Here is a 57,224-nt window from a genome sequence, read left to right as displayed (position 1 = left end):
GCAGCTTCTTTTATAGATTTTGAACAAGCTGTTCGTGACAGCGGCTATGATGTAGCAGTTCCAGATTCTAAAACAGAAATGGAGGAATCATAATGGCGAAAGTATGTGAGATATGCGGACATATTGAAGCAGGCAGCGACGATCAGAACGAAGAAAAATCATATGAACTGCTTGGCATATGTGAGAGCTGCTTAGAGGATCGCTCTGGTTTTTCGGGAATAAAGGAATAAATAAGAAGAAGCCGTACCTAAAAAATAGGAAGCGGCTTCTTGTGTTTTTCGCAGCTGTAATCTGGTACACGCTTGAGCAGCTCATGCCTAGTTACTGGGGGGACAATTCAGGTTCAGCTTGTTCGGTTTTCCCTTCTCTCACCTTGGAAATATTGCGTTTCATAAGAATAGCCAGCACCAGAGCTGTTATTAAAAATCCGACAAATACAAAAAATGTAGTAGTGTAGCTTGCTGTATATTCATATACAGTAGAAACGATCATCGGTCCGACTACACCCGCGATCGACCACGATGTCAGTAAATAACCGTGTATGGCTCCTAATTGTTTTGTACCAAACAAATCTCCGATAAAAGCAGGTAAACAAGCAAATCCTCCTCCGTAACAAGAAACAATGAGGAAAAGAAGGATAGAGAACAATATGACATTCGTAATAAAAGGAAGTAAAAAGAAAGCAGCTACTTGAAAGATAAAAAATATGAGATACGTATTGGCACGGCCCATATAATCAGAAGCAGACGCCCACGCGATCCTTCCGGCCCCGTTAAATAATCCCATTATCCCGACAATCGTAGCAGCTGTTGCTGCTGTCGCTCCTGTAATTTCCTGTGACATAGGAGAAGCAACAGATAACAACATAATACCCGCAGAAATATTGATGAACATCATTCCCCATAAAAGCCAGAAACGCAATGTTTTCACCGCTTCATTCGCTTTCAGGGAAGATAAATCTCCTTCTTTTTCTTCTTCTTCCACTTCTGCCCCATTGGGTTTCCACCCTTCTGGAGGTTTAGCAATATAAAGTCCGCCAAAAAGCATAAGCAAAAAATAACAAATGCCTAAAATATAAAAAGTCATCGGAATCGATATGTTGCTCATTAATCCATTTGCGACTGGACTTGTAATAAGAGCGCCAGCGCCAAATCCCATCACAGCCATTCCAGTAGCGAGCCCTCTTCGGTCCGGAAACCATTTTACAAGCGTAGAAACAGGGGCGATGTACCCAAAACCAAGACCAAAACCGCCGACTACGCCAAAGAACGCAAGAAACATTATATAATTTTCCATTTGAACGCCAAACCCGGCTCCAACGGTTCCGATTCCGAATAAAATGGCCGCAATAATAGCAGAAATGCGCGGACCTCTTCTTTCGACAAACTTTCCAAAAAAAGCAGCAGAAAGACCGAGAATAAATATGGCAACTGTAAAGGCCAGCGACACATCTGTCTTTTCCCAGCCCAGCGCCTCATTTAAAGGGTTTTGATAAACACTGTATGCATAAATAGAACCGATAGATAAATGAATGGCAACAGCAGAAAGAGCAATCAACCATCTGTTTTTATTCGTCATAAAACCACTCCCTTCGTTTTTTACATATTCTTATTATGAACGTAAATAGAAAAATCATTATATCGTTTAACTCGTTACGAAATGTAAAAAAATTGAAGGATAATAAAGAAGAAGAAGACGAACACTACCTTTACATTTTGAGTTAAAACATTAGCGAGTAATCGGAGGAGCGAAATGGAAAAAAAGAGATGGGATTTATTCGCATTAGCATCAATTCCATTAATGATGACATTAGGAAATTCAATGTTGATCCCAGTACTGCCAATAATTGAAAAAGAAATTAACATCACACCTTTTCAATCAAGTTTGATCATATCTATTTATTCATTAATAGCTATCGTTCTTATTCCCGTTTCAGGGTATATATCCGACAGAATTGGAAGAAAAAAAGTGATCATACCAAGCCTTATCATTGTTGGAATGGGCGGGGCTGTGTCGGCCTACGCAGCATGGCAGATGGAAAATCCATATACCGTTATTATGATCGGACGGTTTTTACAAGGAGTGGGAGCTGCCGGAGCTTTTCCAGTGGTACTTCCGACTGTAGGCGATATGTTTAAAGAAGAAGAACAAGTGAGTCAGGGATTGGGCATTATTGAAACAGCTAATACGCTTGGAAAAGTGCTAAGTCCCATTTTAGGTGCATTGCTGGCGGTCGTGATTTGGTACATGCCTTTTATAGCGATTCCGATATTGTCTTTTATAGCAGTTCTTTTAGTATTTTTTTTAGTGAAAACACCAAAAAAAGAAAAAGAAGAGGAGAGCACAAATCCATCCTTTCATGAATTTGTACAAGGGGTTAAAGACACGTTTCACCATAACGGCCGCTGGTTGTTCGCGGTGTTTTTTATCGGGTGTATTTTAATGTTAGTGTTGTTTGGCATTTTGTTTCATTTTTCCTCATTACTTGAAGAAAAATATAGCATTGAAGGGTATGTAAAAGGCTTAGTCTTAGCCATTCCGTTGTTATTTTTATGTATTGCATCCTTTTCGAGCGGAAAAATGATAGGAGAAGATAAAATTCGTATGAAATGGTTTATTTTAGGAGGAAATGCAACAGCGGCGGTGTCCTTGTTTTTTGTGAGGGAAGAATTGGGCTTATTTATGTTTACACTGCTTTTGACTATTGCCGGTATAGGAATAGGGTTATCACTGCCTTGCTTGGATGCCTTAATTACAGAAGGGATCAAAAAAGAAGAACGGGGTTCGATTACGTCTTTTTACAGCAGTATGCGTTTTGTAGGTGTTGCTGCTGGTCCTCCTATTGTTGCGGTATTGATGAAACATGGTCCTGGTTTCATTTATTATATTTTGGCAGGAATCAGCGTGGCGGCTGTTTTACTTACCTTTGCAGCGATTCGGCCATCTTCGGAAGAAAAAAAAGAACCTGCTGTTACATGAGACTAATAAGAAATAATTGACAAATGAAATAGAAGTACTAGAATGAGAATTGTTATCAATGAAAATGATAATTAATTTCATTATTACCTGCGCAGGTTGAGAAAGGTAAATTATGAGAAAAAGGTATCTTTTAGCAGCACTCCTTGTTTTATCTTTCGCATCACTGTTTATTGGAGTGCAGCACGTATCACCAATCGATCTGTTTAAACTGACAGAAGAGCAGGATCATATATTATGGGCAAGCAGAATTCCCCGTCTTGTCAGCATATTAATAGCCGGGATGAGCATGAGTATCTGCGGTATGATTATGCAGCAGTTAAGCCGTAATAAATTCGTATCTCCTACGACGGCAGGAACATTGGATGCAGCAAGACTTGGTATTCTTGTCTCCTTAATGGTCTTTACCAGCGCGTCGCCGCTGCAAAAAGCTGCCATCTCTTTTGTCTTTGCTTTACTCGGAACGCTGGTTTTTATGAAAATTTTAGAAAAAATTAAATTTAAAGATACAATCTTTATACCGCTTGTCGGCCTCATGTTTGGGAAATATCATCAGTTCCATCACGACATTTTTTGCTTATAAAAATGATTTGATTCAAAATATGTCCTCTTGGCTGCATGGTGATTTTTCTATGATTGTAGAAGGACAGTATGAACTCATTTACATAAGTCTGCCTGCATTGATTTTAGCTTATTTATTCGCTGACAAATTTACAGTAGCAGGTATGGGGGAAGAATTTTCCGTTAATCTCGGGCTCAATTACAGACAGGTTGTCAACTTAGGGTTAATGGTCGTGGCATTGGTTACTTCCGTTGTGGTTCTGACGGTAGGAATGATTCCATTTCTAGGTCTGATTATTCCTAACATTGTGACGATTTTTCGAGGAGACAACCTGAAAAAAAGCCTGGGACATACAGCGCTTCTCGGGGCTGTGTTTGTGTTATTTTGTGATATTTTAGGAAGAATTATCATTTACCCGTATGAGATATCAATTGGCCTGACTGTCGGTGTGATAGGAAGCGGTATTTTTATTTATTTGTTGTTGAGGAGAAAATCCTATGAGTCTTAAGGCTAAATTAACGGTTCTAGCTATTGTTGCAGCCCTTTTCGTTTGCTTTTTTATGTTCCAGGGGATAGGCAGCAATTGGGATTACGTTCTGCCAAGCAGAGGCAAAAAAGTATTAGCGATGGTTGTAACAGGTGCATCGATAGCTATTGCGACGATCATTTTTCAGACGCTTACAAATAACCGCATTTTAACACCAAGCATCATCGGTTTAGATTCTTTATATATGTTGATTCAAACCGTAATTATCTTTGTACTCGGCTCTCAATCGTTGACGATGATAGATAAAAATATAAACTTTTTACTTACTGTAACGATTATGATGGGTTTTGCGTTCTTGTTGTATCAATTTCTTTTCCGAGGAGAAGGCCGTAATATTTATTTTCTTTTGTTAATTGGATTAATATTTGGAACGTTTTTTGAGAGTTTATCTTCCTTTATGCAAGTATTGATTGATCCTAATGAATTTCAAATCGTACAAGATCAAATGTTTGCCAGCTTTAACAACATTCATACAGAACTTCTTGTATTATCGATTGCAGGATTTGGAGTGACGCTTTGGTATTTGAAGCCATTTGCAAAGTATCTTGATGTTCTATCACTTGGAAAAGAACACGCTGTTAGTTTGGGGGTTTCTTATGATTATGTGGTGAATAGACTGCTTTTAATAGTGGTTGTTCTTATTTCCATTTCAACCGCTCTTGTTGGCCCGATCACTTTTCTTGGATTGCTTGTAGCCAATGTTGGTCATGAGTTTTTAAAAACATACCGGCACAAATCTTTAATAACAGGAACAATCTTAATAAGTGTCATAGCATTAGTAGGCGGTCAGGTCATTGTGGAAAGGCTTTTTACTTTTACAACGACGCTTAGTGTCATTATTAACTTTATTGGCGGAGTCTACTTTCTGTATCTTTTATTAAAGGAGAATAAAACATGGTAAAAGTAAAAAACATTTTCAAGCAGTATGCGGAAAAAAGTGTGGTGGAAAATGTCTCTGTTTCCATTGAAAAAGGGAAAATTACTACATTTATTGGTCCGAACGGAGCGGGAAAAAGTACGCTTTTATCCATGGTCAGTCGTTTGATTTCAAAAGACAGCGGAGAAGTGCTCATAGACAATCAAGAAGTAGCACAGACACCAAGCAAAGAACTGGCCAAAAAAATCTCTATTCTTAAACAGTCTAATTATTTGAATATACGCCTTACGGTAAAAGATTTGGTTAGTTTTGGCCGTTTTCCGTATTCTCAAGGAAAGTTAACAGACGAAGATTGGGACTTTATTAACGAAGCTATTTCATACATGGAGCTTGAGAAGATGGAAGATGCTTTTTTAGATCAGCTGAGCGGCGGCCAAAGACAGCGGGCGTTTATCGCTATGGTGATTGCTCAAAATACAGAATATATTCTTTTAGATGAGCCGTTGAACAATCTTGATATGCGGCATTCCGTGCAGATTATGAAAGTGCTCCGCCAGCTTGTCGATGATCTTGGAAAAACAGTAATACTGGTTGTTCATGATATTAATTTCGCGTCTTGTTATTCCGATTACATTGTAGCTATGAAACATGGAAAAGTGGTCAAAGAGGGAAGGACAGATGAAATTATTAATAGAGACGTCTTAAAAGATATTTATGACATGGATATGACCATTCAGCAAATCAATCAAAGAAAAATTTGTGTGTACTTTTAATTAATATAAGGAGGAGAACAGATATGAAGAAAAAGCTTGGTGTATTATTGTTATGGGCTCTTTTACTCGGTGTAATGGCAGCGTGCGGTGAAGGAGAAGCAGAGGAAGAAGCAGCAGGCGATGCAAAGGCGGAGGCTGATCAATCGGAAGAACTAACAGTAGAACATGAACTAGGGGAAACAACCGTTGAAAAAAATCCTGAAGACGTAGTTGTGTTTGATTTTGGATCACTTGATACGTTAGATCAATTAGGAGTAGAAGTTAGCGGGGTGCCGCAAGCCAATATTCCTTCATACTTAGAAAAATACGAAAGCTCCGATTATGAAAATGCAGGGGGATTAAAAGAACCCGATTTTGAAAAAATTGCAGAAATGGACCCTGGTCTTATAGTTATTTCCGGCCGCCAATCTGATGCTTATGAGGAGTTAAGTAAAATTGCACCTACGATATATTTAGCGGTAGACACGGAAAATTATATTTCTTCCTTTGAAGCAAACGTTCAAACGTTAGCTGAAATTTTCGATAAAGAAGAAGAAGCAGAAGAAGAGCTGTCTGCAGTAAAAGAAGACATTGAACAATTACAAGAAAAGGCATCTGCATTAGAAGAAGAAGCCTTGATTGTATTAGCCAATGACGGAAAAGTGAGTGCCTATGGAGCTGGTTCCCGCTTTGGAATTCTTCATGATGAGTTTGGGTTTGCCGAAGCGGATCAAAATATAGAAGCCTCTACGCATGGACAAAGTATTTCTTTTGAATATATTGCAGAAGAAAATCCTGATTACTTATTTGTCGTGGACCGCGGGGCAGCAGTAGGAGGAGAGTCATCCGCACAACAAGTTATCGAAAATGAGATCGTCAAACAATCAAAAGCATATGAAAATGATAACATCTTTTATCTTGATCCAAACTACTGGTACCTATCAGGCGGGGGATTAGCGTCCGTTTCGGAAATGGCAAAAGAAGCAGAAGAAGCCATCTCTCCATAGTGATAAACAAAAAGCAGCTTAGCGTGTGTTTAACGCTTAAGCTGCTTTTATTCATTAGGAAATCCTCTGTTAATCTAAATTATGATCTGTCACCGCTCCACGAGCACTTGAAGCGACTAATTTAGCATATTTTGCAAGGGATCCTGTTTTGTATCTAGGTTCAGGAGCTTTCCATTCACGCGCACGTTTATCAAGCTCTTCATCCGATACTTCAAAATTAATTTCCTGCGTATCGCTGTCGATCGTAACTTTGTCTCCGGTTGCAAGCAATCCGATTGGGCCGCCGGCAGCAGCTTCAGGCGCTACGTGGCCGATAACAAAGCCGTGAGAACCGCCGGAGAAACGCCCGTCTGTAATAAGAGCGACTTTGCCGCCAAGCCCTTTTCCGACAATCATAGCTGTAACGGAAAGCATTTCAGGCATACCTGGTCCGCCTTTTGGACCGACATTGCGGATAACGAGAACGTCGCCTTCTTTGATTTCATTGTTTGTAATCGCTTCTGTTGCAGTGGCTTCACTGTCGTACACTTTAGCTGTTCCTTCAAACCTGCTGATTTTTTGACCGGACATTTTTGCTACAGCACCCTCTGGGGCAAGGTTTCCTTTTAATACAACTAGAGGCCCGTTAGGTTTGATTGGATTGCTGAGCGGATAAATAATGTCTTGTCCTTCTTTAAGGCTAGGTGCTTCTTTTAGGTTTTCTGCCAGTGTTTTACCGGTAACTGTGAGGCAGTCTCCGTGAAGAAGTCCTTCTTCAAGCAATAATTTCATTACAGCCGGCACACCGCCTGCCAAGTAAAGGTCTTGCATGACGTATTTTCCGCTTGGCTTTAAATCAGCAATATGAGGAACGTTTTTACGAATTCTTTCAAAGTCGTCATAACTCAAATCTACGTCTGCCGAATGAGCAATAGCAAGAAGATGTAAAAAGGCGTTTGTCGAGCCGCCGAGGGCCATCACAACGGTAATAGCGTTTTCGAACGCCTCTTTTGTCATAATATCCCGAGGGTAAATTTCTTTTTCAAGCAATTCTGTTACTAAAGCTCCTGCTTCTTTTGCTTCTATTTCTTTATAATCATAAACTGCCGGAGTAGAAGAGGAACCAGGAATACTCATACCCATTGCTTCTACAGCAGCTGCCATCGTATTGGCTGTGTACATACCTCCGCATGCACCTGCTCCCGGACACGCATTGCACTCTACTTGATGCAGTTCTTCATCATTAATAATGCCTTGCTGGTGCTGGCCAACTGCTTCAAAAGAAGAAACAATATCAATATCGTTTCCATTTAACTTGCCTGGCTGAATTGTACCACCGTAAATATAAACGGACGGCAGGTTCATTCGGCCGATTGCCATCAGACATGCAGGAGTTGTTTTATCACATCCGCCTATCGCTACATAACCATCCAGGCGTTCTGCTCCTACAACTGTTTCAATCGAATCTGCAATAATTTCACGGCTCGGAAGGGAATAGCTCATTCCTTCGTGTCCCATTGCAATTCCATCAGAAACAGTGATCGTGTTAAAAATAAGAGGAGCCCCGCCATTTTCTGCTGCTCCGGTTTTTGCTTGGCGTGCGAGCTTGTCAATATGTATGTTACATGGAGTCACTTCACTCCAGGTACTAGCCACACCAACCATTGGTTTTTTAAAGTCTTCGTCTTCAAAGCCAACAGCCCGAAGCATGGAACGGTTTGGAACGCGATTGACACCTTCACTTATTACTTTGCTTCGTATACGCAAATCTTTTTTGCTTTTTTCCATTGTCTTCCTTCCTCTCTCCGATTAATTGCTTTGTAAAAATTCTGTGTATGTTCAGAAAAATAGTGTAACGTCTACTATGTATAATAATACTAGGATAATCTCTTTCAATCAAATATGGAAAATTGGAAAACATTATCCGTCTTCAGACGGATCGAAAATCCTCCCAGATTATGGTGCGTTACAAAATCTCCTGCCTTAAAATAAAGATTAACAGATAGAAAACAGGAGGAGTATTCATGCTTGATAAGAAGCGGAATAAAATAGTGGCAGGGGCAGTGGTACTGCTGGCCATATTTATATTATTAGAAGACCGTGTTTTTTCTATTCTTACCCTTTGTTTAGCGGGAACAAGTTTTTATGCCGGAGCAAAGCTTCTTAAAAAAGAACAATCGAAAATGATGATAGGAACTGGATTAGGTTTTATTCTAGCAGGATCATTTATGCTGACAGGGGGCCTGCCCGCTTTTATAGCAATAACTTGTTTTATCATCGTGTTCTATGTAGTTAGGAATTATTTGAAACGAAAAAAAGCTGATTCGACGGTGATAAGTTGATAATATGAAATGAAAAAGAGGGAAAATCATGCGCAGGTTAGCCGGTTTGATTCTTGTATTGATAGGGTTTGTTATATTAGCTGCAACGTTATTGGCAAATGTCAGCAATTATGTACCCGGAATAGCTAGTTCTAATAAACATTTAGAAGAAACACTACAAGAAGCAGACAGTATACAGATTAATGCATTATCGAGTGATGTTACTATACAAACGCATGATAAAGATACAGTAAGCATTGAGACTTCTGCACGTAATAAAGACAATGATGTGAAAATCACTCAAGATAGTCATGCAGTAAAAATTACTCAGCCAAAACAGCATTGGTTTTCTTTTTTCACTTTAGGTGAAAATTCTAATTGGGTTGTTACGATTCCAGAAGCGTTTAAAGGCCGTCTTTCGATACACGGGGGGTCGAGTGATTTCCGCTTTGAAAATGAACAAGAAAAAAGGTATAAATCCATACAGACAGATATCGCTTCTGGTGATACGTATATGACGAATATAAAAACAGAAGAAATAGATTTGTCAGCAAAATCAGGTAATCTTACTCTCAATGACGTACAAACCGACAAGGCAGCAGTGGAAACAATCTCTGGAAACATTAACATAAACGATTATACCGGACCGCTTACAGCCAATGTAACGTCAGGCAATATAAATGTACAATGGAAAGAAATAAAAAACGATGTTCGAATGAATGTTACTTCCGGTGATGTCGATCTTCAAGTAGGACAAGAAAATGTTCGTTTATGTGTTTCAGTCGTAAGCGGCGATATTAGAAATGACGTAGCCTTAGATACAATAGAACAAAGCGGAAATAGAAGCTTGAAAGGAACAAAAGGAGCAGGTGATGTGCTCATCCATTTGAAATCGGTAAGCGGGAATCTTTACATTAAGGAATAAAACTTAACAGCATGCCTTGTCATAGGTGTGCTTTTTCATTGTCTAGGAAATTATATTTTTTTCAATTGTGGATAACTATTTCCATATCATTTTGGCCGCGTCTAGCTTCAGCGCCCAGCCGCTCGGGGTTTCTTCCCTTTCGACTCCGGGCCGCAGGCGACCCTGCACGAAAGGTCCAGAACCTGTCGCGGCTTTTCAGGGCGCTTGCGCTTTTGTTCTTTACAGAAATTCTCTGGAAGATTATTTACAAAAAATATATATAAACAGGTTTTAAAAAGGTAGAATACGGAAAAACAGCATAACATCTAAAAAAATCTCTGCATTATTTCAAACGCGAACACATATCATGGAAAGATAACATGAAAATGGGAGTGAGATTATGAAACAGCCGATGTTATGGACTTTTATTATGATGACTGCCTTTGTACTTCTATTTTTTATAGGTACGGTTCAATTTCAAAACTCACAAAGTACAGCTTTTCAAATGATCGGGTTTGGCGGCATGGTTTTTGCGATGCTTTATGGGCTGCTATTATCGCAGCATTCTTCTAGCAGAAATCATGAAAAACAAGAAGAATAAAACAGGGCTGACCCATAAGTCGGGTCGGCTGCATTTTTTAAAAGGTAAGAAATTATAAATAGTTGGCGTTTTTTTGATGTTTAGCTTCAGCGCCTACTCGTTCGAGATTCCTTCGGTTCGTCAATGGAAAGCAAAGATCAGCTTTCCATATGCCGACCCTCCAGAACTTGTCGCTCGTGAGCAAGGCGCTTGCGCTTTTCTTAATTAACTTCAGCTGAAAAAAACCTTTTGGGACAGCCCCATTTATATTATTTATCAATGACGTTGTTCATCTTTGATTTGATTTCTTGTTCAAACTCTTCATATTTATCTAAGTAACCCGTTTTTTTTGCAATACCCTTTAAACTATTATAAAACCTTTGTTCATTGTAGGCATAGGTGAAGCCTTCCTGATACCCTCTTGCAACTGTTTTTGCAAATTCCCAGCAGCAAAGATGATTCTCTGGAGGTACCGAATGCGAAAGAATCGTTAAGGCCTCCAATATATTTGTCGTTAAAAAAGGTTCATTTTTAGCGTATACACTTATTTGAGAAAAGGCAGAGTATAAGTAATAATCAAATGACTCATCTTTAATAATAAGGCGAAGTTTATGATCGGTATCAGTTAAATAGGGAGTGAATCTGGTAACTTTCGAAATCGAGACCAGTAAGTCTGCTAGTTGATATATTGCATTATTCGCTGTGTTTGGATCACTATTTCCTATGGCTTTAATTGCGATTTCTGTTAGCTTATTTACACCAAACTCCAAATCTTGCACTTCTGTTTTTTTCGGCCCCAAGTATATAAGTCTTCTGTACTTAAATTCATTAACAGCGGTATCATCTATTTTCCAATATGTGATGATAGGCATGCCTTCTGTTACAAAGTCTCCGATCCGGCGTTCGAGCCGTAAAATGATTTTATCTCTTTTGGCTTCTTGAATTAAATGTTTGTAATCAAATATTTGAATAAAACCAGAAGCATTAGCTGCAATAACATGTCCTTCCCTTTCATTCAAATCTTTTTCCGTATGATTAGGTTCCTTCGTTCGATAAGGCTCTAAATCTTTTAATAAGGTACGCAAAATCGTTTTTTGTGATTCGTATTTCATGTTGTTTGTCAGGTTAGGTACCTGCATCCATTTAACAGCATGATTGATGAAAAATACAAAGTTTGATAAAGCTAAAAAAGCTGAAGCGACGGTAAAAAGCGGAATAGCAACATACATACCGTTTTCTTCTTCATTTATTAAAAAGAATGCTATAAGAACATAAAGAAAACAAGCATTAAAAATGCCGATTACATGCTGTGTACGACGGTCGGAAACAAAGCTTGACAGCATGCGTGGAGAAAATTGGCCAGAGAAACTTGTTAAGACAACCAGAATAGAATTAAACGTAAATGCGTTTAAGGTAAGGATACCAGCAATCAAAGTGCTGACTAATATATAGGTAAGCTGATAATTCGTTAAAAACATGTCCGGAAGATACTGTTTTATCTCCGTAGTAAAATCAAGCCAATAGGAAAATAATACAAGAACAACAGCAAAAACTGCATATATTAGCGAGCTGAACCAGAGGTTAGCACGAAGTTCATACCAAATTTGCCGGTAGGACATACTCGACAATTTACGAATAGGGCGAGGTAAAAAATTTTTAAATCGCATAGAGTGTTATTCCTTTCTTCACTGCTGCCGTTTTTTCGTTTAATGTTAAGTCTTAACATTTCTTCCCGGCCAATGAACGTACAAAACATAAAATGTCCATTTGGAACGAAAAAAAGCTGCCCCTGACATATGAAGGGCAGCGTCTGTTCTAACTTATTTTCTAGCAATTCTGCTAGAAAAGGTTTGTAGACGGTCTTTGTTTGGTGTAATAGGCTTAATATCTTCCCGGTTTGCAAGGAATTCTGGACGCGGAGACTGGCCGGAATATGGACTAGTGAGTTTGTTTTCAATCGAATTAAATACAAAGAAAACATTACTGCGCGGATACGGTGAAATATTGCCGGCAGACCCGTGCATCGTATTACATTCAAAGAACAATACAGAGCCGGCAGGTCCAGTTGCCCGGTCAATTCTTCCATTCGCCTGATCTACAAGCCATTTCATGCTTTCATTATCCGGTACCCCGGTTTCTTGTTTTTGCAGCGAAGATTTGTAATTATCTTCAGGTGTTTCACCGGGGCAGGATACGTACCATTTTTGAGATCCAGGAATTAACATGAGCGGGCCATTGTACTCATAGTTATCCGTTAGAATGATCGAGCAGCTTACCGCACGCATATTAGGCATGCCATCTTCTACGTGCCAAGTCTCAAAGTCCGAATGCCAGTAAAACTCCTTACCTTTAAAGCCTGGTTTAAAATTTATTCGGGACTGTGTGATGTAAACTTGGCTGCCTAACAGCTGCTGGGCTGCTTTCACAATACGATGGTTTTTGGATAACGCCTGAAAGAAACCGCTGTCTTTGTGAATTTCAAACACGGACCGAATTTCATTACTGCCGGGTTCTTTAATTACATCGTCTGCGTTTCTTTCTTGGTTGAGATCCATTGTGCGCCGCAATTCGCTTTTCATAATAGCTACTTCGTCATCGTTAAAAAGTTTTTCAAACATTAAGTAGCCATTTTCTTCAAAACCTTTTAAGTCCTGTTCTGTTAAAGGACCATCTGCGAATTCGGGGTTACGGTGAAGTACAGGGTCTTGTCTTTCCATGATTTTTGCCTGTTGACCTTGTCTGGAAGGGTATTTATCGACTGCCATCACACCATCACTCCTTTTCCACTACATAGATTTTAATGAAAATGGCGAGTCGTTAGGTCTGATACCCAACTAAAATTTTAAATAAACCTCTACAAATAAAAAAAATTTAAGCTTCTATACCCAATAAATGCTGTAAGTCAGATAAGACAAGTGATAGAAGCCTAAAAAAAATTCCAAAAAAATTTTCGAAAAAAGGTTTAAAAACATAAAAAGAGAGGAAAAAGAATTAAAAAATTTTTATTCTGTTGGAAACATATGTTCGTTACCCTGCTCTCATGCTTAAAGGAACAAGAGTTCTTTTATTCAATCGAAAAAAGAAGCTGCCCGCTTAGGACAGCTCCATTCAGTTGAAGATTATTGTGTCATTCCTCCAGTAGGAAGCTGGCTGTTGTATCCGCTGAACTGCTGAAAGGTTTGATCTATAGTTTGCTGATCGGCAGCTTCAAAGCTGTACCATCCTTTTTCAAACATTAAATTAAACAAGTCACGCTGGACATTTTGAGTTTCGTTAAAAATTAAGGAAATATCGTTATAAAAATCTTTGTGACTAGCCTCATTCATAGCGGTGCTGTATGAATCCGTCATGTACTTTTCTGTTGTTAACATATCATTTAAGAAATCACGATCATTCATTTCAGGTGTTTGCGGTACTTCTGTTTTTGGGTTTTGAATTTTGTTTGATCCAGGCATCTTTCAAACCTCCTCTTTAATTGGTATTTGGCTGTATCGGCTGGTTGCCTGATTGAAGATGTGTCATTAACTGTTGATAATGACGTTCATGCATTTGAGCTGTTTTTTCCAACTCCTGCTTAATATCCATATCTGTACACTGTTTGGCAAAAAAAGCAGCTTTTTTCGCTGCATTTAAATTCCAACTAAGCATGTCAGAAAGGTACAAGTGGTCTTTTACAGTAACATGCTGGGGAGGCTGAGGCATGACTTGCTGCTGGTTTTGGTTTTGCTGCTGCTGTTGATCCATTTATACATTCCTCCTTTTTAATATACGATAGTTAGTATGTAAACCTCTAATAGACAATATGCATATCATAAGAGAGGAGACGAGGATGATTATTTTATTTAAAGGTAAGAAATTATAAATATTTGGCGTTTTTGATGTCTAGCTTCAGCGCCCAGCGGCGGCAAGTTTTTCGAAGCGGAAATTTTCTGTCTTTTCTATTGTCAAAATGAAGAAAATCTTTTATAGTATTAATAGAACTGAACGATTATTCATAATATTTTTTTAAGACATTTTTGAATGAGTGTTCATTCAAAAATGAAGAAGGAGGAAAGCAATGAAAGGCAGCATAAACACAGCTGCGGTCCTTGGTTCCGGAGTAATGGGAGCAAGTATTGCCGCACATCTTGCTAATGTAGGTATTTCGGTTCTGCTACTGGATATTGTGCCTAAAGAACGGACAGATGAAGAAAAAGCAAAAGGGTTTACTTTAGAAAATAAGAAGGTGCGCAACCGCTTAAGCGAGCAGAGTTTAAAAAAATTAAAGAAGCAAAAACCAGCTCCGTTAACAACGAAAACTAACCTTTCTCGTATTGAAGCGGGGAATTTAGAAGACGATTTACATCGATTACACGAAGCAGATTGGATAATTGAAGTAGTTGTAGAAAATATAGAAGTGAAAAGAGAAATATTAGAAAAGGTGGAAGCGTACCGACAGCCTCATGCTATTGTTAGCTCAAATACTTCCGGTATTTCCATTAATGCCATGGTACAAGGGCGATCCGAAGAGTTTCGCTCCCACTTTTTAGGAACTCACTTTTTTAACCCGCCTCGTTACTTAAAACTGCTTGAAATTATACCAAACAAAAAAACAGATCCAGAAATACTGGAATTTATGAAAAAGTTTTCTGAGGATACGCTTGGAAAAGGGGTAGTAGAAGCGAAAGACACTCCTAATTTTATTGGAAACCGTATCGGCACATACGGCTTATTAGTAACAGTACGCAAGATGATGGAAGGTGGCTGGTCCGTAGGGGAAATTGATTCTGTTACGGGGCCTGTTATCGGACGGCCAAAAAGCGCTACTTTTCGAACGCTGGATGTCGTAGGACTCGATACGTTCCTTCACGTCGCCAAAAATGTATATGACCAAGTTGAAGGAGAAGAAAAGGAAATATTTGATCCGCCTGCTTTTATGAAAAAAATGGCAGATAAAGGCTGGATTGGAAGTAAAGCAGGACAGGGATTTTATAAGAAACAAAAAGGAGAAAAAGGAACGGAAATACTAGAACTGAATCCTAAGACCTTTGAATATGAAACAAGAAAAAGAATAAAAACAGCCTCTACAGAGCAGGCAAAACAAGCAAAAACGTTAAATGATAAATTGAAAGTGCTTGTATATGCAGACGATGAAGCAGGAAAGCTTGTTTGGAATATTATGAAACCGGTGTTGTTGTATTCTGCCGAAAAAAGCAGTGAGATTGCAAATAACATTGCAGCGATTGATGAAGCCATTAAGTGGGGATTTGGCTGGGAAATGGGTCCATTTGAAACATGGGATGCCATTGGCGTAGAAACATCGGTAGAGCGTATGGAAACAGAAGGAGAAAATGTACCTTCCTGGGTAAAAAGAATGCTGGAACGAGGTGTTCACACGTTTTATAAAAACCCCGAAGAATTTTATCACAACGGGGAATACCGGAAAAAAGATATAAACAAAAAAGAGATCAACTTGCAAAAGTTAAAAAATAATAATGCAGTGATAAGAAAAAATGCAGGAGCAAGTCTAATCGATATCGGTGATGATATAGCTTGCCTTGAGTTTCATTCTCCGAACAATTCAATTGGATTAGATGTCTTGCAAATGATTAACCAGTCTATTGATGAAGTAGAGAAAAACTTTAAAGGACTTGTAATTGGAAACCAAGGCAAAAACTTTTGTGTTGGCGCCAATTTAATGATGATTTTAATGGAAGCACAGGATGCTAACTTTATAGAAATCGACATGGTTGTCCGTCAGTTCCAATTAGCTATGTCAAATATTAAATACGCAAAACGTCCTGTCGTGGCAGCACCACATGGAATGTCACTTGGCGGAGGAGCCGAAATTTGTCTTCCTTCAGCAAGCGTTCAAGCTGCATCAGAAACGTATATGGGTCTTGTAGAAACAGGGGTTGGCTTAATTCCTGGCGGGGGAGGAAATAAAGAACTGTATCTTCGCCATATCGAAAATCTCCCTCAGGACGAAAGTGCAAAACTAATGGATGCTGCAAATAAAGTGTTTGAAAAAATCGCAATGGCTAAAGTCTCCACTTCTGCAGATGAAGCACGTGATAACGGATTTTTAAGTGACAGAGACGACATTATTGTTAATGGAGATCATACGATTTATTACGCCAAACAACAAGCTATTCATTTATACGAAAAAGGATACGTTCCCCCGCAGCGCAAAAAGGTGCCAGTAGCAGGTGAAACGGGCTATGCAGCAATGAAGCTTGGGGCAAAAACCTTCCAATTTGGAGGAATGGTCTCTCTACATGACGTGAAAATTGCTGAAAAGCTTGCATTTGTGCTTGCAGGCGGCAGAGTGCCAAAAGGAACGCTTGTAGACGAACAGTATTTATTAGACCTTGAAAGAGAAGCTTTCTTAAGCCTTGTTGGTGAACCAAAATCACAGCAGCGAATGCAGCATATGTTGACAAAAGGAAAACCATTACGCAATTAATCTAACAGAAATAGAAATGGAGGGGATAGCTGGTGAAAGAAGCGGTTATTGTATCCGGAGCAAGAACCCCGGTAGGAAAAGCAAAAAGAGGAACACTCGCAAACGCCAGGCCTGATGATTATGGTGCGCTCACCGTCAAAGAGACGTTAAAACGTGCAGGAGATGCAGATCCGTCGATCGTTGAAGATGTCATTATTGGGTGTGCCATGCCGGAAGCAGAACAAGGGATGAATCTGGCTAGAAATATTTCGGCCCTTGCCGGTCTGCCCCATACCGTACCTGCCATTACCATAAATAGATATTGCTCTTCAGGGTTACAAAGCATTGCGTATGGAGCGGAACGCATAATGCTCGGTCATTCTAATGCAATTATTTCTGGTGGAGCAGAGTCGATGAGTCTTATTCCAATGGGAGGTCACGTTATCGCCCCAAACCCATCGCTTGTAGACGAAGCACCAGAATATTATATGGGAATGGGCTATACGGCTGAACAAGTAGCGAATGAATTCGGTGTTTCTAGAGAAGATCAAGATGCTTTTGCAGCAGAAAGTCACCGGCGGGCTGCCAAAGCGATGGAAGAAGGGAAGTTTGATGAGGAAATTGTCCCTGTAGATGTGACCTTGCGTTCTGTAGGAGATAACAACAAAGTAAACGAAGAGCAGGTGAGGTTTGCTCGTGATGAAGGGGTGCGCCCGGGAACAACAACAGAGAAACTTAGTCAATTACCCCCCGCTTTTCACCCGAAAGGCTCTGTTACAGCCGGAAATGCTTCACAAATGAGTGACGGTGCTGCTTCTGTCTTGTTAATGGAAAAAGAAAGAGCACAAGCAGAAGGACTTACCCCTATATTAAAATTTCACTCTTTTGCAGTAGCTGGGGTCAGACCCGAAGTCATGGGGATCGGCCCAGTTGAAGCGCTGCCAAAAGCAGTGAAAATAGCCGGTTTGGAAATAGAGGATATAGGATTGTTTGAGTTAAATGAAGCATTTGCGTCGCAATCTCTTCAAGTTATACGAGATTTAAATCTTGACCATGACAAAGTCAATGTAAACGGAGGGGCGATTGCCCTCGGACATCCGCTTGGATGTACGGGAACAAAACTCACACTCAGTTTGATGAATGAGATGAAAAGAAGAAATGAACAATTTGGCGTAGTTACGATGTGTATTGGCGGAGGAATGGGAGCTGCCGGGGTATTTGAATTATTGTAAAGAAAATCGGAAAAATGGGGAACCGGGAGGACAACACCTTTTTCCTCCCAGCCTCCCAATATTATATAACTATTGGAGGTAGAAAACATGAGCAGTGCTGTTGATCTTGGTTTAAAAGGCGGAGGATTTTTAGTAGAGGAAGTAAAGCCAGAACAAGTATTTACGCCAGAAGATTTTAGCGAAGAACACAAAATGATTGCAAAAACAACAGAAGACTTTGTCGTGGGCGAAGTGGTTCCAGAGGCAGAGAAGATAGAAAATCATAAATTTGACATTTCACGGCGTCTGTTAGAAAAAGCAGGCGAACTCGGGCTTCTTGGAGCAGACGTTCCTGAAAAATACAGTGGTCTTGGTCTGGATAAGATCAGTTCCTCGCTTATTACCGAGAAGTTTTCTCGTGCTGGTGCTTTTTCATTAAGTTACGGTGCTCATGTCGGTATTGGATCGCTGCCTATTGTCTTTTTCGGAAACGAAGAACAGAAGAAACAATACTTGCCAGCACTGGCAACGGGAGAGAAAATTGCAGCATACGCGTTAACAGAGCCAAGCTCAGGGTCGGATGCTTTAGGAGCTAAGACTACAGCTGTCTTGAATGAAGAAGGCACTCACTACATTTTAAATGGGGAAAAGCAATGGATTACAAACTCTGCTTTTGCTGACATTTTTATTGTGTACGCAAAGATTGACGGGGAACATTTTACTGCCTTTATCGTTGAACGTGAATTCGAAGGAGTTTCCACTGGTCCTGAAGAAAAGAAAATGGGAATTAAAGGGTCGTCCACAAGGACATTGCTTCTAGAAGATGTAAAAGTTCCGAAAGAAAATCTGCTTGGAGAAGCAGGGCGCGGCCATGTGATCGCCTTTAATATTTTAAACGTCGGCCGTTATAAGCTAGGGGTAGGCTGTGTCGGCGGGGCAAAACGTGCAATTGAGTTAGCTTCCGCCTATGCAAACGAGAGAAAGCAGTTTAAAACGCCCATCGGCCAATTTAGAGCAATCCAAGAAAAATTAGGAACAATGGCCTCTGAAACCTATGCTTTAGAAAGTTCCATTTACCGTACGGGCGGTCTTTTTGAGGAGCAGCTTGGCAAACTCTCCGAAGAAGAACAGGAAGACGGCGGAAAAGTAGCTACTTCTATTGCAGAATATGCGATTGAATGTTCTTTAAATAAATTTGCTGGTTCAGAAACGTTAGATTTCGCAGCAGATGAAGCCGTTCAAATTCATGGCGGGTACGGGTTTATGTCTGAATATGAAGTAGAAACCATTTATAGAGATTCTCGTATTAATCGTATTTTTGAAGGAACAAACGAGATTAACCGCCTGCTCGTACCAGGTACAATTATGCGAAAAGCAATGAAAGGAGAACTTCCGCTTCTTGAGAAAGCACAAAATCTTCAAGAAGAACTGATGATGATGATGCCCGAGGAGCCTGGAGATGCTCCACTGGAAAAGGAAAAATATCTATTAAAAAATGCGAAAAAAGTTTTTCTTATGGTGGCTGGAAACGGGGCACAAAAGTATGGAAAGTCTCTTGAAGAAGAGCAAGAGCTATTGATGAACGTGGCAGATATCGTAAGCGATATTTATTCGATGGAATCAGCCATTCTTCGAACAGAAAAAGCTATCAATAAAAACGGGGCAGACAAAGAAGAAATGAAGATTTTACTGACTCGTGTTTTCTGTCAAGAAGCACTGAATAGACTAGAAGCTAATGCAAAAGAGTCGCTCGTTCATATGGAAGAGGGAGATAATCTCCGCACTATGCTCTCTATGCTTCGAAAGCTTAGCCGCCACACCCCGACTAACGTGGTTGCATTGAAGCGTCAAATCGCTGGCAGCGTTCTGGATGCAGAGCGTTATGTCGTTTAAAACTGTTATACAATTTGGAGCATTTTCAGCTCCAAAAACATATATCCCCTTTCTTCGGAAAGGCATTCTCCTCTCTGCTAAGTGATTTGAAAAAGCTCCGTTTATCGGAGCTTTTTCGCATACACAGCAAAATTTTTAAACATATCGAGAAAAATGGCAAATTTGGATATAATAGAGAAGGAATGAAGAGGAGGAAGGGAGAAAGGAAACCATGGCACTGACGTATTATGGGTATTCTCGCTGCGGAACATGCCGCAAAGCAAAAAATTGGCTTGATGATAAGGATATCCCTTATAATGAACATGACATTGTCCAAAACCCGCCAGACCGAGAAGAGCTAGCTCATCTGTACAACAAAAGCGGCCTGGAATTGAAAAAATTTTTTAACACAAGCGGTAAAAAGTATCGGGAGCTCGGTTTGAAAGACAAAATAAAATCAGCAGACGAGTCAGAATTGCTCGACATCCTTGCTTCTGATGGTATGCTGTTAAAAAGGCCGATTGTTACAGATGGCGAAAGAGTTACGGTCGGGTTTAAGGAAGAACAATTTGAGGAAGTATGGAATAAGTAAAAGTTTTTGTCTTTCTCATCTAACATGAACTTTGAAAATGGAGGCTGATATGATGAATTTACCGAAGGACTTTAAGTATTCAGAAGAACATGAATGGGTAAAACAAGAAGGTGAAAAAGTACGAATTGGAATTACTGATTTTGCTCAATCTGAACTTGGAGATATCGTATTCGTAGAATTGCCAGAAGAAGGCGATGAAGTTAAAGCGGACGAACCATTTGGCAGTGTGGAATCCGTTAAAACCGTATCTGAACTTTATGCTCCTGTCAGCGGAAAAGTAGTTGAAGTGAATGAGGAACTAGATGATTCACCGGAATTCGTTAACGAATCACCATATGAAAAAGCTTGGATGATTGTTGTAGAACCAACAGATCAAGAAGAGTTAGATGAATTAATGTCAGCAGAAGAATATGAGGAAATGGTTAGCGAAGATTAATTTACTTACATAGAACCCGCCTTTGAAGCGGGTTCTTTTTGGTACTTAGGTAACATTCGGTTCACACCATAAGGACACAGCGAAAAACCGAGTTTTGCTAAATCTTTAGTATTACGCATATATTAAAAAAGGACTTCTTTTTTTCAATTTTGAATTATATTATACTTAGGGAAACGAAATAATTGCCACCGAGCCAGCAAATGAGCAAGCCTGTCAGCGATATGGTTTAGCGTTTTTCCTCTATTGTATTTAACATTACAATTTTTTTGAATGTTTAGCAAAATGAGCATTCTCGTGCGACTGCCTTCCTGTATCACTTTTTTCCAATATTTTAAAGCGTCCCTTTCTTCTCGGTAAGCCGCTTGTAATCGATATAGTAATTTTACTCACGCAAAGGGGCTTGCTGCTCATACCAACTCATTATTTGTAAGGGGGGTTCCGTTTGAATACGTTTAAGAGTTTAAAAGAATTTTATTGGCCTGATAAAAGATTATTTATTTGGTCGATTATTTTTTTAATTATTATGACGATTTTAACGATGGCTTACCCAATTGTGCTTCAATTCGCGATTGATGAAGTAGTGTTATCTGCAAATTGGGGGCTGCTTCCGTACTTAGCAGGAGGTTTTGTCGTTATAACTGCGCTAAAAGCAGCTGCCACTTATAATCATCAGTATTATGGAGATTTGTTTGGGATTAGAGCTGTTTATCGATTGCGCAGTCGACTATATAAGAAACTTCAATATTTACCCTTCCGATTCTATGATAATGCTAAAACTGGGGATTTAATGTCGCGGCTTACTGCAGATGTAGAAGGTTTTCGCTTTTTTCTTTCTTTTGGATGCGCTCAGCTTTTAAATCTTGTTCTCTTGGTGACGTTCAGTTTTGCGGTCATGATGTATTATAGTGTGCCGCTTGCATTAGTATCGTTAGCAGCAATGCCGTTTTTAGCTGTAGCTGTGTACCGTTTTGACAAAAGAGTCCATCCAGCCTTTAAAAACATTCGCTTATCATTTGCGTCTCTTACCACGAAGGTTCAGGAAAATGTCAGCGGCATGAGCACGGTAAAATCCCTCTCAAGAGAAGATTTTGAAATGGGACGGTTTGATGGAAAAAATGCTGATTATAAAGATAAATCGTTATATACATCTACGATATGGGCAAAATTTTTTCCGGTTATGGAGCTTATCGGAAACGTGTGCGTTGTGGTTTTATTAGGATTTGGCGGCTATCTTGTGATACAGGGACAGCTTCAGCTTGGTCAGCTCGCTGCGTCCTTTAGCTTGATCTGGTATATTATCGGGCCTCTTATGAATCTTGGGTTTATCATTAATACTTTCTCTCAATCGAAAGCTTCTGGAGAAAGGATAGTAGAAGTTTTAGACGAAAAGGAAGATATTACCAGTACAACCTTCTCTGAGCCAGTGGATCGCCTTAATGGGGAGATAGTATTTCATCACGTTACTCACACTTATCCTGGAGAAACGCAAAAAGCGCTTAAGGATATTACTTTTCATGCATCTCCAGGTGAAACGATTGGTTTGATTGGAGCGACTGGGGCTGGGAAAACAACGATTACTCAGTTAATATCAAGGTTTTATAAACCGGACGAGGGAGAGGTTTTAATTGATGGCAGAGCAATAAATCAATACAGGCTTGAAGATTTGCGCGCTCATGTTGGATTTGTGCTGCAGGAATCTTTTATATTTTCATCGACCATCCGCGACAATATAGCGTATGGAAGACCTGACGCTTCCTTAAAAGAGGTGATTGATGCAGCAAAACGCGCCCAGGCTCATGAATTTATTATGGAGCTTCAAGATGGGTACGAAACGGTATTAGGTGAAAGAGGGATGGGCCTTTCAGGAGGGCAGAAGCAAAGAATATCCATTGCCAGAGCTATATTAATTAACCCCGCTATTTTAGTACTTGATGATGCCACAAGTGCTGTTGACATGGAAACAGAACATCGAATTCAAGCGGCATTCCAGGAAGTGATGAAAGGAAGAACGACGTTTGTTATCGCCCATAGGATTTCGTCCTTGAAGCACGCTGATCAAATTTTAGTACTTGAAAACGGAAGAATCGCAGAAAGAGGCAGACATGAAGAGCTGTTAAAAAAAGAAGGCATTTATAAAAACATTTATGACATTCAATTTCAAGATAGGGAGACAGTCATGCAGGAGAAGGTTTGAAATAGGAGGAAAAGGATGAAAAAAAAGAATGCGGTTCCTAATCGGGCAGATAAAGGGCGGTTTCGCTATTCACAGGACCAAATCATAGATAAAGCATTTAACTGGGAGCAAATCCGACGTCTGCTTCACTATATGAAACCTTATTCAAAAAAACTGCTGCCCCTGGCAGTGATTGCGATGCTGGCTGCAACTTCAGTTAGGCTCGCTGCTCCTGTACTTATTGGGTATACGATCGATGAAGCCATTCAGCCTGGAGACTGGAATTTGCTAATGGGCATTACTATTTTTATCGCTTCTATGTATGCTTTAGCCTGGATTGCTAATACGTTTCGTATCAAGTGGATTAATCAAATGGGGCAGTATATCATTTATGATTTGCGGAAAGATTTGTTTAATCATTTGCAAAAGCTCTCCCACCGTTTTTTTGATCAAAGGTCGGCGGGATCTATTCTCGTACGAGTGACAAACGATATCAATTCGCTGCAAGAGCTGTTTACAAACGGTGTGATTAATTTATTAATGGATATCGTAATGCTAGTCGGTATTATTTCTATCTTATTTGTACTAAGCCCTGAATTAACAATTGCGATTATGATTGTGCTCCCTATCATGTTTTACATTTCTACCAACTTACGCCGCAAGATAAGACGGTCCTGGCAGACAGTAAGGCTTAAACAATCCACGTTAAACTCTCATTTAAACGAAAGTATTCAAGGAATCAGAGTAACACAGGCTTACACGCAGGAAAAAGAAAATATGGGTTACTTTACTGATTTAAATACTGATAACTATGAGGCATGGGAGCAGGCTACGAGAAAAAGTGCGATGTTTCGTCCGCTCGTTGAATTATCCAATGCAGCGGGGACTGCTATACTCATATGGTATGGTATTTACCTTATAAATGCTGAGTCCATCACAATAGGAGAATTTGTAGCGTTCGCTACATTTTTAGGCATGTTTTGGGAACCAATTTCGCGTCTAGGCCAGATTTATAATCAGCTGTTAATGGCGATGGCTTCTTCAGAGAGAATCTTTGAATACATGGATGAAAAACCTTCCGTACCTGAAAAACCTAATGCGAAAGAGTTAAAAGCAATAAAAGGAGATATTCGCTTAGAGAGTGTGGCATTTAGCTACGATGATAAACGTACTGCTCTTCACGAAATGGATCTGCATATGAAGCCGGGGCAGACCTTTGCGCTTGTAGGCCATACAGGGTCTGGAAAAACGACAATCGTTAATTTGATCAGTCGTTTTTATGACCCAACAAAAGGCAGGGTATTAATCGATGGTAATGATTTGCGCAACGTTACGCTTGACAGCTTGCGTTCTCAGGTAAGCATGGTGCTGCAAGATACATTTATTTTTTCGGGAACAATTATGGAAAATATTCGTTTCGGCCGTCCGGATGCAAGTGATGAAGAAGTAAAAAAAGCAGCTTATCATGTAGGCGCGGACGGGTTTATACGGGCACTGAAGAATGGATATGAAACAGAAGTGGAAGAACGCGGAAATGTCTTATCGGTTGGGGAGAGGCAGCTTATTTCTTTTGCAAGAGCTCTGCTGGCTGACCCTCGTATTTTAATCTTAGATGAGGCGACCGCATCTATAGATACAGAAACCGAGCAGATCATTCAATCGGCTTTAAAAAAGCTGTTAGAAGGGCGAACAGCAATTATGATTGCTCATCGATTATCTACTATTAGAGAAGCTGACGAGATTGTTGTATTGGATCACGGACGGATGATGGAACAAGGCAGCCACCATGAATTAATGAAGCAAGGCGGGGAATATTACCGGCTGGTTCGTGCTCAGTTTAATGTACTCGATACTGGTTGATAACATAGCAGCTTGAAGTTATGGTATTGCTGGATATAACATGCTTTTAATAATTTGAAGGGATGTTGATAAGTTTGGATACTCTTTTGTACTTAAAGAATAGTTAACTGTGTGCTCCAGAACCTGTCACGGCTGACCAGGGCGCTTGCGCTTTTCTTATCCAAAATAAATAATTGACACTTTTTATCGCGCATGCTATTATTCCATTTGGCTGACAATACAATAAATCTCTTATCATGAGAGGTGGAGGGACTGGCCCTTTGAAGCCCGGCAACCATCCATGTATTTTATGAATCAATGGAAAACGGTGCCAAATCCTGCAAAGTGTAATATGCTTTGAGAGATGAGAGGAAGGATGATTACTTATATACACCTTTCTGTGCATCTGCAGAAAGGTTTTTTGTTTCCGCTCAAAGAAAAAAGGAAAAACAAAATATCTCTGACACATGTGCAGTTTTTACCAACAGCACAGCAGTTGACGAGCTTTGTAAGGACCTGTAAAGTTTTAATGAGAATAATAAAAGGCTGTCTATCCGTGCTGACAAGGCGGATTTTTCTAGGGTGTTTTATGAAGTTTTCTGATAAGTTTAGTCAGAATTAAAGGAACGAGGGATAACGGCATGATAACTTTAAATCGTTTATCGAAAGTGTTTCAAGCAAAAAGCGGGAACATAACAGCTGTCGATGACGTAAATTTATCGATAAACAAAGGAGAGATTTTTGGGATTATTGGGTACAGCGGTGCTGGAAAAAGTACCTTGATCCGCATGTTAAATATGCTAGAGAGGCCAAGCCAAGGGCAGGTTACGGTGGCTGATTGGAACATGTCAAAGCTTTCCGGACGCTCTTTAAGAGAAGCAAGACAAGAAATCAGCATGATATTCCAGCATTTTAATTTGCTTTGGTCCAGGACGGTAAAGGAAAATATAGCGTTTCCTTTGGAAATAGCAGGCGTTCCAAAGAAAAAAAGAATGGAAAGAGTACAGGAACTTATAGAACTAGTAGGACTCCATGGGCGTGGGGAAGCTTATCCTTCTCAGTTAAGCGGAGGTCAAAAACAACGGGTGGGCATTGCAAGAGCGCTTGCAAACAACCCTAAAGTTTTGTTGTGCGATGAAGCGACATCAGCTCTTGACCCAAAAACGACAGATTCCATTCTTGATCTTTTAACGGATATTAATAAAAAACTAGGACTTACAATAGTACTTATTACACATGAAATGCATGTTATTCGTAAAATTTGTCATCGCGTAGCAGTGATGGATGACGGCAAAGTAGTTGAACAAGGGAAGGTGCTTGATGTTTTCCGCCACCCGAAGCAAGACATGACAAAAGAGTTTGTGAAACAAGTGACGGAGCCAGAAGAAACGATGGAAGCAATTGAAGGATTACTAGAAGATAGAGACATGGGGCCTGTAGTCAAATTAATGTTTCTTGGTGAAGATGCAGAGCAGCCTGTCATGACAGAGCTCATCCAAACGTGCGGTGTCAGTGTGAATATATTGCAAGGGAAAGTTTCTAAAACGAGAGATGGCAGTTATGGAACATTATTTGTACAGCTGCAAGGAGAAAAGAAGAATCTTGATAAAGCTCTGTTATTTTTAGAAGACCATCGTATAGAAGCGGAGGTGCTGAACCATGATAAATAACCTCCAGGAAGAGCTGCTTCCTAATGTTAATTGGGAAAATATGTGGGAAGCTACATTAGAAACGGCTTATATGAGTGCTCTTGCTGTTGCTGCTACATTTATTATAGGTATATTTTTAGGTTTAATTCTCTATCTTACGGATAAAGGGAACTTATGGCAGAATAAAACGATCCATGCAATAGCTGCTGCGCTTGTCAATATATTTCGTTCTATTCCATTTATTATACTCATTATTTTGCTAGTCCCTTTTACTACATTTATTGTTGGAACCATGCTTGGGCCAAGTGCGGCACTGCCGGCTTTAGTTATAGGAGCAGCTCCTTTTTATGCTCGCATGGTTGAAATTGGGCTGCGTGAAGTAGACAAGGGAGTAATTGAAGCAGCTCAATCGATGGGAGCAAATCAATGGCATATTATTTTTAAAGTTCTGCTTCCTGAATCAATGCCTGCCTTAATTTCTGGAATAACAGTAACCTCCATTGCGTTAGTAAGCTACACTGCAATGGCTGGTGTGATCGGTGCAGGTGGTCTTGGAGACCTTGCCTTTAGAGAAGGATATCAACGAAGTAATCCTGATGTAACTTTTATGGCAACCGTCGCCATTCTTATCATTGTATTTATTTTGCAATGGATTGGCGACTGGATTACCTATAAATTAGACAAACGTTAATTTAAAGGAGGAAATGTCAATGAAACATTGGCTGCAATTATTAGCTGCACTTACCCTGGTATTGCTGCTTGCTGCATGCGGCACTGGGGAAGATTCAGAAGAACAAGAATCAGGTGATACTGGAAATAATGAGGAAGAAGCAGCACCAGAAGAAGAAAATGCTGAATTAGTTGTTGGAGCTTCGAATGTGCCTCATGCAGAAATTCTAGAGTTTGCATCGGACAAGCTAGCTGAAGAAGGCATAGATCTAGAAATCGAAACATTTAACGATTACATCGTACCGAACCAAGCGCTCGCTGAGGGAGAACTAGATGCTAACTATTTCCAGCATATACCTTATTTTGAGGGCCAAGTAGAAGAAAATGACTATGATTTTGTCAATGCAGGCGGCGTTCATATCGAACCTATTGGTGTTTATTCTCAAGAGTATGACAGCCTCGATGATCTTCCTGAAGGAGCAGAAGTTATCATGAGCAGTTCGGTCACAGACCACGGCAGAATTCTTATGATGCTAGAAGACGAAGGACTTATCACTCTTAAAGAAGGCGCAGGAATTAATGCTACAATTGAGGACGTGGAGGAAAATCCAAAAGATCTTCAATTCCGTGATGACGTAGAGGCTGCTACATTGCCTCAAGCTTATCAAAACGGAGAAGGAGATGCGGTGCTGATCAACTCAAACTATGCTTTGGATGCAGGACTTAGCCCTCGTGAAGATACCATTGCTATTGAAGATGAAGAAAATAATCCTTATGTTAATATTATTGCTGTACGCAGTGAAGATGAAGATAAAGAAGAAATCCAAACTCTCCTTGACGTGCTTCACTCTGAGGAAGTTACAGAGTTTATCGAAGAAGAGTATGACGGTGCAGTTGTACCTGCAACAGGAGAAGGTGCAGAAGTTCCGGCCGAAGAAGACACTTCTCAAGAAGATGAAGAAAATAACGAAGAGTAACAGTAACAAGCCTGGAGACTTAACATCTTCAGGCTTTTTCTTTTTTAAAAGCTAAGAAATTATAAATATTAGGCGTTTTACATGTCTAGCTCCAGCGCCTACTCGCTCGAGATTCCTTCGGTTCGTCAATGGAAAGCAAAGATCAGCTTTCCATATGCCCGCCCCTCCAGGACTTGTCGCTCGTGAGCAAGGCGCTTGCGCTTTTCTTATACTATAGAGGACGGTTTAACCGTTAGACTTTGCGGCATGCCGAGTTTTTTCTAATTCTTTTTGAATGACAGTTTTTTTCTGCTGCATACTAAAAAAGTAATAAAAAGGAGGGAATCAAATGAGTCAGGAACAACAAGATAATCAGCAATCATCGATGATTCAGCAGGCGCTTCAAGAATATAAAGAGGGACTTGGACATTTTACAGAAAAAATCCCTAACATAGCTCGCAAGTATAATGCGTTTACGGAAGCATGTTTTGCTAAAGGAGCCGTTTCTCAGAAGGAAAAACAAATGATTGCTCTTGGTGTCAGCGTATTTTCCCAGGATGAATATTGTATTATTTATCATACGAAAGGATGTTTAGACCAAGGGTGCACGGAAAAAGAAATACTAGAAATCATTGGGGTGACAGCTGCCTTTGGGGGCGGTGCTGTAATGAGTCAGGCCGTAACACTGGTACAAGAGGCCATTCAAGAACTCGAGGGATCACAACAGACTCATTAATTCACTGCATGAATTTAGCATAATGTCCTGCGGGAGCACGTCACTTTATTATTCAAACAATTTCTATCAATGAGCAATGAAGAGAATTTTAGAGAAATTTTATCAATGAAAGAAGGTATTAAAGTCCATCCTTTCTCAGTGTTAATTGTCAGAAAATATAACAACAATAGGATTTTGTAGTCAGAAAATTTACTTGCTATAGTTATAAATGTGTTAAAAACACAGAAAGGATGGATTTATTATCCACACACTAAACAACACTCATACGGGTGAAATGGAAAAAGCCATGCACCAATCCCACGGTTTCGGTTATGCTGAATATAACCGCAGCCTGCAGAAACGATTGGAAGTTGAACAGTCAAGAGAAATGGAATACAAAATCAGTTGTCAGATTGCTGCTGAATTTCACAACAGATCTTAAATAAGGTGAAAAGAAAACCTGTAAGATAAATTCACAGGTTTTCTTTTTCTTTTAAGATGAATTGAATTTTGCTATAATACGAAAAGTGATACTAAAAATAATGGGGGGGCTGACCTGAAGAGATAAATGCTTTAGGGTAGCCCCCTTTTATTCTTTTTACTTTTTCACTATTATTATAGAGGAAATAGGAAAAAATAATGGCAGTACATTCTATTTGAGGAAAGGTCCTTTTCTTGATGTTTAATTGGATTTGTTTTAAAATTATAATGAGAATAAATTGAGAATCATGAGGATTCTACATAGAATCCCTTAATATTAGATGATGGAGGTATTTTTACATGGCAGCTTCAACACTTAAGATTGAGAATCTTCACGTAGAAATAGAAGGTTCAGAAATTATTAAAGACTTTAATTTGGAAATTAATACAGGAGAGATCCACGCCATCATGGGGCCTAACGGTACGGGGAAATCAACATTGGCATCTGCTATTATGGGCCACCCGAAATATGAAATCACACAAGGATCGGTGCACCTAGACGGAGAAGACGTTCTTGAAATGGAAGTGGATGAGCGCGCGAAAGCAGGAATGTTTCTTGCGATGCAATACCCAAGTGAAATCAGCGGAGTAACCAATGCCGACTTCATGCGTTCTGCTATTAATGCAAGACGTGAAGAAGGCGACGAAATTTCTTTAATGAAATTCATTAGAAAAATGGACGACAAAATGGATACATTGGAAATGGACCAATCTTTTTCCCAACGTTATCTTAACGAAGGGTTCTCAGGCGGGGAAAAGAAAAGAAATGAAATTTTGCAGCTGTTAATGCTCGAACCAAAATTTGCTATTCTTGATGAAATAGACTCCGGTCTTGATATTGACGCACTTAAAGTAGTTTCTAAAGGGGTTAATGACATGAGAAACCCTGATTTTGGCTGCTTGATTATTACCCACTATCAACGTTTGCTGAATTATATCAAACCTGACAAAGTTCACGTTATGATGCAAGGACGTATCGTGAAATCCGGCGGAGCAGAGCTGGCACAGCGGTTAGAAGAAGAAGGCTACGACTGGATTAAAGAAGAACTTGGAATTGAAAATGAAAAAGTCGGCGACCAAGAGCAGGAAGTGTAATAGCAGGGAGGTTATATGATGTCAGTGGATACAAAGTGGACATACGATGAAGAATATGTAAAAGAGTACTCCCAAAATCGCGGAGAACCAGAGTGGCTTACAGAGGAACGACTTACTGCTGTTCGCCTGGCAGATAAGCTCGAGCTTCCAAAGCCGGAAAAGACAAACATTAAAACGTGGAACTTTACTGAGTTCAAACATGCTGCTGCTCCATCAGAAAGCATCAGTGATGTAGAAAACCTTCACGAAGATGTTCAAAAATTAATTGATCGAAGCACAGAAGAGCAAAACTTAATCGTTTTTCGTGACGGACACTCCGTTTATCGTTCGGTAAGCAAACGTTTAGAAGAACAAGGCGTGCTGTTTTGTGACATAGAAACAGCTGCAAAAGAGCACAGTGAATTGTTAAAACAATACTTCATGGGGAAAGCAGTAAATGTTGACGAGCATAAATTAACTGCTTTACACGTTGCATTAATAAATGGAGGCACTTTTGTGTATGTGCCGAAAAATGTTCAGGTGGAAGCACCTTTACAAGTTATTTATTGGCAGGAAGACCCTGAAGCAGCGCTTTTTAACCATGTTATCGTTGCTGCCGAAGATAACAGTGAAGTGACGTATCTTGAGAACTACGTTTCTTTTGATGAAGAAAAAAGTTCAGTTGCGAACATTATATCTGAAGTGTATGCCGGAAACGGTGCCAAAATCTCCTACGGCGGAGTTGATCATTTTGAAAAAGGGATGACCACTTATGTAAACCGCCGGGGTTATGTAGAAAAAGACGGCCGTATTGATTGGGCTCTTGGGCAGATGAATGAAGGCAACACTGTGTCTGACAATACAACCGTGTTAGCTGGAGATGGTTCATATGCTGATTCCAAATCCGTTTCCATTGGCCGTGATAATCAAAGCCAAAACTTCTGGACGCATATTATTCATCATGGAAAACATTCAGATGGACAGATCCTTACTCACGGTGTAATGAAAGATAAAGCTTCTTCCATATTCAATGGTGTTACAAAAATTGAACATGGTGCAACAAAAGCAAATGGTGAACAAACAGAACGTGTTCTTATGCTGAGTGAAAAAGCACGCGGCGATGCTAATCCAATTCTTTTGATTGATGAAGATGATGTAACAGCTGGGCACGCAGCTTCTGTAGGACGCATTGATCCGCTGCAAATGTTCTATCTTATGAGCCGCGGTCTTTCAAAAACAGAAGCGGAGCGTTTAGTTATTCACGGCTTTTTAGCACCTGTTGTAAACCAACTTCCTATTCAGGCTGTTAAAAACCGTCTGTCAGAAGTTATTGAAAGGAAAGTGTATTAATGGATGTAAAGGAAATTCGCAAACAGTTTCCTATTTTGCACCAGGAAGTCAATGGCCATCCGCTCGTCTATTTAGACAGCGCTGCTACATCTCAAAAGCCGGCCAAAGTCATTGAAAAGATTGATGATTATTATCGCCGTTATAATTCCAATGTACACAGGGGTGTGCATACACTTGGCAGTTTAGCGACAGATGAATATGAAGGGGCACGAGAAAAAGTCCGCTCCTTTATTCATGCTTCAAGCATGCAGGAAGTAGTGTTTACAAGAGGGACGACAACGGCAATCAATACAGTAGCTCAAAGTTATGGAAGAAGCAACCTGCAAGAAGGCGATGAGATTGTAATAACACCAATGGAACATCACAGCAATCTCATCCCGTGGCAGCAAATGGCTAAAGTCACTGGTGCAGAGTTGAAATATATCCCTTTGCAAGAAGACGGATCATTATCTATAGCTGATATAAAAAATACAATTACTTCAAACACTAAAATTGTAGCTGTTACTCATGTTTCTAATGTAATGGGAACAATAAACCCAATCAAAGATATTACCCGGCTGGCTCATGAAAATGGTGCGGTAGTCCTTGTAGATGGAGCACAAGGCGCCCCTCATATGAAAGTAGATGTGCAAGAACTTGATTGTGATTTTTACGCATTTTCTGGCCATAAAATGGGAGGCCCTACAGGCATAGGTGTGCTCTATGGGAAAAAACATTTGTTAGAAAAGATGGAGCCTGTTGAGTTCGGCGGAGAAATGATCGATTTTGTAGATCTGTATGATTCTACTTGGAAAGAGCTGCCATGGAAGTTTGAAGGCGGGACGCCGATAATTGCAGGTGCAGTTGGGCTTGGTGCAGCCATAGACTTCCTTGAAGATGTGGGAATGGACAATATTGAAGCTCATGAAACCAAACTAGCTGAATATGCCGTAAATAAATTAAAAGAAGTGGATGGCTTTCATATTTATGGACCTAAGAAACGAGCTGGTCTTATCACTTTCAATATAGATGATGTCCATCCGCATGATGTAGCGACTGTACTGGATGCAGAAGGTATTGCTGTACGGGCCGGCCATCATTGTGCGCAGCCTTTAATGAAATGGCTGAACGTGGCAGCAACAGCTCGGGCTAGTTTTTATATTTACAATACAACCGAAGATATTGATGCCCTAACAGAAGGCTTAATAAAAACAAAGGAGTATTTTGGTGATGTCTTTGCATAGCAATCTCGATACTCTTTACCGTCAAGTAATCATGGATCATTATAAAAATCCTAGAAACCGAGGAGAGCTTGAAGGTGAGACGCTGCATGTAAACATGAACAATCCAACTTGCGGCGACAGAATTCAATTGCAGTTAAAAGTAGAAGACAATAAAATTTCTGAGGCAAAATTTGTTGGGGAAGGCTGCTCAATCAGCTTGTCTTCCGCTTCCATGATGACCGATGCTGTAAAAGGCCGTACGGTGGAGGAAGCCCTGGAAATGGCCGGGATTTTTTCGAGTATGATGCAAGGTCAAGAGTACGACGAAGAGAAATACGACCTAGGTGACATCGAAGCTCTTCAAGGAGTAACAAAGTTTCCAGCCCGAATTAAATGCGCGACATTGGCGTGGAAGGCAATGGAGAAAGGACTCAATGAAGAGGAATAAATAAATCTGCCAAAGAAATGTTTCTTACCCCCTTTCTTTTTAGAGAAAGGAGGCCCTATAATAAAAGGAGAAACAATTCTTGAAGTATATCTTCAAGATGTTCTCTCTATTTTCCTAAAAGGAGGTTACCCGCATGGCTAAGAAAATGCCGGAAATCGGTGAATACCAATACGGGTTTCATGATAAAGACGTTTCTATTTTTCGTTCGGAACGCGGTTTGACGGAAAACGTTGTTAGAGAAATTTCGAATATGAAAGAAGAACCAGAATGGATGTTAAACTTCCGTCTCAAGTCATTGGAACAATTTTATAAGATGCCAATGCCGCAGTGGGGCGGGGATCTGACAGGACTCGTTTTTGATGATATCACTTACTATGTAAAACCTTCCGAACGTTCTGAGAAATCTTGGGATGAAGTACCGGAAGAAATTAAGAATACGTTCGATAAATTAGGTATACCAGAAGCAGAACAAAAATATCTTGCAGGTGTGTCGGCTCAATATGAATCTGAAGTTGTTTACCACAACATGCAAGAAGACCTTGAGAAACAAGGCATTGTGTTTAAAGACACAGACACAGCATTAAAAGAAAATGAAGACATTTTCCGCGAGCATTTTGGTAAAGTGATTCCGCCGTCTGATAATAAGTTCTCTGCATTAAACTCTGCTGTATGGTCTGGCGGTTCGTTTATCTATGTGCCAAAAGGCGTAAAAACGGACACGCCGCTGCAAGCATATTTCCGTATTAACTCAGAGAACATGGGACAATTTGAGCGTACGCTTATTATTGCGGATGAAGATAGTTCCGTTCACTACGTGGAAGGTTGTACGGCACCAGTTTATTCAACAGACTCTCTTCACAGTGCGGTAGTGGAAATTATCGTTAAGAAAAACGCATACTGCCGTTACACTACTATTCAGAACTGGGCGCCTAATATTTATAATCTTGTTACCAAGCGTGCAGTAGCAGATGAAGGTGCAACGATGGAATGGGTAGATGGCAACATCGGTTCAAAACTTACGATGAAATACCCTTCTGTAATTATGCGCGGACCTGGCGCTAAAGGTACTATTCTTTCCATTGCGATCGCAGGGAAAAATCAGCATCAGGATGCCGGTGCAAAAGTGATGCATCTTGCTCCAAACTGCTCATCTACCATTGTTTCTAAATCCATTTCAAAACATGGTGGTAAAGTAACGTATCGTGGTATTTCTCATTTTGGGCGTAAAGCAGAAGGTTCTTATTCAAAAGTCGAATGCGACACATTGATTATGGATAATGAATCCACGTCTGATACGATTCCGTACAACGAAATTATGAACAATAACATTACACTGGAGCACGAGGCTACCGTATCTAAAGTTTCTGAGGAACAGCTCTTCTATTTGATGAGCCGCGGTGTTTCAGAAGAAGAAGCGACTGAAATGATCGTGATGGGCTTTATTGAACCATTCACGAAAGAGCTTCCAATGGAATATGCGGTGGAAATGAACCGTTTGATCCGCTTTGAAATGGAAGGTTCTATCGGTTAATTTTTCAGAAACTCCAATATTGTTTACCTGTAAAGCGAACCCCTCAGCTGGGTTCGCTTTTTGCACGTAAGGAGGAGCAGTCGATGATTTACGTTGGTTTAACAGGCTGGCGGGACCATGAGTTATTGTACCCGCCTGGAACCCGCCAGACGGAAAAATTAGAAACATACAGCAGTCATTTTCCTACGGTAGAAGTAGATTCCGCCTTTTATGCAGTGCAGCCTGTAAAAAATTATGAGAAATGGGTGACCCAAACCCCGGAACGATTTTCTTTTATCGTAAAAGCGTATCAGGGCATCACTGGCCACCAAAGAGGTGAGATTCCTTTTTCTTCAAAAGAAGAGATGTTTGCAGCGTACACAGCTTCTTTAAAACCGGTTACAGAGTCAGGAAAATTAGGTATGATATTGTGTCAGTTTCCACCTTGGTTTGAGTGTAATAAAGAAAACGTAGATTATCTTCGTTATGTTAGAGAAAAGCTGGCCGATTTTCCATGTGCACTAGAATTTCGCCATCAATCCTGGTTCTCTGATAACTATAAAGAAAAAACATTGGAATTTATGGAGAAAGAACAGTGGATTCACAGCATATGTGATGAGCCTCAAGTAGAAGAGGGATCGGTTCCTGTCATTTTACGGCCGACAGACGATCAAAAAACACTGATTAGGCTTCATGGCAGAAATAAAGAAGCATGGAAACGACCAGTACAAGGACAAAATTGGAGAAGTATTCGATACCTATATGACTATTCAAGAGACGAAATAGAAGAATGGATAAATCATGTGCGAGTTTTAGAAAAAGATACGAACAATATATATTTTATTTTCAATAACAACTCTGGAGGACATGCCGCATCGAATGCAAAAACGTTTTTACATGCGGCAGATATCACCTATGAAGATCTGGCCCCACAGCAATTGTCGTTGTTTGATGACACGGAATCATAGTAGAATAAAAAGATAGCGGCAAAAATAGATAGTAACAAAAACTGTCAATAAGTTTTTAACTGGACGTTGTAAACATTGGGAAAGAGGGTTAGTATGGTTTGGGCAGTGTTGTTTTTAACCGGTCTTGCTGCTGGTATGCTTGGGAGTTTAATGGGGTTAGGCGGAGGAATTATTGTTGTACCCGCGTTAATGATATTTAGTGTGCTAAGTCCTTTTTTCGCAGACGTTACACCGCAGACGGCAGTCGGCACCTCCCTTTTAATTATGATTTTCACTGGATTATCTTCTACGCTTGCTTACATGAAACAAAAAACAGTCGACTATATGGCTGGAGGTATTTTTTTTATTGGGAGTGGTCCAGGAGCGCTATTTGGCGTATGGTTAAATAAAGATTTAGAAGTAGCTCCTTTTCTTATTTTTTTTGGTATGTTTGTTGTTTTGGTTTCTTTTATTCTGCTTATTAGAAATAAATTAAAACCATTATCCATAAAAGGAAAAGGTGTTAGGAGAACATATCAGACCGAAGCCGGTTTGGAAATTGAATACGGATTCACACCTTTTATAGCAATTGTTATATCTTTTTGTGTTGGCATGTTTTCTGGATTGTTCGGCATCGGAGGAGGATCATTAATGGTGCCGGTTATGATTTTGTTATTTGGTTTTCCTCCTCATTTAGCCGTAGCTACTTCCATGTTTATGGTGTTATTATCTGCATTGGTCAGTTCAATATCTCATATTGCGCTTGGGAACGTGGAATGGCTGTATGCATTAGCTCTTATACCAGGTGCATGGATTGGTGCGAAAATTGGTGCTGAAATTAACCGTAAATTAAAAAGCGATACCCTTGTAACGATTCTAAGAATTTTTTTAATTGTGATTGGTTTAAGATTAATGTGGCAAGGTTTTACCGGGTTGTAAGACGAACAGATGATAGAATTTTAAAAGGCGGTGCAATCATTGTCTTCATTGATACCTATTTATATTTACCACACGAATGATCTTCACAGCAACTTGCAGCAGTGGCCGTCCGCTGTTTCTTACATAAATACACGGAGGCAATTTCATAAAAAGAAAGATGAAACAGCACTGTTTTTAGATATTGGAGATCATGCTGATCGCGTTCATCCTATAACAGAAGCAACACGTGGAAAAGGAAACGTAGAACTGTTGAATGAAGCTGGAATCCACCATGTAACAATTGGAAATAATGAGGGAATTACTCTTTCCAAAGATGAGTTAGATTCATTGTATGAACATGCTCACTTTAAGGTTTTGCTTGCAAATTTATTTTATGATAAAGAAAACCGCCGTCCCGAATGGGCAGAGCCATTTGACATCATAGAAACCAAAGAAGGCATTCGAATTGGGCTGATCGGTATGACAATACCTTTCTACCCATTATATAAAGAGCTCGGGTGGGAAATAAAAGATCCACTGGAGATCCTGCCTGCTTTACTTGCAGAAGTAAAACCACACGCTGACATTATCGTATTTTTATCGCATTTGGGTTATCCGAAAGATGAAGAAATAGCAAACCAATTTAAAGAAATCGATGTCATTTTAGGTGCGCATACGCATCACTTGCTAAAATCGTCTATTTTAATAAATGATACACTTGTAGCTCAATGCGGGAAAAACAGTTATTATGTCGGCCAGGTTCAACTTTTAATTGATAAAAATACGAGGAAAGTGGTAAAAAAAGAGGGAGCTGCAGAGGATGTCAGTAAAGAGGAGCCAGCACAAGAAACCCTGGGCTTGTTAGGACGCCTTGAAGAAAAGGCTGACAAAGTTTTAGAAGAACCTATTGCAGCTATACCAGAACCCCTGTCGATCTCCTGGACACTGCCATCCCCCTTTGCTGATTTGCTCGCTGAAGGGCTGAAAGAATGGTGCGGGGCTGAGATTTCTATGTTGAACTCTGGTCTATTGTTAGGATCTTTAGAAACTGGCAATGTCACTCGCAAGGATTTACACCGGCTTTGTCCTCACCCCATTAATCCTTGTCTGGTTCATGTGAAGGGCTCCGTATTAAAGGAAACGATCGCTGCAGCTTTTACGGAAAAAATGATTCACCTTCCTTTAAAAGGATTAGGATTTAGAGGAGAAAAGCTGGGAAGAATGGCTTTTGCTGGTATAACCGTAGAACTTGATGAATCAAAAACGAACCCGTATATTAAAAATATTTTGATTCAGGGTGAGTTATTAGAAGCGTCTAAAATTTATAAATTAGCGACAGTAGATATGTTTACATTTGGTCCACTTTATCCAGGACTTGCGCAAAGCAGCAAGAAAAAATATTTTATGCCTGAAATGATGAGAGACGTTTTAGCAGACATATTAAAAAATCGTTATGCTTGACTGTAAAACAAGCTTCCATTTCCTCTCTTTTTTCATAAAGTAGTAATAAGCTGACAGAAAGAGAGGGAACCGGAAATGATGAAAATGGAACCGGTAATACTTCATGATCAGTTTTATACTTCTATGATTGTCGAGCTGCCTGATACGACCCTTTTAATTGTATCTGGTGAAAAAGGGTATATTATGTGCGGTGCTTTAGATATTGACGTCTTAAACAGCAAGTGGCCAAAAAGAAAAATTGCTGCTGGAAGAGCTTTAGGGGTGCGTACCATTGCTGAATTGCTTGAAGCTCCGATGGAATCTGTTACAAAAGCTGCAGAAGCATTAGGCGTAAAAGCAGGCATGACTGGAAAAGAAGCTTTATATTTTATGTAAAATGAAATGTGTTTTGAATAAGCAGCTGTTGGTTTAAGAGAAACCACACGCTGTTTATTTTTTAAAAGGTAAGAAATTATAAATGTTTGGCGTTTTACATGTCTAGCGCAAGCGCCTACTCGCTCGAGATTCCTTCGGTTCGTCAATGGAAAGCAAAGAGCAGCTTTCCATATGCCGCCCCTCCAGGACTTGTCGCTCGTGAGCAAGGCCGCTTGCGCTATTAAGGAGTTGGCGTCAAGTCTTTCTAAAACTTTACTGCGACTTCCGTTATTTGGTTTTGGCAGTAAGAAATAGAGGAATAGTGTTTCTCTACCGTTGTCTGATATAATAGAAGTTGTGATTTATTCGGGAAAGGCGGCTTAAGAAATGGAACAATACTTACATTTATGTAGACATATATTGAATAACGGTACAGAGAAAAGTGATCGGACAGGCACAGGAACAATCAGCACGTTTGGCTGGCAAATGCGCTTTAATTTAGAGGAAGGGTTTCCGGTCCTCACAACAAAAAAATTGCATTTGCGCTCCATTATTCACGAACTGCTGTGGTTCTTGAAAGGGGACACAAACGTACAATACCTTCAGGAAAATAATGTAAGAATATGGAACGAGTGGGCTGATAAAGACGGCGATTTAGGACCCATATACGGAAAGCAGTGGCGCTCTTGGGAAGGAGCATCAGGCAAGACAGTCGATCAGATTAGTGATGTTATTCATGAAATAAAGACCAACCCGGATTCCAGACGTCTCATTGTCAGCGCATGGAATGCAGCTGAGATAGAAGATATGTCACTTGCTCCTTGTCATTGTCTTTTTCAATTTTACGTGAAAGATGGAAAACTTTCTTGTCAGCTGTACCAGCGCAGCGCTGATGTATTTCTTGGTGTGCCGTTTAATATTGCGTCATATGCGCTTTTAACGAAAATGGTTGCACAAGTATGCGGGCTGAAAGCGCATGAATTTGTCCATACATTTGGGGATGCTCATATTTATTTAAATCATATCGAACAAGTACAAAAACAATTAAAGAGAACGCCTAGAAAACTTCCAGAAATGAAACTGAATCCGGAGGTTCAGTCTATATTTGATTTCACGATTGACGATTTTGAGCTTCAAGATTATGATCCTCATCCTCATATTAAAGGAGAAGTGTCGGTATGATTTCTTTTATTGCAGCTATGGATGAAAACCGGGTGATTGGCCATGAAAATAAAATGCCCTGGCATTTGCCTGCTGATTTAAAACATTTTAAAGAGGTAACGAGCGGCAGCCCTATTATTATGGGAAGAAAAACATATGAAGCCATAGGCAGACCGCTTCCAAGACGTCAAAATATTATCGTAACGAACACGAAAGATTTTGCTGCAGAAGGTTGTGAAGTCGTTCATTCGTTAGATGAAGCTAAACGGATTGCAGCTACCAAACAAGAAATTTTTGTTATTGGCGGGGAAACGTTGTTTGAACAATTTCTGCCTGCTGCTGATCGCATGTATTTAACCATCATTCATGATACTTTTCCAGGTGATACGTATTTTCCTGAATGGCAGACAGAGGATTGGGTAACGACAGAAAAGAAACAAGGTAAAACGGATGAAAAGAATCTTTATCCTCATACGTTTATTACACTAGAAAGAAAACATTAATATATGGGCTTAACCCGTTCTTTTTTGCATATATATAAACAAGCAAAGGAGGACGGGTTTCGTATGAAAAAACACCGAAGATTCTTCAAAATCAAAAGCCGTCCAAAAGGGCCGCTCCCCTTTCGCTATGTGTTTATCATTTCGCTGCTTTTATTTACGTTATTTACCGTTCAAGGGCTTTGGCTGGTGGAAAAAGGAATACGGCCTACGTTAATGGCTATCGCCCACACTGAAACACAAAAAATTGCAACACAGGCCATAAATGATGCAATCTCTAATAAAATTGTAGAATCCATTGATATTGAAGACATGATTGAGATTGAAACAGACAGCAACGGCCAAGTAACTTCTGTTAATTTTAATTCAGAAATGTATAATCGCGTATTATCTGAAGCCACATTACGAACCCAAAAGTATTTAAAAATGGTCGAAGAAGGAACGATTGAAGATTTAGGGCTGCCCGAGGAAATCGAACAGGAACTGGAAACAGAAAACTTCACAGATCAAGGAATTATACATGTAATCCCTCTTGGGCAGGCGACAAATAATGCATTGCTTGCACAGCTTGGACCTAGAGTTCCTGTCCAATTTTCCGCAATTGGCGATGTGAAATCGTCCATGAGTGAATCGATTTTTGAATCCGGGATTAATAATACTTATATGCGTATTTCTGTTGACATTGAAGTGGACGTAAGAGTAGTTATTCCATTTGCAACGGATACCGCTGTGGTTTCTACTTCAATCCCGGTTGGTATGGTATTTATATCTGGAGAAGTACCGCAATTCTATAATGCAGGAGATGGAGATATGCCATCACCAGCAATTATTCAAGAACAAGAATTAAAAGATGCTATGGAAGAAGGTAATGAAGAGACAGAAGTAGAAGAAGAACTAGAAGAACCAGAAGAAATTCCTATTACAGAATGACCTCTACACGTTTTATTTTGACAAAATAGGCAGTAATCATTATAATAAAATAACTAATTATCAGACAACAGGTCAGGGAAGGGGGCGAAGAAGGTGCGTACAAATGTATTTTTAGAATAAATAAAAGTAGATTTTATTATTTGAAAAGCATATTTGTTATTAGGTATCTATTTTCTGAATTTTCACTTTTAATTTTGTAGTCGAAAGGAGATAATCCCATGAGTATGAGAGAACAATGGGGCACGCGCGCTGGTTTTATCATGGCGGCTGTTGGTTCTGCGATTGGTCTAGGAAACATTTGGCGTTTTCCTGCCACAGCATATGAAAACGGAGGCGGCGCGTTTTTTATTCCATATTTATTCGCCCTGCTCACAGCCGGGATACCGCTTTTGATATTGGAATTTACAATAGGTCATAAATATCGCGGATCGGCACCGTTGAGCTTTTCGAGAATGAATAAAAAGGCAGAGTGGATAGGATGGTGGGCTGTATTTGTTTCCTTTGTTATTTCCACCTACTATTCTGTCATTATTGCCTGGGCAATATCGTACAGTATTTTTTCTTTTAATCAGTCATGGGGAACGGATACGGAAGCTTTTCTATTCGGTGAGTATTTACAGCTGCCAGACGTTCCTGGACAAATAGGAGCGATTGTACCTTCTGTATTAATTCCATTGATTATTGTGTGGGCTATCACGTTAGGCGTACTTTTTAAAGGGGTTAAAAAAGGTATTGAATTGGCAAACCGCATTTTTATCCCAACACTTGTTGTTATTTTCTTAATTATTGTTATTCGTGCGGTTACGCTGCCAGGAGCAGCAGAAGGTCTCACATCGTTTTTCGAACCAAATTTTGAGGCAATTACGTCTGGTGGTGTATGGGTTGCTGCTTACGGCCAGATTTTCTTCAGTTTGTCTATCGCTTTTGCGATTATGATTACGTATTCTAGTTACTTGCCAAAAAAATCTGATATTACAAATAATGCTTTTATTACAGGGTTTAGTAACTCCAGCTTTGAATTGCTTGCAGGTATTGGAGTGTTCGCCGCGCTTGGGTTTATGGCTTCACAGGCTGGTGTTGGAGTAGAGGAAGTAGTTGCAGGCGGGGTTGGGCTTGCCTTCGTTGTTTTCCCGCAAATTATAAATGAATTTCCGGCTTTAAGTGGATTATTTGGATTTTTATTCTTTGCTTCGCTAGTATTAGCCGGATTGTCTTCCCTTATTTCTATTTCAGAAACGTATGTAAAAGGGATATCAGAAAAATTTGGGATTTCTAGAATTGCTGCTGTTAGTATAGGCGGGGGATTAGCAGCTCTTATTTCATTGATCTACGCAACAGACGGCGGCTTATATTTCCTAGATGCAGCAGACTACTTTATTAATCAGTTCGGGGTTGCTCTTATCGGTCTGATAGAAGTTGTTGCTATCGCATGGTTTATGCGTAAGCTTGGTGATTTCCAAAATCATGCAAACAGCATATCAGACATAAGGATAGGCGGCTGGTGGAAAGTATGTCTTGGAGTTATTACACCGCTTGTTCTTGGTTATATGATGTTTGATTTATTCAAACAAAATTTATTGCGTCAGTTTGATACGGATACAGGAAACTATGAAGGGTATTCAAATGCCTTTATCAACTACAGCGGCTGGGCCGTTGCTGGATTTGCTCTTATTGCGGGAATTATTTTCATGCTTATTCGCTGGAAAAATAAAGAGGAACGAGACGATACAGAGGAGGCGAGCTGATTATGACAGGAAGCGCCATTTTTATGATGCTCTTAGGAATGATCATTATTTGGGGAGGAATGGCAGCAAGTATCATGCATGCCAGAAAAGTTTCGAAAAACAATAATAATTAAAAGCAAGGCAGCCGGCTCTAATTGTTGATTTGAGCCGGCTGTTTTCATAAAATTTTAGCAAGGATGACTCATCGACGTCTTCTATCTCGTTGTTCCCATGATTTTAAGGAAGGATAAGGGTCAAAGGACCATTCGCTATACCCATTATCTCTATACATACCATAATGTAAATGAGGAGGAAATTTTCCTTGTGTACCTGGTTTTCCATAACCTGAACTTCCTACATATCCGATGACATCTCCTGGTGATACAATATCCCCTTTGTTTATTCCATCTTCAAACCCGCTTAAATGAGCGTAATAATGATACGTGTTTGATAAATCGCGGATACCGAGCCTCCAGCCGCCGAATTTATTCCAGCCTTTCAATTCAACAATGCCATACGAGGTTGCGCGCACAGGTGTACGGTGGCCGGCAAAAATATCTGTCCCTTCATGAATACGGCGTCCTCCCCAGCCGCGTGTATCTCCCCAAGTACTTCGGTAGCTGTAATTATAGTTTAACGGAACAGGAAAAGCATGCTCATCATCTAAATCAATTCTGTTATATTTTTTATATATTCTTGCATGACCAGTAATAATATTGACAGCCTGATCACGCTGGTAATATTCCCAAAGACCAATTTGAATATTGTCATCATCGTACCCATAGTCTGAAAGGTAATTGGCAAACGTAAACAATACATCTGCATCTTCATGAAGTGATGCTTTGCCGTTGCCATTTCCATCTAATCCAATACCATCAAAAAGAGCAATTTCAGTAGGGGTCTCCGCTTCTAAGTTAGGGTTTAACGGTCCGGCCCATTCTTTAGGAGAAAAATAAATATTGATGACACCATCGGCCTTCTCCCGGTCATTTCTGGCTCGGCGCAACCCTTTTTCATACGTATCTACACCAGCCAGCCAATACCAGGGCACCTGGGTAACAGCTTCCATTTCTTTATATAAAGCAAGTCGATCTTTGTAGATATCTTCTGCTGATTTTTCCGCTGCGTTTCCTTTGTCTGTAAAAGGAAAAAACGAAAAACAAATGATTAAACTATAAAAAAGAAATAACGATTTTTTCATTTCAACCCGATCCTTTGTTGTTTATTTCTACCCTTTAGTCTGTCTATGCATCGAATATTTAATTAAGCCAATGATTGGAAATAAACAAGACATTTGGCGCGCGTGCTGCTGTCATGTTAAAGTAATAGAGAATATGGGAAAATAAACGTTAAAGAAGCATACTTATATATTTATATTCATGAATTGGAGTGATTGGGTTGGCCAAAACAGAAAAATACCTTCGGAAACCAGAATGGTTGAAAATTAAGCTGAACACCAATGAATCATACAAAGGTTTAAAAAAGATGATGCGGGAGAAAAACCTTCACACCGTATGTGAAGAAGCAAAGTGCCCAAATATTCATGAGTGCTGGGCGGAACGAAAAACGGCCACTTTTATGATTTTGGGTGATGTTTGTACACGTGCATGCCGGTTTTGTGCGGTGAAAACAGGTCTTCCTAATGAATTAGATTGGCAGGAACCAGAGCGTGTAGCAGAATCTGTAGAGCAGATGGGTCTAAAACATGTGGTTATTACGGCGGTTGCACGAGACGATTTAAAAGACGGCGGATCTGCGGTGTTTGCTGAAACCGTCAGAGCTGTAAGACGCCGCAACCCTTATTGTACAATTGAAGTACTTCCGTCTGATATGATGGGGGTAGCTGCTAACCTTGAAACGTTAATGGAAGCTCGGCCAAATATTTTAAATCATAACATTGAAACAGTAAAAAGGCTTACACCTCGTGTTAGAGCAAGAGCTACATACGAAAGAACTCTCACCTTTTTACAGCGTTCCAAAGAATTGCATCCGGACATTCCTACTAAGTCAAGTCTTATGATCGGCTTAGGAGAAACAAAAGAAGAAATTATTGAAACAATGGATGACTTAAGAGCTCATAACGTAGACATTATGACAATTGGCCAATACCTTCAACCGACAAAAAAACATCTTAAAGTCCAGAAGTACTATACACCGGATGAATTTGCTGAGTTAAAAGATATTGCGATGGAAAAAGGATTTAGTCATTGTGAATCAGGACCGCTTGTTCGTTCTTCTTATCACGCGGATGAGCAAGTGAATGAGGCCCAAGTTCATGAAGAAGCTAAAAAGTACAAACAAGCTTAATCAAGCAGTAATAACGGTAAAAAAACGCTTCCGATTATGAAGTGAACCCAAAAGTTGGACAGAGTTATTTTATTAAGCAGCTTGTTGGGCAAGAGTTCGGTATTATATCGGACTCTTGCCTTTTTATTTTGTCTTAATACGTTTGTTGTTATAGTAATCCGTGCATTCTTCACGTTTTTGAAAAAGGTAAAAATTATAAATAGTTGGCGTTTTACATGTCTAGCTCCAGCGCCTACTAGCTCGAGCTTCCTTCGGTTCGTCAAATGGAAAGCAAAGATCAGCTTTCTATTTGACGACCCTCCAGGACTTGTCGCTCGTGAGCAAGGCGCTTGCGCTTTTCTATTTAACGTAATCAATGCTTTCAAAGTAGGGATTCAAGTAAAGAAATTCGGGTTTCATGATTCCAAAAGCAATTCTCTATCACGGCGCTGATAACAGTTCCCTTTACGTGACATAGTTTGTGTTATTCCACGTTCCTTTAAGCATCGCGATATTGTTTCAACTGGTAATGCCGCCCTTGATCCGAGTGAATAATGAACTCATCTTTCTCTGATATTCTCTATTTTGTGGAAAAATTGAGACCTCATGATCTTTGAACGCACGGGTTGTCAAAAATCATGAGACGCCTGCAAGAAAACCAAGAGCTGAAGATTCACCAACGGAGATCTTCCGTTGGTTAGCTGAAGCCTTGTCCGCGGCAAGCGAATGAATTTTTGTACAATCCACCCTTTTACGCAGAAAACCCTCACAATAGGGAGGGTCTTCTTCCATTTACTGGGTGTTGTCCAGACTTTTTTTGCTTATGCCATCAACTATATTACATATGATTATTATCTGCTCTGCGTTTTGACGTTTTCGGCTGCTTTGTCATTTCTCTCATATCCTCAACTGTTTTCTCTAAGGCAGTATGTCCATCTCCCGAACGTGCATCCATCCCTTTAAATGCTTCAATATCTTCAATCATGTTAGGGTTATCGGTAACAACCGTTACATAATAATAAGGTACCATCGATTCAGTCATCATTTTTACGTGTTTGACGGCGTCTTCATCTTCTTCATTATTAGGCCGGAAAGCAACTAGAGCATATTCATTTGTGATTAATACACCAGCTTCTGCTACTTCAGGTGACTGAACAAGAAGGTTACTGATCCCATTTGCAATACGCTGGCGGTCAATAACGTCGTGCATCGTCATTTTATCATCAAGATTTGGTTCATTTGCTTTATTTCTACTATAGCCGAAATTATTACCTTTTGTATTAGAATCCGGATTTGTATTATCTGTATCAGAAACATAATCAAGTGGATGTTCAGGGCCGTACTCTGCACTGAGATCTTCATTATCACCGTTTGGAATTCCTGCACAACCTTGCAGCACAAAAATCGTCATGGTTATAAATATAAATGATTTTTTCATCTATCTTTTCCCCCTTCCATAAAAAATCCGCTGTACGATTAGTATGGCGTTTTTCCATAGAAAAAATGGTGGGAAATCGCGGAAATACTAAAACATATCAATGTTTAGGCTGTTTGTGATACAATGAGTTTGGAAAAAGTGAGGTGTCAGCTTTTGATTGCAGTACAGGGACAGCACTTTGAACTGATCACAGATGTTCGAGATGGCTGGGACGAAGAAACATTTAAAGAACGCTATAGCGATGTCTTAAATAAATATGATTTCGTAGTAGGAGATTGGGGCCACAACCAGCTTAGACTGCGAGGATTTTATGAAGATTCGAGAAAAAAAGTATCCTTTGATACAAAAATTGGCACACTGGAAGATTATATTTATGAGTATTGTAATTTTGGATGTGCATATTTTGTTCTAAAAAAAGTAAGACATTCTGTCTAAGAAAAACACAAGTATTCTGACAGAGGATGTTCGGCTAAGGGTAGAACTTCGCACGTGTTGACGCACCGACGTGGCTTTTTTGGCAACGAAAGTGCAGCGTAAAAGTCTTCTCCTGTCAAAGCACGTCCTCTGACAACGCTGAACTGGCTTATACGTATGCTCGAAACACGATGTTCGCGATTCAAAATTTGGCTGGGTGCTGAAGCTAAACGTGAAAAACGCTCAACTTTTATACTTTCCTGCCTTTTAAAAAACTCCCTCTGCCTGCAGCAGAGGGAGAATTCATATGAAGCACCGTAAATTTTGGCATTTGCTGAAAATGCCTGTTTGTTTTTATAACGGGGAGACGATATTATTTGGAAGTATCGAGATATTCTTCTTGTTTTTTTGGATCATCATGCACCGGGTGTGCTCCGGGAAACTGTCTAGGAATGTTTTGGTGGAAGGCCTTATATTCATAGTTAAATGGAGTGTAATGGCGCTGACCTTCCTTCCAAGGTGTATTTTTTCCAAGCTCCCGGTTGACCGGAGACCCATAAGGCCCTTCTGGGAGAGTTTCCGATGTCAAATACCGTCTGCTCGTTTCCACGTTTGCAAAATCGGTATAAGAATCGGCGGATTCATGAGCCTGCCGATGCTTTTTATAGTTGTCTTCCATAGTATCACCCCTCGGTCGTATGTTTCCCTTTCCTAAAGTAAACATACCACGTGGAAGGGTTTAAATGACTTCATATAAAAAGTCGCGTAATTCCGCAGCGTTGTTTTCTGCTAAATGAAATATTTGTTCTAAATATCCTGGTTCTTCTAAATCATCGGTTCCAATAATAGCAAACCGATTTGATTGCATATCAAGCACTAAATGTTTTCCGTAATGCCGGGTTGTGGTTGTTATTGCAAGGTCAAACCGTTCTTCCTCTCCCATAAAGCTGACAAAGCGTGTTTTCGTGTCTTCTATATCATCATAAAGATAAAAACGCTCTTCCTCCACGGTTAGCCCTCCTTATTCTTCCATTACAAGATGAGGTTTATGATCAAGGTGATGATGAGCTTTTATATAACGAACGGTTCTTGTTTTTGCACGCATCACAATCGAATCCGTCTCTGTTAAATCACCGCCAAGAAAACGAACGCCTTCTAAAAGTTCGCCAGAAGAGACTCCTGTAGCAGCGAAAATAGCATCGTCTCCTTTTACCAAATCATCCAATGCTAATATTTGAGAAGGATCTTCAAGCCCCATCTCTTTGCAGCGAGCCGCTTCTTCCTCGGTATGGGGTGCAAGACGTGCCTGCATATCTCCGCCAAGTGCTTTTAATGCCGCTGCTGAAATTACCCCCTCAGGAGCACCGCCTTTACCGACAAATAAATCAATACCTGTCTGAGGAAGAGCAGTAGCGATAGATGCGCCAACATCTCCGTCACCGAATAATTTTACTCTGGCGCCTTTTGCACGAATTCGTTCTACAAGTTCCATGTGACGCTCTCTATCCTGAATAATCACCGTAAGATCTCTTACTCGTTTGTTGTTCATTTTAGCAACGATATCAATTGTTTTTTCAATTGGATCATCTAGCCGTACTAACCCTGCCGCTTTTGGTCCGACGGCCAGTTTTTCCATGTACATATCTGGAGCATGAAGCAGAGTTCCGTGATCGGCAACAGCTATGACAGCCATCGCGTTTGCTCGTCCATTCGCAACAATATTTGTACCTTCAAGCGGATCAACGGCTATATCTACTTCGGGTCCGTTGCCGCTGCCAACTTCTTCACCAATATAAAGCATAGGAGCTTCGTCTTTTTCTCCTTCTCCTATAACGACTTTTCCTTTACAGCTGACGGAATCGAACATCGTCCGCATTGCTGTTGTAGCAGCATCATCTGCTTCTATTTTCTGTCCCCGCCCCAGCCATTGAGCGGAGGCGATGCCAGCTGCCTCTGTTACTCGTACAATTTCTAACGCTAGTTCTCTATCCACTGATTTATCCCTCCAGATAAAATAGATCCTTGACAATATGATGTATAATTCCGTATTTATACTATCACATTTCTGAGGTGAATGGATAATTGACTTGAAGAGAGAAAAGAATCATATGGTATACTGGGCAATAATCGGTAATTGAAAGGAGATAACAGTAATGTATTTTGTAGACCGAAAAAAAATAGAAGAAATATTAACATATATGGATCATTTATATAATGCTTTTCCAGAAGCCAAACTAGCTGCATCGACAGTCGAGCAATTAGCGTTAGAGCGAATTGCCCAGGGATGGGTCGAAGGAATGATTGATGTTGGCAATCAAATGATTGATGGCTTTATTATGCGGGACCCAGGAAGCTATGAAGATATTCTTGACATTTTGGAGGATGAACAAGTGATACCTTCTGAAGAAACGAAGGGACTAAAAGAAGTATTGACATTGCGTAAAGACCTGGTCCAGCATTATACAAAAATAAAACACGATGTTTTTCGAAATAAGATTTCTGAGCAAGAAGCAGCGGTCAAAAATTTTCCAGATCGAATTCGAACGTATTTAGAAAAAGAACTTGGTCCTGTTTCTGCATTTTTACCAGACGAGAAAGAGATGGAGGAATGACAAGCATGAAACATTACAACGGTTATTTGTTAGATTTAGATGGAACGATTTACAGAGGGAAAGAGCCAATACCAGAAGCAGTTGCTTTTGTCCAAAAACTCCACGACCAACAGATTCCATATTTATTTGTAACCAATAATTCCACAACCTCCCCGGAAAAAGTAGCTGTTCGATTAAGGGATATGGGGATTCCGTGTGAAGAAAAGCATGTATTAACTACAAGTATGGCAGCAGCTTCTTACATAATGGATAGCCCTTTGAAACAGACTGCTTATATTATCGGAGAAGACGGCTTAAAAGAACAAATACGTTTGGCAGGTATTCAAGAGGACGAAGAAGAACCAGGGTTTGTAGTTGTTGGACTCGATCGTCAAGTTACCTATGATAAGTTTGCAAAGGCGTGTTTAGCTGTTAGAAATGGAGCACGCTTTGTTTCAACCAATGCAGATAATGCGTTACCTACAGAAAAAGGTTTGATGCCAGGCAACGGAGCAATCACTTCTGTTATTACAGTATCGACGGGCGTAGAGCCGACTTTTATAGGCAAACCTGAACGTATTATGATTGATCAAGCGGTGAACATGCTTGGTGTATCACCTGAACATACAGTATTGATTGGTGATAATTATGATACTGATATACTGGCAGGCATTCAAGCCGGCCTGGATACGATTCACGTGGACACGGGAGTCACTTCTTCAAAAGAAGCGGCACTAAAATCTATTCCAGCTACATACAGTATTTCTTCCTTGTCGGAGTGGAACGTTTAAAAATAATTCCTATCATTGTCTGTGGTCAAGCCGGTGTGCGAGCCGGCTTGAAGCAGAAGCAGCAATGGCTCCGACAATATCATCGAGAAACGTATGGCATTCCCCGCTTAATTTATCATTTAACTTCTCTAAAATGCCTGGTTTTTGTTTATCAACGTATCCATAATTGGTAAACCCAATGCTTCCATAAACATTCACGATGGAAAGAGCAATGATTTCATCCACTCCGTAAAGTCCTTCATCATTTTGAACAATTTCAAGCAGCGGCTCAGATAAGTGACCTGCTTCAGCAAGTTTGTCTATTTCAATTCCTGTAATAACGGCATTCTGTACTTCTCGTTTTGATAATACTCCAGAAACATGTTCAACACATGTTTCAAGGCTAAGTCCATCAATATAATCTTCTTGTAAAAAATACACAAGTTCGGCGATGTCCTCAATATTAACCCCGCGTTCTTTCAGCATTGTTTTTGTCGTCTCTTCTAATGGATGATGCTTGTAAACCATCTTTGATTTCCTACTTTCTTTTTCTATTTTTCCGTTATATAGTTTATCCGTTTGAAGGTAAACTATCCGAAGAAAAAGGGTTAACCAGCAGCTATTGTTCATACAATCATGGTAAGCAGAATGGCAGGGGGTTATAAAATGATGGAACGCAATGTATATGACCATTATGGGTTATACATGGACCAATCATTTAAAGCGGGTCTCTACACTGGTTTTAGTGCCGGGAATTCGTTGTATTTGCTTGTTCCAGACACTGCCCAGCAGCAAGATGATTGGAAAGAAAAATTAGAATGGGCAGAACAATTAAGGTGGCTCGGAGATGAAACGATTGCAGCATTTGTTTCTCCTTATACGAGAGGTTATTCCGTTCCTGTAGACGGAGAGAAACAGCTGTTGTTTCATGTTCCTGCTTCATCATCGGCTAACAAAAGAAATTTCGAAAAGGAAGGAAAAGCGCTGGCAGAATTTCATAAGAAAGGGATGAATTTATTTCCCCGCTCTATACCCCAGCCTTTTTTAGAAAGATGGTGCGAGTGGTGGGAAACGAGATTAGAGCAGCTTGAAAATTGGTACACTTACGTACGAAAAAAAACAAGCTATTCCCAAATGGATAAATGGTTTTTACAAACTTTTCCTTATTATATAGGACGGACAGAAAATGCGATTCAATGGCTGAAAGAAACGTCTTGGCAAGCAGAAGGTATAGAAGAGCCGGGGTGTGTAGCTCATTTTTGTTTTACGCCAACTACGTGGATCACACTCGATCAAGAGAGGGCGCCTGTTAAACTCCCGTCTGATTGGTTGTATGATCATCCTTCACGAGATGTCTCTGAATGGATAAGAAATGCAATGGAAAATGATAGTAGTGAAAGGGAGATTCTCCATTTTATAAAAGAATACGAAGAAGCCAATCAAATAACTCATCTTGGCCGCCAACTTATATTTGGGCGATTGTTATTTCCGTATTATTATATGGAACAATTAGAGCAAACCTATTTGCGCGAAGACACAGGAGAAACGGAACAAGCCTTAAATAAACTCAAGCAGTTATGGGCAAATGAAGCTACAAGAATGGAACAATTGTCTTCCTTTTATCCATCACTGCTTCCAAAAGACAGAGAAATGCCAGAATGGCTGAACGGATCTTCTTTTCAAAAGCTCTAGTTATTTTAGGCCTTAGCACACCGTGTAAGCAAAACACTTAATTCTAAATATTTTATAGAAATCCCCTTGTCATAATGTCGATTTCCTTATATAATGTCCATTATACAGAGACATTTGTTTACTATACGAAAACATTATGTGGGAATATAGACGATATGCCAATTGACATATTATAGGCTTTTATGCCATGATATGTACTATTCAAGTAAAGTTCGGAACAGGCGCAAGGGGTGGAGAGTATGGAACATGGAGTGGTTATTGGATTACTCGGTCTGGGTACTGTAGGAAGCGGAGTTATCCAAATTGTAAATGAGCATCAACAAGAACTAAAGCACCAAGTTGGGTGTGGTATTACGATTGGCAAGGTGCTTGTTAGAGATAAAGATAAATACCGGGGATCGCAAATTGACCAGGGTCAATTAACCGTTCATGCTGAAGAGGTTTTAAACGATCCGGATATTGATGTAGTTATTGAGGTGATGGGGGGAGTACAGCAAGCTCGAGAGTACATTCTCCAGGCTCTTAATAATAAAAAACATGTAGTGACAGCCAACAAAGATTTAATGGCTTTGTATGGAGCAGAATTGCTGAAAGTTGCAGCAGATAACGGCTGTGACTTGTTTTATGAAGCAAGCGTTGCGGGGGGGATTCCCGTTATTCGAGGAGTGAGCGAAGGCTTATCTGCTGACCGTATTACCCAAATGATGGGTATTGTAAATGGGACAACAAATTATATTTTGACTAAAATGGAACAAGATGGCAGAGATTATGAAGAGGTTCTAAAGGAAGCTCAAGAGCTCGGTTTTGCCGAAAGTGATCCTACATCAGACGTAGAAGGCCTTGATGCAGCTCGTAAGATGGCGATATTGGCTACGCTTGGTTTTTCTATGAATGTTGACCTTGAAGACGTTATTGTTCGAGGTATTACAACAGTTACGACCGAGGACATGAAATATTGCAAACAACTCGGTTATACTCTAAAACTAATTGGTCTTGCAAAACGGACAGAAGGACGAGTGGAGCTGACGGTTCAGCCAATGCTCTTGCCAAACAGTCATCCGCTTGCAGCTGTACAAGACGAATATAACGCTGTTTATGTATACGGAGAAGCAGTAGGCGAAACGATGTTCTACGGACCTGGTGCAGGTTCGCTGCCAACTGCTACAGCAGTAGTATCTGATTTAGTCACCGTTGTGAAAAACTTACGTTTAGGAGTAAGCGGCAGAACCATTCATTCACCGCTCCATATAAAAGAGCTCAAAACAGATGAAGAAGTAGATTCAAAATACTTTCTGCGTTTGCAAGTAAGAGATGAGACGGGCACATTTGATGCGTTGACCTCTTTGTTTGCAAAAGAGGATGTCAGTTTTGAAAAGCTGCTGCAATGGCCGTTGGATGAAGAAGAGCCTGTGGCTGAAGTGGTTATTATTACTCATACTATCAATAGAGCAGTGTATGAAAGAATTTATAAAGAGTTAGAAAATATGGACGTCGTACTGGATGTTAAAAGCAGTTACCGCGTCGAGGGAGGACAAGCGTAATGAGCAGCTGGAAGGGATTGCTTCACACCTATAAAGAATATTTACCGGTGAACGATGAGACACCGCTTTTGACTTTAAATGAAGGAAATACCCCGCTCATACCGCTTGAGCGTTTATCAGAAGAGTGGGGAGCAGAAATTTATGTAAAAACAGAAGGTGCTAATCCTACCGGTTCCTTTAAAGACCGCGGCATGGTAATGGCTGTTGCAAAAGCTAAAGAAGAAGGAAGCAAAGCCATCATATGCGCCTCCACCGGTAATACTTCTGCTGCAGCTGCGGCATATGGAGCTAGAGCAGGTCTTCGCTGTATTGTCGTTATACCAGAAGGAAAAATTGCACTGGGTAAACTTGCACAGGCTGTCATGTACGGAGCAGAAGTGTTTGAAATTCAGGGCAATTTTGATAACGCGCTCGACATTGTCCGCTCTGTGAGCAAAAAAGAAAACATTACGCTTGTTAACTCCGTAAATCCTTATCGAATTGAGGGGCAGAAGACATCCGCTTTTGAAATTTGTGATGTCCTCGGAGAAGCTCCGGATGTTCTTTCCATCCCGGTCGGAAATGCAGGGAATATAACAGCTTATTGGAAAGGATTTAAAGAGTACAACGATAAAAAAAGCACCGGACTTCCGCAAATGCATGGATTTGAAGCAGAAGGCGCCGCTGCTATTGTGAAAGATAAAGTTATTGAAGAGCCGGAAACGGTAGCTACAGCTATTCGAATAGGAAATCCAGCCAGCTGGTCAAAAGCAGTAGAAGCAGCTGATGAGTCAAACGGGCAAATTGGCATGGTCACAGACGAAGAAATTTTAGAAGCCTATCAGCTTCTAGCTCAAAAAGAAGGTGTTTTTGCCGAACCAGCTTCTTGCGCTTCCATTGCAGGATTGAAAAAACAAATAGAAAGCGGAGCGGTTCCAAAAGGTTCCAAGGTTGTATGTGTATTAACCGGTAACGGATTAAAGGATCCAAGCACAGCTATTGATACGGTAACCGTAAAACCTACAGTCATACCAAACGAAGAAGAAGCCTTTCTTGAACAGCTCAAAGGAGGGGTGACAAGTGGGAGGTGAAAAAATGGTTATCACGGTCCCAGCAAGCTCCGCTAATTTAGGCCCAGGATTTGATTCTATTGGTCTTGCGGTTAATCGCTATTTAACGTTAGAAGCAGAACGCGCTTTTGAGTGGAGATTTTATTCTGACTCTCCTGAGTTGGCTGATATCCCTGAAGGAAAAGATAATTTGGTATATCAAGTTGCAGAAGAATTAGCCAGACAGCTCGGCAAAGAACTTCCGGCTTGTGAAGTCAAAATGACTAGTGATATACCGCTTGCTAGAGGACTAGGGAGCAGTGCAGCAGCCATTATTGCTGCAATTGAGCTTACCGATCAGCTAACTAATGCTTCCCTTTTAAAAGAAGAAAAAATGAGGTTCGCCAGTGCGTGGGAGGGTCATCCTGACAATGTAGGACCTTGTTTATACGGCGGTTTAATTGTCGGCTCACACACTGAAGAGGAAACAGACATGGTTCATTGCGGCGTACCGGATATTGATTTAGTGATGGCTGTTCCATCTTCTGAATTGATGACAAAGAAAGCAAGAGGAATTTTACCGGAGTCGCTGCAATATCATAAGGCTGTTCAAGGCAGTGCTGTAAGCAATGTCCTGGTAGCTGCTCTTTTAAAAGAAAACTGGGAATTGGTAGGAAAAATGATGGTGCGTGATGTCTTCCATCACCCGTACAGGGAAAAACTTGTACCAGGATTGGCAGAGATCATGGAGAACATACAGGATTACGGAGCATATGGGGCTGCTTTAAGCGGCGCAGGTCCTACTGTTATGTGCATTGTCCCAAGAGGAAAAGGGGAAGAAGTATGCGAAAAACTGCAAAAAGATTATCCGCAGTTTCAAGTGCAAACAGCTAAGCCTGCTCCTTTTGGATCGAACGTACGATATAAAAAACTTACCGCAAAAACCAGCTAGTCATGGGCGAGCTGCAAATCCAATTGGTGTATCCGCCATTCGTCGTAATCTTTATGCTTTTGATGCCATAACAAAAAGGGTGTCCCGCACTGGGGGCACCCTTTTTAAATGACGTCAAATGGTCATTAAAATACTTGTTCTAACTCCACTACACCAGGAACTTCTTCAAGCAGAGCGCGCTCGATTCCTGCTTTCAATGTAATTGTAGAAGATGGGCAAGAGCCGCATGCTCCCATAAGACGAACTTTAACAATGCCGTCTTCAACATCAACTAATTCAACGTCTCCGCCGTCACGCAGCAAAAACGGACGCAGCTTTTCGAGAACTTCCTGGACTTGAGCGTGCATGTCTTCTGTTGTGTTTGGCATGCTTTTCATCTCTCCTTTCATTCTTTCCCCTTATTATATTATCCTTTTCGGATATATTCCATAATCATTAGGGCTTAATCCATATTCTACTATGAAACGCTTGTTAATGACAACCAAAGAGGTCGTATTATTTGAAAACGTCATTGCTTATATAGAATATCAAATAGTAAGATAGAAAAAAAGGGGGAGAGCGGTTCATGCGAGAAACAAAATCAATTGAAGTGAAAATATATGGAGCCGAAAAGAAATGTCCAAGTTGTGTTCATTTCCCTTCAAGTCTTGAGACAAAGGAATGGTTAGAAGCAGCGCTTACTCGGAAGTATCCAAGCAAAACGTTTCATTTTATGTACGTGGATATAGAAAAATCTCATTTAGAAGGCAAAGACCTGCAAATCGCAGAAGAAATTTCTGCTGGTGATTTAATGTATCCTCTCGTGACCATTGAAGGGGAAATTGCTGCGGAAGGGAATCCTCGTTTAAAAAAGCTGTATCAAAAAATAGAAGGGCTGCATCAGCAATAATTGCCGATCGCAGCCTTTTTCACTGGTAGGATTGGTGTCTGCATCTCGTCACGTTTTCTTTATACACCAGAATGATGTTTATACATCCATAACACACCGCTTTTTAAGAGCCGTGCTACTCTTCCTGTTACAGCTGTATCTCCCATCACGCCAAACCCGTGTTTTTTTCCTAAGGAGCCAAGAACCCCTTTTAATTTGATTTTTGGAAGCTTTTCCGGCAGGGCTTCATTGTTCCAGCGTTTTTTTAGAACCATCGCAATTTGCTCCGCCTGTCCTTCTGCAAGCTGTGCGCTTGGGGCGTGAGGGAGGCTGGCACAATCTCCGACAACAAAGGTGTTTTCTTCATCAGGCAGGTGGTGGTGGGGGGTCAACACTACCCGTCCTTTTTCATCTTTTTTTACATCAAGATCACGTACTACTTTGTTCGGCTGTATACCTGCTGTCCAAATAATGGCGTCAGAGGCTATAAAATCGTCATGGTTATACAAACCATTTTTTTCGACTTTCGTAATGTTTGAATTGC

60 protein-coding genes, 2 pseudogenes and 1 riboswitch (2 of these 63 only partly in view) are annotated in these 57,224 nt (G+C 40.2%); of the genes and pseudogenes, 47 read left to right on the top strand and 15 right to left on the bottom strand.

What is annotated here, in order from left to right; translation table 11 throughout:
• Together FZF09_RS17370 and FZF09_RS17365 are read left to right on the top strand one after the other, a co-directional pair.
• A protein-coding gene (locus FZF09_RS17370; protein WP_158737857.1) for a heavy-metal-associated domain-containing protein crosses the window boundary here: on the top strand, positions 1–93 show its end. 144 nt of this gene lie to the left of the window's left edge; 93 of the gene's 237 nt are visible here — the last part of the coding sequence; its start codon lies beyond the left edge, outside the window; it ends in the stop codon at positions 91–93.
• On the top strand, positions 93–230 hold the full coding sequence (locus FZF09_RS17365; protein ID WP_158737856.1) for a hypothetical protein: 138 nt from the start codon (positions 93–95) through the stop codon (positions 228–230). Before FZF09_RS17370 ends, FZF09_RS17365 begins: the two co-directional genes overlap by 1 nt.
• 91 nt (positions 231–321) lie before the next feature.
• On the opposite strand, the gene FZF09_RS17360 is transcribed toward FZF09_RS17365, so the two are convergent.
• Entirely contained in the window at positions 322–1,578 is a 1,257-nt protein-coding gene (locus tag FZF09_RS17360) for an L-lactate MFS transporter (protein WP_158737855.1), read from the bottom strand.
• A gap of 174 nt (positions 1,579–1,752) precedes the next feature.
• Here FZF09_RS17360 and bcbE point away from each other — a divergent pair, with 174 nt between their 5' ends.
• The 5 genes and pseudogenes from bcbE (at position 1,753) to FZF09_RS17335 (ending at position 6,721) form a co-directional block, all read left to right on the top strand.
• The gene (bcbE, locus tag FZF09_RS17355; RefSeq protein WP_158737854.1) at positions 1,753–2,979 is read left to right on the top strand and encodes a bacillibactin exporter BcbE; all 1,227 of its coding nucleotides are present in this window, start codon (positions 1,753–1,755) and stop codon (positions 2,977–2,979) included.
• A gap of 112 nt (positions 2,980–3,091) precedes the next feature.
• Positions 3,092–4,046, top strand: a pseudogene (locus FZF09_RS17350) (ABC transporter permease).
• Positions 4,036–4,986, top strand: coding sequence for an iron chelate uptake ABC transporter family permease subunit (locus FZF09_RS17345; protein WP_158737853.1), 951 nt, complete (start codon positions 4,036–4,038; stop codon positions 4,984–4,986). Before FZF09_RS17350 ends, FZF09_RS17345 begins: the two are co-directional and overlap by 11 nt.
• Positions 4,980–5,735, top strand: coding sequence for an iron ABC transporter ATP-binding protein (locus FZF09_RS17340; protein WP_158737852.1), 756 nt, complete (start codon positions 4,980–4,982; stop codon positions 5,733–5,735). Before FZF09_RS17345 ends, FZF09_RS17340 begins: the two co-directional genes overlap by 7 nt.
• A 23-nt stretch (positions 5,736–5,758) precedes the next feature.
• The gene (locus FZF09_RS17335) at positions 5,759–6,721 is read left to right on the top strand and encodes a siderophore ABC transporter substrate-binding protein (RefSeq protein ID WP_158737851.1); all 963 of its coding nucleotides are present in this window, start codon (positions 5,759–5,761) and stop codon (positions 6,719–6,721) included.
• A gap of 69 nt (positions 6,722–6,790) precedes the next feature.
• Here the strand turns inward: FZF09_RS17335 and ilvD are convergent, their stop codons facing one another.
• Positions 6,791–8,488, bottom strand: a complete 1,698-nt coding sequence (gene ilvD / locus FZF09_RS17330; RefSeq protein WP_158737850.1) for a dihydroxy-acid dehydratase — start codon at positions 8,486–8,488, stop codon at positions 6,791–6,793.
• 236 nt (positions 8,489–8,724) lie between these two features.
• Here ilvD and FZF09_RS17325 point away from each other — a divergent pair, with 236 nt between their 5' ends.
• The 4 genes from FZF09_RS17325 (at position 8,725) to FZF09_RS23140 (ending at position 10,734) form a co-directional block, all read left to right on the top strand.
• Positions 8,725–9,042 (top strand): hypothetical protein, encoded by a 318-nt coding sequence (locus tag FZF09_RS17325; protein ID WP_158737849.1) that lies wholly within the window; start codon positions 8,725–8,727, stop codon positions 9,040–9,042.
• 28 nt (positions 9,043–9,070) lie between these two features.
• On the top strand, positions 9,071–9,946 hold the full coding sequence (locus FZF09_RS17320) for a DUF4097 family beta strand repeat-containing protein (protein ID WP_158737848.1): 876 nt from the start codon (positions 9,071–9,073) through the stop codon (positions 9,944–9,946).
• Positions 9,947–10,325: 379 nt separating this feature from the next.
• Positions 10,326–10,526, top strand: a complete 201-nt coding sequence (locus tag FZF09_RS17315) for a hypothetical protein (protein ID WP_158737847.1) — start codon at positions 10,326–10,328, stop codon at positions 10,524–10,526.
• A gap of 76 nt (positions 10,527–10,602) precedes the next feature.
• The gene (locus FZF09_RS23140; protein ID WP_255450605.1) at positions 10,603–10,734 is read left to right on the top strand and encodes a hypothetical protein; all 132 of its coding nucleotides are present in this window, start codon (positions 10,603–10,605) and stop codon (positions 10,732–10,734) included.
• Between the two features lie 40 nt (positions 10,735–10,774).
• Here FZF09_RS23140 and FZF09_RS17310 read toward each other — a convergent pair whose 3' ends face one another.
• The 4 genes from FZF09_RS17310 to FZF09_RS17295 all read right to left on the bottom strand — a co-directional run bounded on the left by FZF09_RS17310 (position 10,775) and on the right by FZF09_RS17295 (position 14,249).
• Positions 10,775–12,172 (bottom strand): DUF2254 domain-containing protein, encoded by a 1,398-nt coding sequence (locus FZF09_RS17310; protein WP_158737846.1) that lies wholly within the window; start codon positions 12,170–12,172, stop codon positions 10,775–10,777.
• 153 nt (positions 12,173–12,325) lie between these two features.
• Positions 12,326–13,270: an ectoine hydroxylase gene (gene thpD / locus FZF09_RS17305; RefSeq protein WP_158737845.1), complete on the bottom strand. Its 945-nt coding sequence runs from the start codon at positions 13,268–13,270 to the stop codon at positions 12,326–12,328.
• Positions 13,271–13,624: 354 nt separating this feature from the next.
• Positions 13,625–13,960 (bottom strand): spore coat protein, encoded by a 336-nt coding sequence (locus FZF09_RS17300; protein WP_158737844.1) that lies wholly within the window; start codon positions 13,958–13,960, stop codon positions 13,625–13,627.
• Positions 13,961–13,976: 16 nt separating this feature from the next.
• On the bottom strand, positions 13,977–14,249 hold the full coding sequence (locus tag FZF09_RS17295) for a hypothetical protein (RefSeq protein WP_158737843.1): 273 nt from the start codon (positions 14,247–14,249) through the stop codon (positions 13,977–13,979).
• A gap of 313 nt (positions 14,250–14,562) precedes the next feature.
• Between FZF09_RS17295 and FZF09_RS17290 the strand changes: the two genes are divergently transcribed.
• The 27 genes from FZF09_RS17290 to FZF09_RS17170 all read left to right on the top strand — a co-directional run bounded on the left by FZF09_RS17290 (position 14,563) and on the right by FZF09_RS17170 (position 43,234).
• Complete coding sequence (locus FZF09_RS17290) at positions 14,563–16,950, top strand: 3-hydroxyacyl-CoA dehydrogenase/enoyl-CoA hydratase family protein (protein WP_158737842.1); 2,388 nt, start codon at positions 14,563–14,565, stop codon at positions 16,948–16,950.
• Between the two features lie 32 nt (positions 16,951–16,982).
• Complete coding sequence (locus tag FZF09_RS17285; protein WP_158737841.1) at positions 16,983–18,161, top strand: acetyl-CoA C-acetyltransferase; 1,179 nt, start codon at positions 16,983–16,985, stop codon at positions 18,159–18,161.
• A gap of 87 nt (positions 18,162–18,248) precedes the next feature.
• Positions 18,249–20,033, top strand: coding sequence for an acyl-CoA dehydrogenase family protein (locus tag FZF09_RS17280; protein WP_158737840.1), 1,785 nt, complete (start codon positions 18,249–18,251; stop codon positions 20,031–20,033).
• 211 nt (positions 20,034–20,244) lie between these two features.
• Entirely contained in the window at positions 20,245–20,604 is a 360-nt protein-coding gene (locus FZF09_RS17275) for an arsenate reductase family protein (protein WP_158737839.1), read from the top strand.
• 52 nt (positions 20,605–20,656) lie between these two features.
• Positions 20,657–21,040 carry a glycine cleavage system protein GcvH gene (gene gcvH / locus FZF09_RS17270; protein ID WP_091581304.1) on the top strand — a complete coding sequence of 128 codons (384 nt, stop codon included), beginning with the start codon at positions 20,657–20,659 and terminating at the stop codon, positions 21,038–21,040.
• A 442-nt stretch (positions 21,041–21,482) separates the two neighbouring features.
• Positions 21,483–23,234: an ABC transporter ATP-binding protein gene (locus FZF09_RS17265; protein ID WP_158737838.1), complete on the top strand. Its 1,752-nt coding sequence runs from the start codon at positions 21,483–21,485 to the stop codon at positions 23,232–23,234.
• Positions 23,235–23,249: 15 nt separating this feature from the next.
• On the top strand, positions 23,250–25,073 hold the full coding sequence (locus FZF09_RS17260; protein ID WP_158737837.1) for an ABC transporter ATP-binding protein: 1,824 nt from the start codon (positions 23,250–23,252) through the stop codon (positions 25,071–25,073).
• Between the two features lie 228 nt (positions 25,074–25,301).
• Positions 25,302–25,423, top strand: a riboswitch (SAM riboswitch).
• A 270-nt stretch (positions 25,424–25,693) separates the two neighbouring features.
• On the top strand, positions 25,694–26,722 hold the full coding sequence (locus FZF09_RS17255) for a methionine ABC transporter ATP-binding protein (RefSeq protein WP_158737836.1): 1,029 nt from the start codon (positions 25,694–25,696) through the stop codon (positions 26,720–26,722).
• Positions 26,712–27,392: a methionine ABC transporter permease gene (locus tag FZF09_RS17250; RefSeq protein WP_158737835.1), complete on the top strand. Its 681-nt coding sequence runs from the start codon at positions 26,712–26,714 to the stop codon at positions 27,390–27,392. Before FZF09_RS17255 ends, FZF09_RS17250 begins: the two co-directional genes overlap by 11 nt.
• A gap of 19 nt (positions 27,393–27,411) precedes the next feature.
• On the top strand, positions 27,412–28,347 hold the full coding sequence (locus FZF09_RS17245; protein ID WP_158737834.1) for a MetQ/NlpA family ABC transporter substrate-binding protein: 936 nt from the start codon (positions 27,412–27,414) through the stop codon (positions 28,345–28,347).
• A gap of 328 nt (positions 28,348–28,675) precedes the next feature.
• Positions 28,676–29,062 carry a carboxymuconolactone decarboxylase family protein gene (locus tag FZF09_RS17240; protein WP_091581322.1) on the top strand — a complete coding sequence of 129 codons (387 nt, stop codon included), beginning with the start codon at positions 28,676–28,678 and terminating at the stop codon, positions 29,060–29,062.
• A 274-nt stretch (positions 29,063–29,336) separates the two neighbouring features.
• Positions 29,337–29,483: a YuzK family famiily protein gene (locus FZF09_RS23470; protein WP_483296084.1), complete on the top strand. Its 147-nt coding sequence runs from the start codon at positions 29,337–29,339 to the stop codon at positions 29,481–29,483.
• 338 nt (positions 29,484–29,821) lie between these two features.
• Positions 29,822–30,616 (top strand): Fe-S cluster assembly ATPase SufC, encoded by a 795-nt coding sequence (gene sufC / locus FZF09_RS17235; protein WP_158737833.1) that lies wholly within the window; start codon positions 29,822–29,824, stop codon positions 30,614–30,616.
• Positions 30,617–30,634: 18 nt separating this feature from the next.
• Positions 30,635–31,945, top strand: coding sequence for a Fe-S cluster assembly protein SufD (gene sufD, locus FZF09_RS17230; protein ID WP_158737882.1), 1,311 nt, complete (start codon positions 30,635–30,637; stop codon positions 31,943–31,945).
• A complete protein-coding gene (locus FZF09_RS17225; protein ID WP_158737832.1) occupies positions 31,945–33,168 on the top strand; it encodes a cysteine desulfurase in 1,224 nt (407 codons plus the stop codon). The genes sufD and FZF09_RS17225 overlap by 1 nt, the downstream gene beginning before the upstream one ends.
• Positions 33,155–33,595 (top strand): Fe-S cluster assembly sulfur transfer protein SufU, encoded by a 441-nt coding sequence (gene sufU, locus FZF09_RS17220; RefSeq protein WP_158737831.1) that lies wholly within the window; start codon positions 33,155–33,157, stop codon positions 33,593–33,595. The genes FZF09_RS17225 and sufU overlap by 14 nt, the downstream gene beginning before the upstream one ends.
• A 133-nt stretch (positions 33,596–33,728) precedes the next feature.
• The gene (gene sufB / locus FZF09_RS17215; RefSeq protein WP_158737830.1) at positions 33,729–35,126 is read left to right on the top strand and encodes a Fe-S cluster assembly protein SufB; all 1,398 of its coding nucleotides are present in this window, start codon (positions 33,729–33,731) and stop codon (positions 35,124–35,126) included.
• A gap of 83 nt (positions 35,127–35,209) precedes the next feature.
• Positions 35,210–36,073 (top strand): DUF72 domain-containing protein, encoded by an 864-nt coding sequence (locus FZF09_RS17210; RefSeq protein WP_158737829.1) that lies wholly within the window; start codon positions 35,210–35,212, stop codon positions 36,071–36,073.
• 93 nt (positions 36,074–36,166) lie between these two features.
• Complete coding sequence (locus FZF09_RS17205) at positions 36,167–36,991, top strand: sulfite exporter TauE/SafE family protein (protein WP_158737828.1); 825 nt, start codon at positions 36,167–36,169, stop codon at positions 36,989–36,991.
• 39 nt (positions 36,992–37,030) lie between these two features.
• A complete protein-coding gene (locus FZF09_RS17200; RefSeq protein ID WP_158737827.1) occupies positions 37,031–38,431 on the top strand; it encodes a bifunctional metallophosphatase/5'-nucleotidase in 1,401 nt (466 codons plus the stop codon).
• A 75-nt stretch (positions 38,432–38,506) separates the two neighbouring features.
• A complete protein-coding gene (locus FZF09_RS17195) occupies positions 38,507–38,806 on the top strand; it encodes a YunC family protein (RefSeq protein ID WP_158737826.1) in 300 nt (99 codons plus the stop codon).
• A gap of 98 nt (positions 38,807–38,904) precedes the next feature.
• A complete protein-coding gene (locus tag FZF09_RS23135) occupies positions 38,905–39,030 on the top strand; it encodes a hypothetical protein (protein ID WP_255450604.1) in 126 nt (41 codons plus the stop codon).
• 142 nt (positions 39,031–39,172) lie between these two features.
• Positions 39,173–39,967, top strand: coding sequence for a thymidylate synthase (locus tag FZF09_RS17190; protein WP_158737825.1), 795 nt, complete (start codon positions 39,173–39,175; stop codon positions 39,965–39,967).
• Positions 39,964–40,449, top strand: a complete 486-nt coding sequence (locus tag FZF09_RS17185) for a dihydrofolate reductase (protein WP_158737824.1) — start codon at positions 39,964–39,966, stop codon at positions 40,447–40,449. Before FZF09_RS17190 ends, FZF09_RS17185 begins: the two co-directional genes overlap by 4 nt.
• Positions 40,450–40,512: 63 nt before the next feature.
• Positions 40,513–41,376 (top strand): sporulation protein YunB, encoded by an 864-nt coding sequence (gene yunB / locus FZF09_RS17180; RefSeq protein ID WP_158737823.1) that lies wholly within the window; start codon positions 40,513–40,515, stop codon positions 41,374–41,376.
• Between the two features lie 218 nt (positions 41,377–41,594).
• Positions 41,595–43,121 (top strand): sodium-dependent transporter, encoded by a 1,527-nt coding sequence (locus FZF09_RS17175; protein WP_158737822.1) that lies wholly within the window; start codon positions 41,595–41,597, stop codon positions 43,119–43,121.
• Positions 43,122–43,123: 2 nt separating this feature from the next.
• Complete coding sequence (locus tag FZF09_RS17170) at positions 43,124–43,234, top strand: methionine/alanine import family NSS transporter small subunit (protein WP_091581361.1); 111 nt, start codon at positions 43,124–43,126, stop codon at positions 43,232–43,234.
• A gap of 68 nt (positions 43,235–43,302) precedes the next feature.
• On the opposite strand, the gene FZF09_RS17165 is transcribed toward FZF09_RS17170, so the two are convergent.
• Positions 43,303–44,301 carry a M23 family metallopeptidase gene (locus FZF09_RS17165; protein ID WP_158737821.1) on the bottom strand — a complete coding sequence of 333 codons (999 nt, stop codon included), beginning with the start codon at positions 44,299–44,301 and terminating at the stop codon, positions 43,303–43,305.
• A 197-nt stretch (positions 44,302–44,498) separates the two neighbouring features.
• On the opposite strand from FZF09_RS17165, the gene lipA reads away from it, so the two are divergent.
• Positions 44,499–45,407, top strand: a complete 909-nt coding sequence (gene lipA / locus FZF09_RS17160) for a lipoyl synthase (RefSeq protein ID WP_158737820.1) — start codon at positions 44,499–44,501, stop codon at positions 45,405–45,407.
• Between the two features lie 342 nt (positions 45,408–45,749).
• On the opposite strand, the pseudogene FZF09_RS22845 reads toward lipA, so the two are convergent.
• Positions 45,750–45,945: pseudogene (locus FZF09_RS22845) on the bottom strand (IS3 family transposase); the annotation flags it as partial.
• 279 nt (positions 45,946–46,224) lie between these two features.
• A complete protein-coding gene (locus FZF09_RS17150; protein WP_158737818.1) occupies positions 46,225–46,824 on the bottom strand; it encodes a YhcN/YlaJ family sporulation lipoprotein in 600 nt (199 codons plus the stop codon).
• 153 nt (positions 46,825–46,977) lie between these two features.
• On the opposite strand from FZF09_RS17150, the gene FZF09_RS17145 reads away from it, so the two are divergent.
• Positions 46,978–47,259 carry a YutD family protein gene (locus FZF09_RS17145; RefSeq protein ID WP_158737817.1) on the top strand — a complete coding sequence of 94 codons (282 nt, stop codon included), beginning with the start codon at positions 46,978–46,980 and terminating at the stop codon, positions 47,257–47,259.
• 352 nt (positions 47,260–47,611) lie between these two features.
• Here the strand turns inward: FZF09_RS17145 and FZF09_RS17140 are convergent, their stop codons facing one another.
• Genes FZF09_RS17140 through glpX form a run of 3 tightly spaced genes read right to left on the bottom strand, consistent with a single transcriptional unit; the run spans position 47,612 to position 49,231 of the window.
• Positions 47,612–47,917: a cytosolic protein gene (locus FZF09_RS17140; RefSeq protein ID WP_158737816.1), complete on the bottom strand. Its 306-nt coding sequence runs from the start codon at positions 47,915–47,917 to the stop codon at positions 47,612–47,614.
• Between the two features lie 60 nt (positions 47,918–47,977).
• The gene (locus FZF09_RS17135) at positions 47,978–48,247 is read right to left on the bottom strand and encodes a DUF3055 domain-containing protein (protein ID WP_233269536.1); all 270 of its coding nucleotides are present in this window, start codon (positions 48,245–48,247) and stop codon (positions 47,978–47,980) included.
• Between the two features lie 12 nt (positions 48,248–48,259).
• On the bottom strand, positions 48,260–49,231 hold the full coding sequence (gene glpX / locus FZF09_RS17130) for a class II fructose-bisphosphatase (protein ID WP_158737815.1): 972 nt from the start codon (positions 49,229–49,231) through the stop codon (positions 48,260–48,262).
• 160 nt (positions 49,232–49,391) lie between these two features.
• Here glpX and FZF09_RS17125 point away from each other — a divergent pair, with 160 nt between their 5' ends.
• Both FZF09_RS17125 and FZF09_RS17120 read left to right on the top strand, forming a co-directional pair.
• Positions 49,392–49,850 carry a DUF86 domain-containing protein gene (locus FZF09_RS17125; protein ID WP_158737814.1) on the top strand — a complete coding sequence of 153 codons (459 nt, stop codon included), beginning with the start codon at positions 49,392–49,394 and terminating at the stop codon, positions 49,848–49,850.
• Between the two features lie 5 nt (positions 49,851–49,855).
• Entirely contained in the window at positions 49,856–50,620 is a 765-nt protein-coding gene (locus tag FZF09_RS17120) for a TIGR01457 family HAD-type hydrolase (protein ID WP_158737813.1), read from the top strand.
• Between the two features lie 12 nt (positions 50,621–50,632).
• On the opposite strand, the gene FZF09_RS17115 is transcribed toward FZF09_RS17120, so the two are convergent.
• On the bottom strand, positions 50,633–51,127 hold the full coding sequence (locus FZF09_RS17115; RefSeq protein WP_158737812.1) for a phosphatidylglycerophosphatase A family protein: 495 nt from the start codon (positions 51,125–51,127) through the stop codon (positions 50,633–50,635).
• Between the two features lie 138 nt (positions 51,128–51,265).
• Between FZF09_RS17115 and yutH the strand changes: the two genes are divergently transcribed.
• The 4 genes from yutH (at position 51,266) to thrB (ending at position 55,812) form a co-directional block, all read left to right on the top strand.
• The gene (gene yutH / locus FZF09_RS17110) at positions 51,266–52,291 is read left to right on the top strand and encodes a spore coat putative kinase YutH (RefSeq protein WP_158737811.1); all 1,026 of its coding nucleotides are present in this window, start codon (positions 51,266–51,268) and stop codon (positions 52,289–52,291) included.
• Between the two features lie 239 nt (positions 52,292–52,530).
• Positions 52,531–53,832 (top strand): homoserine dehydrogenase, encoded by a 1,302-nt coding sequence (locus FZF09_RS17105; RefSeq protein WP_158737810.1) that lies wholly within the window; start codon positions 52,531–52,533, stop codon positions 53,830–53,832.
• Complete coding sequence (gene thrC / locus FZF09_RS17100; RefSeq protein WP_158737809.1) at positions 53,832–54,902, top strand: threonine synthase; 1,071 nt, start codon at positions 53,832–53,834, stop codon at positions 54,900–54,902. The genes FZF09_RS17105 and thrC overlap by 1 nt, the downstream gene beginning before the upstream one ends.
• Positions 54,903–54,906: 4 nt before the next feature.
• Entirely contained in the window at positions 54,907–55,812 is a 906-nt protein-coding gene (gene thrB / locus FZF09_RS17095; RefSeq protein ID WP_158737880.1) for a homoserine kinase, read from the top strand.
• Positions 55,813–55,937: 125 nt separating this feature from the next.
• On the opposite strand, the gene FZF09_RS17090 is transcribed toward thrB, so the two are convergent.
• Positions 55,938–56,180, bottom strand: a complete 243-nt coding sequence (locus tag FZF09_RS17090) for a NifU family protein (RefSeq protein ID WP_091581395.1) — start codon at positions 56,178–56,180, stop codon at positions 55,938–55,940.
• 197 nt (positions 56,181–56,377) lie between these two features.
• On the opposite strand from FZF09_RS17090, the gene FZF09_RS17085 reads away from it, so the two are divergent.
• Entirely contained in the window at positions 56,378–56,701 is a 324-nt protein-coding gene (locus FZF09_RS17085; RefSeq protein WP_158737808.1) for a DUF1462 family protein, read from the top strand.
• Positions 56,702–56,760: 59 nt separating this feature from the next.
• Here FZF09_RS17085 and FZF09_RS17080 read toward each other — a convergent pair whose 3' ends face one another.
• A protein-coding gene (locus FZF09_RS17080) for an NAD(P)/FAD-dependent oxidoreductase (protein ID WP_370514493.1) crosses the window boundary here: on the bottom strand, positions 56,761–57,224 show its final stretch. 607 nt of this gene lie beyond the right edge of the window; 464 of the gene's 1,071 nt are visible here — the last part of the coding sequence; its start codon lies off the right edge, out of view — the gene reads right to left on this strand; its stop codon occupies positions 56,761–56,763.

Source organism: Alteribacillus sp. YIM 98480 (genome assembly GCF_009765375.1).
Taxonomy (GTDB): Bacteria; Bacillota; Bacilli; order Bacillales; family Marinococcaceae; genus Alteribacillus.
The sequence above is the reverse complement of the archived record's forward strand: the minus strand, read 5'-3'. Positions and strand labels throughout refer to the sequence as shown.

What these genes read in the sequence shown, in the direction of transcription:
- FZF09_RS17365 (WP_158737856.1), top strand. Translation starts at nt 93, where the DNA reads ATGGCGAAAGTATGTGAGATATGCGGACATATTGAAGCAGGCAGCGAC.
- FZF09_RS17360 (WP_158737855.1), bottom strand. Translation starts at nt 1,578, where the DNA reads ATGACGAATAAAAACAGATGGTTGATTGCTCTTTCTGCTGTTGCCATT.
- bcbE (WP_158737854.1), top strand. Translation starts at nt 1,753, where the DNA reads ATGGAAAAAAAGAGATGGGATTTATTCGCATTAGCATCAATTCCATTA.
- FZF09_RS17345 (WP_158737853.1), top strand. Translation starts at nt 4,036, where the DNA reads ATGAGTCTTAAGGCTAAATTAACGGTTCTAGCTATTGTTGCAGCCCTT.
- FZF09_RS17340 (WP_158737852.1), top strand. Translation starts at nt 4,980, where the DNA reads ATGGTAAAAGTAAAAAACATTTTCAAGCAGTATGCGGAAAAAAGTGTG.
- FZF09_RS17335 (WP_158737851.1), top strand. Translation starts at nt 5,759, where the DNA reads ATGAAGAAAAAGCTTGGTGTATTATTGTTATGGGCTCTTTTACTCGGT.
- ilvD (WP_158737850.1), bottom strand. Translation starts at nt 8,488, where the DNA reads ATGGAAAAAAGCAAAAAAGATTTGCGTATACGAAGCAAAGTAATAAGT.
- FZF09_RS17325 (WP_158737849.1), top strand. Translation starts at nt 8,725, where the DNA reads ATGCTTGATAAGAAGCGGAATAAAATAGTGGCAGGGGCAGTGGTACTG.
- FZF09_RS17320 (WP_158737848.1), top strand. Translation starts at nt 9,071, where the DNA reads ATGCGCAGGTTAGCCGGTTTGATTCTTGTATTGATAGGGTTTGTTATA.
- FZF09_RS17315 (WP_158737847.1), top strand. Translation starts at nt 10,326, where the DNA reads ATGAAACAGCCGATGTTATGGACTTTTATTATGATGACTGCCTTTGTA.
- FZF09_RS23140 (WP_255450605.1), top strand. Translation starts at nt 10,603, where the DNA reads ATGTTTAGCTTCAGCGCCTACTCGTTCGAGATTCCTTCGGTTCGTCAA.
- FZF09_RS17310 (WP_158737846.1), bottom strand. Translation starts at nt 12,172, where the DNA reads ATGCGATTTAAAAATTTTTTACCTCGCCCTATTCGTAAATTGTCGAGT.
- thpD (WP_158737845.1), bottom strand. Translation starts at nt 13,270, where the DNA reads ATGGCAGTCGATAAATACCCTTCCAGACAAGGTCAACAGGCAAAAATC.
- FZF09_RS17300 (WP_158737844.1), bottom strand. Translation starts at nt 13,960, where the DNA reads ATGCCTGGATCAAACAAAATTCAAAACCCAAAAACAGAAGTACCGCAA.
- FZF09_RS17295 (WP_158737843.1), bottom strand. Translation starts at nt 14,249, where the DNA reads ATGGATCAACAGCAGCAGCAAAACCAAAACCAGCAGCAAGTCATGCCT.
- FZF09_RS17290 (WP_158737842.1), top strand. Translation starts at nt 14,563, where the DNA reads ATGAAAGGCAGCATAAACACAGCTGCGGTCCTTGGTTCCGGAGTAATG.
- FZF09_RS17280 (WP_158737840.1), top strand. Translation starts at nt 18,249, where the DNA reads ATGAGCAGTGCTGTTGATCTTGGTTTAAAAGGCGGAGGATTTTTAGTA.
- FZF09_RS17275 (WP_158737839.1), top strand. Translation starts at nt 20,245, where the DNA reads ATGGCACTGACGTATTATGGGTATTCTCGCTGCGGAACATGCCGCAAA.
- gcvH (WP_091581304.1), top strand. Translation starts at nt 20,657, where the DNA reads ATGAATTTACCGAAGGACTTTAAGTATTCAGAAGAACATGAATGGGTA.
- FZF09_RS17260 (WP_158737837.1), top strand. Translation starts at nt 23,250, where the DNA reads ATGAAAAAAAAGAATGCGGTTCCTAATCGGGCAGATAAAGGGCGGTTT.
- FZF09_RS17255 (WP_158737836.1), top strand. Translation starts at nt 25,694, where the DNA reads ATGATAACTTTAAATCGTTTATCGAAAGTGTTTCAAGCAAAAAGCGGG.
- FZF09_RS17250 (WP_158737835.1), top strand. Translation starts at nt 26,712, where the DNA reads ATGATAAATAACCTCCAGGAAGAGCTGCTTCCTAATGTTAATTGGGAA.
- FZF09_RS17245 (WP_158737834.1), top strand. Translation starts at nt 27,412, where the DNA reads ATGAAACATTGGCTGCAATTATTAGCTGCACTTACCCTGGTATTGCTG.
- FZF09_RS17240 (WP_091581322.1), top strand. Translation starts at nt 28,676, where the DNA reads ATGAGTCAGGAACAACAAGATAATCAGCAATCATCGATGATTCAGCAG.
- FZF09_RS23470 (WP_483296084.1), top strand. Translation starts at nt 29,337, where the DNA reads ATGGAAAAAGCCATGCACCAATCCCACGGTTTCGGTTATGCTGAATAT.
- sufC (WP_158737833.1), top strand. Translation starts at nt 29,822, where the DNA reads ATGGCAGCTTCAACACTTAAGATTGAGAATCTTCACGTAGAAATAGAA.
- sufD (WP_158737882.1), top strand. Translation starts at nt 30,635, where the DNA reads ATGTCAGTGGATACAAAGTGGACATACGATGAAGAATATGTAAAAGAG.
- FZF09_RS17225 (WP_158737832.1), top strand. Translation starts at nt 31,945, where the DNA reads ATGGATGTAAAGGAAATTCGCAAACAGTTTCCTATTTTGCACCAGGAA.
- sufU (WP_158737831.1), top strand. Translation starts at nt 33,155, where the DNA reads ATGTCTTTGCATAGCAATCTCGATACTCTTTACCGTCAAGTAATCATG.
- sufB (WP_158737830.1), top strand. Translation starts at nt 33,729, where the DNA reads ATGGCTAAGAAAATGCCGGAAATCGGTGAATACCAATACGGGTTTCAT.
- FZF09_RS17210 (WP_158737829.1), top strand. Translation starts at nt 35,210, where the DNA reads ATGATTTACGTTGGTTTAACAGGCTGGCGGGACCATGAGTTATTGTAC.
- FZF09_RS17205 (WP_158737828.1), top strand. Translation starts at nt 36,167, where the DNA reads ATGGTTTGGGCAGTGTTGTTTTTAACCGGTCTTGCTGCTGGTATGCTT.
- FZF09_RS17195 (WP_158737826.1), top strand. Translation starts at nt 38,507, where the DNA reads ATGATGAAAATGGAACCGGTAATACTTCATGATCAGTTTTATACTTCT.
- FZF09_RS23135 (WP_255450604.1), top strand. Translation starts at nt 38,905, where the DNA reads ATGTCTAGCGCAAGCGCCTACTCGCTCGAGATTCCTTCGGTTCGTCAA.
- FZF09_RS17190 (WP_158737825.1), top strand. Translation starts at nt 39,173, where the DNA reads ATGGAACAATACTTACATTTATGTAGACATATATTGAATAACGGTACA.
- FZF09_RS17185 (WP_158737824.1), top strand. Translation starts at nt 39,964, where the DNA reads ATGATTTCTTTTATTGCAGCTATGGATGAAAACCGGGTGATTGGCCAT.
- yunB (WP_158737823.1), top strand. Translation starts at nt 40,513, where the DNA reads ATGAAAAAACACCGAAGATTCTTCAAAATCAAAAGCCGTCCAAAAGGG.
- FZF09_RS17175 (WP_158737822.1), top strand. Translation starts at nt 41,595, where the DNA reads ATGAGTATGAGAGAACAATGGGGCACGCGCGCTGGTTTTATCATGGCG.
- FZF09_RS17170 (WP_091581361.1), top strand. Translation starts at nt 43,124, where the DNA reads ATGACAGGAAGCGCCATTTTTATGATGCTCTTAGGAATGATCATTATT.
- FZF09_RS17165 (WP_158737821.1), bottom strand. Translation starts at nt 44,301, where the DNA reads ATGAAAAAATCGTTATTTCTTTTTTATAGTTTAATCATTTGTTTTTCG.
- FZF09_RS17150 (WP_158737818.1), bottom strand. Translation starts at nt 46,824, where the DNA reads ATGAAAAAATCATTTATATTTATAACCATGACGATTTTTGTGCTGCAA.
- FZF09_RS17140 (WP_158737816.1), bottom strand. Translation starts at nt 47,917, where the DNA reads ATGGAAGACAACTATAAAAAGCATCGGCAGGCTCATGAATCCGCCGAT.
- FZF09_RS17125 (WP_158737814.1), top strand. Translation starts at nt 49,392, where the DNA reads ATGTATTTTGTAGACCGAAAAAAAATAGAAGAAATATTAACATATATG.
- FZF09_RS17120 (WP_158737813.1), top strand. Translation starts at nt 49,856, where the DNA reads ATGAAACATTACAACGGTTATTTGTTAGATTTAGATGGAACGATTTAC.
- FZF09_RS17115 (WP_158737812.1), bottom strand. Translation starts at nt 51,127, where the DNA reads ATGGTTTACAAGCATCATCCATTAGAAGAGACGACAAAAACAATGCTG.
- yutH (WP_158737811.1), top strand. Translation starts at nt 51,266, where the DNA reads ATGATGGAACGCAATGTATATGACCATTATGGGTTATACATGGACCAA.
- FZF09_RS17105 (WP_158737810.1), top strand. Translation starts at nt 52,531, where the DNA reads ATGGAACATGGAGTGGTTATTGGATTACTCGGTCTGGGTACTGTAGGA.
- thrC (WP_158737809.1), top strand. Translation starts at nt 53,832, where the DNA reads ATGAGCAGCTGGAAGGGATTGCTTCACACCTATAAAGAATATTTACCG.
- thrB (WP_158737880.1), top strand. Translation starts at nt 54,907, where the DNA reads ATGGTTATCACGGTCCCAGCAAGCTCCGCTAATTTAGGCCCAGGATTT.
- FZF09_RS17090 (WP_091581395.1), bottom strand. Translation starts at nt 56,180, where the DNA reads ATGCCAAACACAACAGAAGACATGCACGCTCAAGTCCAGGAAGTTCTC.
- FZF09_RS17085 (WP_158737808.1), top strand. Translation starts at nt 56,378, where the DNA reads ATGCGAGAAACAAAATCAATTGAAGTGAAAATATATGGAGCCGAAAAG.